The 54,072-nt window shown below is 61.5% G+C and carries 58 protein-coding genes and 1 tRNA gene (2 of these 59 only partly in view); 25 read left to right on the top strand and 34 right to left on the bottom strand.

Features of this window, described 5'->3' with window-relative positions:
* The 3 genes in view from HBA54_RS04080 to HBA54_RS04070 are tightly spaced (each overlapping or abutting the next) and all read left to right on the top strand, a layout consistent with a single transcriptional unit that may run on beyond the window.
* Window positions 1–77, top strand: partial view of a transglutaminase-like cysteine peptidase gene (locus HBA54_RS04080; RefSeq protein WP_167221611.1) — the final stretch only. The gene continues 451 nt to the left of window position 1, outside the view; only the last 77 of its 528 coding nucleotides appear in the window; its start codon lies off the left edge, out of view; the stop codon is at window positions 75–77.
* Window positions 61–225, top strand: coding sequence for a hypothetical protein (locus HBA54_RS04075; protein ID WP_167221610.1), 165 nt, complete (start codon window positions 61–63; stop codon window positions 223–225). The genes HBA54_RS04080 and HBA54_RS04075 overlap by 17 nt, the downstream gene beginning before the upstream one ends.
* Window positions 222–581 carry a hypothetical protein gene (locus HBA54_RS04070; RefSeq protein WP_167221607.1) on the top strand — a complete coding sequence of 120 codons (360 nt, stop codon included), beginning with the start codon at window positions 222–224 and terminating at the stop codon, window positions 579–581. The genes HBA54_RS04075 and HBA54_RS04070 overlap by 4 nt, the downstream gene beginning before the upstream one ends.
* A 284-nt stretch (window positions 582–865) precedes the next feature.
* On the opposite strand, the gene HBA54_RS04065 is transcribed toward HBA54_RS04070, so the two are convergent.
* From HBA54_RS04065 to HBA54_RS04050, 4 genes are all read right to left on the bottom strand, one after another.
* Window positions 866–1,060, bottom strand: coding sequence for a hypothetical protein (locus HBA54_RS04065; protein WP_167221605.1), 195 nt, complete (start codon window positions 1,058–1,060; stop codon window positions 866–868).
* Window positions 1,057–1,260, bottom strand: a complete 204-nt coding sequence (locus HBA54_RS29815) for a DUF551 domain-containing protein (RefSeq protein WP_367575703.1) — start codon at window positions 1,258–1,260, stop codon at window positions 1,057–1,059. The genes HBA54_RS04065 and HBA54_RS29815 overlap by 4 nt, the downstream gene beginning before the upstream one ends.
* Window positions 1,261–1,863: 603 nt before the next feature.
* Window positions 1,864–2,283: a DUF1127 domain-containing protein gene (locus HBA54_RS04055; protein ID WP_205944392.1), complete on the bottom strand. Its 420-nt coding sequence runs from the start codon at window positions 2,281–2,283 to the stop codon at window positions 1,864–1,866.
* 308 nt (window positions 2,284–2,591) lie between these two features.
* On the bottom strand, window positions 2,592–3,041 hold the full coding sequence (locus tag HBA54_RS04050; protein ID WP_167221601.1) for a GNAT family N-acetyltransferase: 450 nt from the start codon (window positions 3,039–3,041) through the stop codon (window positions 2,592–2,594).
* A gap of 277 nt (window positions 3,042–3,318) precedes the next feature.
* On the opposite strand from HBA54_RS04050, the gene HBA54_RS04045 reads away from it, so the two are divergent.
* Window positions 3,319–5,268 carry an ABC transporter substrate-binding protein gene (locus tag HBA54_RS04045; RefSeq protein WP_167221599.1) on the top strand — a complete coding sequence of 650 codons (1,950 nt, stop codon included), beginning with the start codon at window positions 3,319–3,321 and terminating at the stop codon, window positions 5,266–5,268.
* A gap of 21 nt (window positions 5,269–5,289) precedes the next feature.
* Here HBA54_RS04045 and HBA54_RS04040 read toward each other — a convergent pair whose 3' ends face one another.
* The 10 genes from HBA54_RS04040 to HBA54_RS03995 form a co-directional block, all read right to left on the bottom strand.
* A complete protein-coding gene (locus tag HBA54_RS04040; RefSeq protein ID WP_167221597.1) occupies window positions 5,290–6,084 on the bottom strand; it encodes an MBL fold metallo-hydrolase in 795 nt (264 codons plus the stop codon).
* A gap of 10 nt (window positions 6,085–6,094) precedes the next feature.
* Window positions 6,095–6,919 (bottom strand): TatD family hydrolase, encoded by an 825-nt coding sequence (locus HBA54_RS04035; protein ID WP_167221595.1) that lies wholly within the window; start codon window positions 6,917–6,919, stop codon window positions 6,095–6,097.
* Between the two features lie 3 nt (window positions 6,920–6,922).
* Window positions 6,923–8,470: a methionine--tRNA ligase gene (gene metG, locus HBA54_RS04030; protein WP_167221593.1), complete on the bottom strand. Its 1,548-nt coding sequence runs from the start codon at window positions 8,468–8,470 to the stop codon at window positions 6,923–6,925.
* A gap of 57 nt (window positions 8,471–8,527) precedes the next feature.
* On the bottom strand, window positions 8,528–9,610 hold the full coding sequence (locus tag HBA54_RS04025; protein ID WP_240932486.1) for a DNA polymerase III subunit delta': 1,083 nt from the start codon (window positions 9,608–9,610) through the stop codon (window positions 8,528–8,530).
* A complete protein-coding gene (tmk, locus tag HBA54_RS04020) occupies window positions 9,607–10,284 on the bottom strand; it encodes a dTMP kinase (protein ID WP_167221591.1) in 678 nt (225 codons plus the stop codon). Before tmk ends, HBA54_RS04025 begins: the two co-directional genes overlap by 4 nt.
* Entirely contained in the window at window positions 10,281–11,429 is a 1,149-nt protein-coding gene (locus tag HBA54_RS04015; protein ID WP_167221589.1) for a D-alanyl-D-alanine carboxypeptidase family protein, read from the bottom strand. Before HBA54_RS04015 ends, tmk begins: the two co-directional genes overlap by 4 nt.
* Window positions 11,430–11,488: 59 nt before the next feature.
* Window positions 11,489–12,454, bottom strand: a complete 966-nt coding sequence (locus tag HBA54_RS04010) for a septal ring lytic transglycosylase RlpA family protein (protein ID WP_167221587.1) — start codon at window positions 12,452–12,454, stop codon at window positions 11,489–11,491.
* A gap of 98 nt (window positions 12,455–12,552) precedes the next feature.
* The gene (locus tag HBA54_RS04005) at window positions 12,553–13,764 is read right to left on the bottom strand and encodes a lytic murein transglycosylase (protein WP_167221585.1); all 1,212 of its coding nucleotides are present in this window, start codon (window positions 13,762–13,764) and stop codon (window positions 12,553–12,555) included.
* Window positions 13,765–13,904: 140 nt separating this feature from the next.
* Complete coding sequence (locus HBA54_RS04000; RefSeq protein ID WP_167221583.1) at window positions 13,905–14,162, bottom strand: hypothetical protein; 258 nt, start codon at window positions 14,160–14,162, stop codon at window positions 13,905–13,907.
* Between the two features lie 288 nt (window positions 14,163–14,450).
* Entirely contained in the window at window positions 14,451–14,903 is a 453-nt protein-coding gene (locus tag HBA54_RS03995; protein ID WP_167221581.1) for a hypothetical protein, read from the bottom strand.
* A gap of 245 nt (window positions 14,904–15,148) precedes the next feature.
* Here HBA54_RS03995 and HBA54_RS03990 point away from each other — a divergent pair, with 245 nt between their 5' ends.
* Both HBA54_RS03990 and HBA54_RS03985 read left to right on the top strand, forming a co-directional pair.
* Window positions 15,149–16,288 (top strand): type III polyketide synthase, encoded by a 1,140-nt coding sequence (locus HBA54_RS03990; RefSeq protein WP_240932485.1) that lies wholly within the window; start codon window positions 15,149–15,151, stop codon window positions 16,286–16,288.
* 5 nt (window positions 16,289–16,293) lie between these two features.
* Complete coding sequence (locus HBA54_RS03985; RefSeq protein WP_167221577.1) at window positions 16,294–16,809, top strand: isoprenylcysteine carboxyl methyltransferase family protein; 516 nt, start codon at window positions 16,294–16,296, stop codon at window positions 16,807–16,809.
* Here HBA54_RS03985 and adhP read toward each other — a convergent pair.
* From adhP to HBA54_RS03950, 7 genes are all read right to left on the bottom strand, one after another.
* Window positions 16,796–17,815, bottom strand: a complete 1,020-nt coding sequence (gene adhP, locus HBA54_RS03980; RefSeq protein ID WP_167221575.1) for an alcohol dehydrogenase AdhP — start codon at window positions 17,813–17,815, stop codon at window positions 16,796–16,798. The genes HBA54_RS03985 and adhP overlap by 14 nt on opposite strands.
* A 135-nt stretch (window positions 17,816–17,950) precedes the next feature.
* Complete coding sequence (locus HBA54_RS03975) at window positions 17,951–18,979, bottom strand: branched-chain amino acid ABC transporter permease (protein WP_167221573.1); 1,029 nt, start codon at window positions 18,977–18,979, stop codon at window positions 17,951–17,953.
* Window positions 18,976–19,836 (bottom strand): branched-chain amino acid ABC transporter permease, encoded by an 861-nt coding sequence (locus tag HBA54_RS03970; RefSeq protein WP_167221571.1) that lies wholly within the window; start codon window positions 19,834–19,836, stop codon window positions 18,976–18,978. Before HBA54_RS03970 ends, HBA54_RS03975 begins: the two co-directional genes overlap by 4 nt.
* Window positions 19,837–19,845: 9 nt before the next feature.
* Window positions 19,846–20,547, bottom strand: a complete 702-nt coding sequence (locus HBA54_RS03965; RefSeq protein ID WP_167221569.1) for an ABC transporter ATP-binding protein — start codon at window positions 20,545–20,547, stop codon at window positions 19,846–19,848.
* Between the two features lie 2 nt (window positions 20,548–20,549).
* Complete coding sequence (locus HBA54_RS03960; protein WP_167221567.1) at window positions 20,550–21,260, bottom strand: ATP-binding cassette domain-containing protein; 711 nt, start codon at window positions 21,258–21,260, stop codon at window positions 20,550–20,552.
* Window positions 21,261–21,280: 20 nt separating this feature from the next.
* Window positions 21,281–22,024: an isochorismatase family protein gene (locus tag HBA54_RS03955; RefSeq protein WP_167221565.1), complete on the bottom strand. Its 744-nt coding sequence runs from the start codon at window positions 22,022–22,024 to the stop codon at window positions 21,281–21,283.
* A gap of 33 nt (window positions 22,025–22,057) precedes the next feature.
* On the bottom strand, window positions 22,058–23,254 hold the full coding sequence (locus tag HBA54_RS03950) for a substrate-binding protein (protein WP_167221563.1): 1,197 nt from the start codon (window positions 23,252–23,254) through the stop codon (window positions 22,058–22,060).
* 242 nt (window positions 23,255–23,496) lie between these two features.
* Here HBA54_RS03950 and HBA54_RS03945 point away from each other — a divergent pair.
* Window positions 23,497–23,586: transfer RNA gene (locus HBA54_RS03945), tRNA-Ser, on the top strand.
* Between the two features lie 131 nt (window positions 23,587–23,717).
* Here HBA54_RS03945 and HBA54_RS03940 read toward each other — a convergent pair.
* Window positions 23,718–24,149 (bottom strand): helix-turn-helix domain-containing protein, encoded by a 432-nt coding sequence (locus HBA54_RS03940; RefSeq protein WP_167221561.1) that lies wholly within the window; start codon window positions 24,147–24,149, stop codon window positions 23,718–23,720.
* A gap of 74 nt (window positions 24,150–24,223) precedes the next feature.
* On the opposite strand from HBA54_RS03940, the gene HBA54_RS03935 reads away from it, so the two are divergent.
* Both HBA54_RS03935 and HBA54_RS03930 read left to right on the top strand, forming a co-directional pair.
* Window positions 24,224–25,105 carry a class I SAM-dependent methyltransferase gene (locus tag HBA54_RS03935; RefSeq protein WP_167221559.1) on the top strand — a complete coding sequence of 294 codons (882 nt, stop codon included), beginning with the start codon at window positions 24,224–24,226 and terminating at the stop codon, window positions 25,103–25,105.
* Window positions 25,098–25,598 carry a DUF2938 domain-containing protein gene (locus HBA54_RS03930; protein ID WP_167221557.1) on the top strand — a complete coding sequence of 167 codons (501 nt, stop codon included), beginning with the start codon at window positions 25,098–25,100 and terminating at the stop codon, window positions 25,596–25,598. The genes HBA54_RS03935 and HBA54_RS03930 overlap by 8 nt, the downstream gene beginning before the upstream one ends.
* 36 nt (window positions 25,599–25,634) lie before the next feature.
* On the opposite strand, the gene HBA54_RS03925 is transcribed toward HBA54_RS03930, so the two are convergent.
* From HBA54_RS03925 to HBA54_RS03915, 3 genes are read right to left on the bottom strand one after another with little or no spacing between them, the layout of a single operon-like run.
* Window positions 25,635–27,128 carry an oligosaccharide flippase family protein gene (locus HBA54_RS03925; protein ID WP_167221554.1) on the bottom strand — a complete coding sequence of 498 codons (1,494 nt, stop codon included), beginning with the start codon at window positions 27,126–27,128 and terminating at the stop codon, window positions 25,635–25,637.
* A gap of 14 nt (window positions 27,129–27,142) precedes the next feature.
* A complete protein-coding gene (locus HBA54_RS03920) occupies window positions 27,143–28,204 on the bottom strand; it encodes a glycosyltransferase family 2 protein (protein ID WP_167221552.1) in 1,062 nt (353 codons plus the stop codon).
* Between the two features lie 31 nt (window positions 28,205–28,235).
* Window positions 28,236–29,597 (bottom strand): glycosyltransferase, encoded by a 1,362-nt coding sequence (locus HBA54_RS03915; RefSeq protein WP_167221550.1) that lies wholly within the window; start codon window positions 29,595–29,597, stop codon window positions 28,236–28,238.
* 305 nt (window positions 29,598–29,902) lie between these two features.
* Here HBA54_RS03915 and HBA54_RS03910 point away from each other — a divergent pair, with 305 nt between their 5' ends.
* The gene (locus HBA54_RS03910) at window positions 29,903–31,099 is read left to right on the top strand and encodes a glycosyltransferase (RefSeq protein ID WP_167221548.1); all 1,197 of its coding nucleotides are present in this window, start codon (window positions 29,903–29,905) and stop codon (window positions 31,097–31,099) included.
* A gap of 46 nt (window positions 31,100–31,145) precedes the next feature.
* Here the strand turns inward: HBA54_RS03910 and HBA54_RS03905 are convergent, their stop codons facing one another.
* The 4 genes from HBA54_RS03905 to HBA54_RS03890 all read right to left on the bottom strand — a co-directional run bounded on the left by HBA54_RS03905 (window position 31,146) and on the right by HBA54_RS03890 (window position 34,275).
* Complete coding sequence (locus HBA54_RS03905) at window positions 31,146–32,132, bottom strand: Hint domain-containing protein (protein WP_167221546.1); 987 nt, start codon at window positions 32,130–32,132, stop codon at window positions 31,146–31,148.
* Between the two features lie 89 nt (window positions 32,133–32,221).
* Window positions 32,222–32,893 carry a Fe2+-dependent dioxygenase gene (locus HBA54_RS03900; RefSeq protein ID WP_167221544.1) on the bottom strand — a complete coding sequence of 224 codons (672 nt, stop codon included), beginning with the start codon at window positions 32,891–32,893 and terminating at the stop codon, window positions 32,222–32,224.
* 3 nt (window positions 32,894–32,896) lie between these two features.
* Window positions 32,897–33,271: an RT0821/Lpp0805 family surface protein gene (locus HBA54_RS03895; RefSeq protein WP_167221542.1), complete on the bottom strand. Its 375-nt coding sequence runs from the start codon at window positions 33,269–33,271 to the stop codon at window positions 32,897–32,899.
* Complete coding sequence (locus tag HBA54_RS03890; protein WP_167221540.1) at window positions 33,271–34,275, bottom strand: Hint domain-containing protein; 1,005 nt, start codon at window positions 34,273–34,275, stop codon at window positions 33,271–33,273. Before HBA54_RS03890 ends, HBA54_RS03895 begins: the two co-directional genes overlap by 1 nt.
* A gap of 217 nt (window positions 34,276–34,492) precedes the next feature.
* Between HBA54_RS03890 and HBA54_RS03885 the strand changes: the two genes are divergently transcribed.
* Together HBA54_RS03885 and HBA54_RS03880 are read left to right on the top strand one after the other, a co-directional pair.
* Window positions 34,493–35,044: an RNA polymerase sigma factor gene (locus HBA54_RS03885; RefSeq protein ID WP_167221770.1), complete on the top strand. Its 552-nt coding sequence runs from the start codon at window positions 34,493–34,495 to the stop codon at window positions 35,042–35,044.
* Complete coding sequence (locus tag HBA54_RS03880; RefSeq protein ID WP_167221538.1) at window positions 35,041–35,679, top strand: RT0821/Lpp0805 family surface protein; 639 nt, start codon at window positions 35,041–35,043, stop codon at window positions 35,677–35,679. The genes HBA54_RS03885 and HBA54_RS03880 overlap by 4 nt, the downstream gene beginning before the upstream one ends.
* 19 nt (window positions 35,680–35,698) lie before the next feature.
* Here HBA54_RS03880 and HBA54_RS03875 read toward each other — a convergent pair whose 3' ends face one another.
* The gene (locus HBA54_RS03875) at window positions 35,699–36,685 is read right to left on the bottom strand and encodes a sugar-binding transcriptional regulator (RefSeq protein ID WP_167221536.1); all 987 of its coding nucleotides are present in this window, start codon (window positions 36,683–36,685) and stop codon (window positions 35,699–35,701) included.
* A 222-nt stretch (window positions 36,686–36,907) separates the two neighbouring features.
* On the opposite strand from HBA54_RS03875, the gene HBA54_RS03870 reads away from it, so the two are divergent.
* The 9 genes from HBA54_RS03870 to HBA54_RS03830 all read left to right on the top strand — a co-directional run bounded on the left by HBA54_RS03870 (window position 36,908) and on the right by HBA54_RS03830 (window position 47,149).
* Entirely contained in the window at window positions 36,908–37,816 is a 909-nt protein-coding gene (locus HBA54_RS03870; RefSeq protein WP_167221534.1) for a carbohydrate ABC transporter permease, read from the top strand.
* A gap of 3 nt (window positions 37,817–37,819) precedes the next feature.
* Window positions 37,820–38,695 carry a carbohydrate ABC transporter permease gene (locus HBA54_RS03865; protein ID WP_167221532.1) on the top strand — a complete coding sequence of 292 codons (876 nt, stop codon included), beginning with the start codon at window positions 37,820–37,822 and terminating at the stop codon, window positions 38,693–38,695.
* A 78-nt stretch (window positions 38,696–38,773) separates the two neighbouring features.
* A complete protein-coding gene (locus HBA54_RS03860; RefSeq protein WP_167221530.1) occupies window positions 38,774–40,282 on the top strand; it encodes an ABC transporter substrate-binding protein in 1,509 nt (502 codons plus the stop codon).
* A gap of 84 nt (window positions 40,283–40,366) precedes the next feature.
* Window positions 40,367–41,899: a xylulokinase gene (locus HBA54_RS03855; protein ID WP_167221528.1), complete on the top strand. Its 1,533-nt coding sequence runs from the start codon at window positions 40,367–40,369 to the stop codon at window positions 41,897–41,899.
* Window positions 41,896–43,227 (top strand): iron-containing alcohol dehydrogenase, encoded by a 1,332-nt coding sequence (locus tag HBA54_RS03850; RefSeq protein ID WP_167221526.1) that lies wholly within the window; start codon window positions 41,896–41,898, stop codon window positions 43,225–43,227. Before HBA54_RS03855 ends, HBA54_RS03850 begins: the two co-directional genes overlap by 4 nt.
* Window positions 43,228–43,252: 25 nt before the next feature.
* Window positions 43,253–44,320 (top strand): ABC transporter ATP-binding protein, encoded by a 1,068-nt coding sequence (locus tag HBA54_RS03845; RefSeq protein WP_167221524.1) that lies wholly within the window; start codon window positions 43,253–43,255, stop codon window positions 44,318–44,320.
* Window positions 44,320–45,378 (top strand): glycerol-3-phosphate dehydrogenase, encoded by a 1,059-nt coding sequence (locus HBA54_RS03840; protein WP_167221522.1) that lies wholly within the window; start codon window positions 44,320–44,322, stop codon window positions 45,376–45,378. Before HBA54_RS03845 ends, HBA54_RS03840 begins: the two co-directional genes overlap by 1 nt.
* Before the next feature lie 16 nt (window positions 45,379–45,394).
* The gene (locus HBA54_RS03835) at window positions 45,395–45,856 is read left to right on the top strand and encodes an RpiB/LacA/LacB family sugar-phosphate isomerase (RefSeq protein WP_167221520.1); all 462 of its coding nucleotides are present in this window, start codon (window positions 45,395–45,397) and stop codon (window positions 45,854–45,856) included.
* Window positions 45,857–47,149 carry an FGGY-family carbohydrate kinase gene (locus HBA54_RS03830; RefSeq protein WP_322095972.1) on the top strand — a complete coding sequence of 431 codons (1,293 nt, stop codon included), beginning with the start codon at window positions 45,857–45,859 and terminating at the stop codon, window positions 47,147–47,149.
* Between the two features lie 206 nt (window positions 47,150–47,355).
* Here the strand turns inward: HBA54_RS03830 and HBA54_RS03825 are convergent, their stop codons facing one another.
* On the bottom strand, window positions 47,356–47,853 hold the full coding sequence (locus HBA54_RS03825; RefSeq protein ID WP_167221519.1) for a DinB family protein: 498 nt from the start codon (window positions 47,851–47,853) through the stop codon (window positions 47,356–47,358).
* A 269-nt stretch (window positions 47,854–48,122) separates the two neighbouring features.
* Here HBA54_RS03825 and HBA54_RS03820 point away from each other — a divergent pair.
* Window positions 48,123–48,880 (top strand): IS5 family transposase gene (locus tag HBA54_RS03820; RefSeq protein ID WP_437126169.1). Its coding sequence is split into 2 segments (ribosomal slippage): window positions 48,123–48,461 and window positions 48,464–48,880, totalling 756 coding nucleotides; the frame shifts between segments, so codons are not numbered across the junction.
* A gap of 9 nt (window positions 48,881–48,889) precedes the next feature.
* Here the strand turns inward: HBA54_RS03820 and HBA54_RS03815 are convergent.
* Window positions 48,890–50,104 carry a glycerophosphodiester phosphodiesterase family protein gene (locus HBA54_RS03815; protein WP_167221514.1) on the bottom strand — a complete coding sequence of 405 codons (1,215 nt, stop codon included), beginning with the start codon at window positions 50,102–50,104 and terminating at the stop codon, window positions 48,890–48,892.
* A gap of 243 nt (window positions 50,105–50,347) precedes the next feature.
* Between HBA54_RS03815 and HBA54_RS03810 the strand changes: the two genes are divergently transcribed.
* Window positions 50,348–50,818, top strand: coding sequence for a PAS domain-containing protein (locus tag HBA54_RS03810; protein WP_167221512.1), 471 nt, complete (start codon window positions 50,348–50,350; stop codon window positions 50,816–50,818).
* A 34-nt stretch (window positions 50,819–50,852) separates the two neighbouring features.
* Here the strand turns inward: HBA54_RS03810 and HBA54_RS03805 are convergent, their stop codons facing one another.
* Window positions 50,853–52,643: a B12-binding domain-containing radical SAM protein gene (locus HBA54_RS03805; protein ID WP_167221510.1), complete on the bottom strand. Its 1,791-nt coding sequence runs from the start codon at window positions 52,641–52,643 to the stop codon at window positions 50,853–50,855.
* 186 nt (window positions 52,644–52,829) lie between these two features.
* The gene (locus HBA54_RS03800; RefSeq protein WP_167221508.1) at window positions 52,830–53,252 is read right to left on the bottom strand and encodes a DUF4399 domain-containing protein; all 423 of its coding nucleotides are present in this window, start codon (window positions 53,250–53,252) and stop codon (window positions 52,830–52,832) included.
* A gap of 88 nt (window positions 53,253–53,340) precedes the next feature.
* Between HBA54_RS03800 and HBA54_RS03795 the strand changes: the two genes are divergently transcribed.
* The gene (locus tag HBA54_RS03795) at window positions 53,341–53,871 is read left to right on the top strand and encodes an RNA polymerase sigma factor (protein WP_167221506.1); all 531 of its coding nucleotides are present in this window, start codon (window positions 53,341–53,343) and stop codon (window positions 53,869–53,871) included.
* Between the two features lie 7 nt (window positions 53,872–53,878).
* A protein-coding gene (locus HBA54_RS03790) for an anti-sigma factor family protein (RefSeq protein ID WP_167221504.1) crosses the window boundary here: on the top strand, window positions 53,879–54,072 show its beginning. Its footprint extends 562 nt past the window's final position; the window shows 194 of its 756 coding nt (coding positions 1–194); its start codon is at window positions 53,879–53,881; the stop codon falls past the right edge of the window.

Below are 54,072 nucleotides of genomic sequence, written 5' to 3'. Positions count from 1 at the left end.
GACGGCCCTGGGAGAGCCTTGAGCCGATTGAACTAACGGATCTGTTGGAAAGGACGAAACATGTTCACGAAGTATGACAAGGCCGCCGCTGGCGCTATTGCCGCAGCCCTTACCGGCGTTCTGGCCGCAGTTACAACCCTTGACCCGGACGTGGTTGCCGCCATTGGCACCCTGGCCACGGCCTTCCTCGTCTATCTCGTTCCGAACAAGGGGGCGAGCGCATGAAGACCCTACTTGCTTCCGCCGCCTGTCTGGCGCTGCTGTCCGGCTGTACTGCGGGTGATATTGCCACAGTCCGGGCCCTTACCATTGAGGACGGCGCGGCCTTCATTCAGGAAAACCACGAACGCCGCCGTGCGATGCGCCGGCAATACTACTCCATTGTGGATACGGCCATTGCGGAATGCGAGCGGCAGGCGGTGGGTGAGGTCGTAACCGGCCAGACCCGGGCGGCTGTGAGCATGCTGGACCAGTGCCTTGCCTTCATGGAGGAGCATTACCCCGATCTGGCGACTATCGAACTGGTGAAAGAGGGCAGGGCCGCCCTGAACAGACTAAAGAGTTCGGGGGGCGTGGAGTAGGTTAAGTTGCTCGGAAATTCCGAATAACTGCCGAATAGTGCAACGGTTACAGCGTCTTGCTAGGGCAGCTATTCCTCTGCCTTCGGTTCGGGGTAAACGCCCCTTGGCAGTTCCCCGTTCTGGTCCGTTATGACGCTGCCTTGGCGGGTTATTATCTCATTGGGCGGGAGTGGGGGCAGGGGTTGCCCGTCAAGCAGACAGATCGGCTCTTTGAACTGTCTCGCTTGGGTGTCCCACACCTCGAATACGAGGTAGACGGTGTTGGGTTCTAGGTCTGTCATAAGCTATTCCTCTGCCTTGGCGCGGAAGATTGCGGCGAAGGACTTCATGATATTAGCGGTTCCTGCGTGCCCTATCATGGGCAGCATTAGCTCAATTTCGTCAGCCGCTTCGATCCACACCTTGCGGCGCTCTTCAGCCAATCGCTGATCTAGGGCTGACTCAAGACCGGCAATGGCCTCATCGGTCGTAACCATCATCCTTCTCCCTGTGGGGGTGAGGGGAGGGGCTGCCAGTGGGTTATGTGCCAAACTGGCTGGTATTCCCCGCGCTGGCCGTTCCACCACATGCCATCTTCATAGCTAGAGATTTGGCCAATCACGGCGGTTTCAGCATAAGGATTTTCGTCTTTTGGCCGCCACCAAAGCAAGAGGCCCTTATTCTTTGGCGCTTCCTCCATATTACTATTCCACATGGCTAGGGTCCTTCCCGGTAATTCCAAAGCCAGTAACATTCACCCCAACCATCTATGGGACGTCCGCGCCGTTCAATCCATTGCAGCCATATGCAGCGATTCACACCTATGCGGACGGGATGCCACGCAAACCAGTTATGCCAGCGCTGTAGGGCCCTATGGCGAACCGCATATACGTGGCCGCAACTGAACCTCATCCTTCCACCTCCTGGCGCGCGTTATTCGGCATTATGGAAAATCGGTTCTCAGTCATTCTCTTTCCGCCTTCCGATTCTACATGTTGATTTGAACGGAATAGGGCCCTAAGGTGAACAAATCACAGGATAATATAATTTCCGTCCGGTTCTGGGCTTTTCTGTAAACGCAACAATCTGTCTCAAAATTCGTCGCGCATAATGTATATTATGGGAAATATTGATTCGATATTGGCAGTCAGGCGCCGGCACCGATGTCAGAACGACAAAGGGCCGCGAAACGCGGCCCTTTCGAAACGTCTTGGGACGGCAGATCAGAGTGCTTTGGCACCTTGGCTGCCGGCCCGCCGGGAGGCTTTACGCTTCCCGGCTATACGGTCCTGCTGTCGACAACTCAGGCGGCGGCAACCGTGCGGTTGTCGTTGACGCCCTGGTCTGCCACGCCAGGCTCCACAGCGGCCTTCTCGGCCACGGCAACGCCCTTGGCGTCGAAGGTCTTCTCCAGGTCGGCGTGCTGCGCGACCACGGTCGCCAGATAGGCTTCGCGACGCGGACGCGGATCGTTGCCACGGGCCACGGTCTCGATGTCGCCGCGCGAAAGGCCGATATCGTCCAGCTCCCGGTCGGTCATCTCGCTCAGGGTCTGGTGGACTTTCCGGTAAGCCATGTACTTGGCGAACTTGGCGGTCAGGACGCGAAGGACGCCGCCGATGGCGTCGATGGTGTTGCTGATGCCCTGGGCCACGGCCTGGGAGCGCATCACTTCGGCCCGCACCAGAGGATCTTTGATGTGATCGAACTGCATCGAGTTCATTGTCTTCTTCCTTATAAAATGCCGTCCGGCTTGGCGGATGGCTTGTTCTCAATGGGAACCCGGCTGCCTTCGCCCGTCTGTTGGCACCGGCCAGTCGCTCCCGACAATCGAAATATGGACCTGTGAGCCATAAATCTGCAGCGTAATTGCTGCACCGCAGCAATGCATGAATGACATGGCATCTTTAAAGAAGGATTAACGCGTTAAAACAGTATGATAAATCGGAGAACTAAGAACTTCATTCAAATGAAATAAAACAGAAACAACGGCTCGGCGGTTAGCCCTCAGGGGCCGGATGGGGGCCGGTTTCAGCGGGCCGCCGTCTTGTAGATATCCTTCACCCGACGGGCCATCAGAAAACCCGGGTCTTCCGGGACCTCAAAACCGAAGTCCCGATAGAGGCTGTGGGCATCCGCCGTGGCCAGCATCCAGCGGCGCAGGCCCTGAAGCGCCGGATGGGCCAAGACACAGGCGACCAACCAGCGCCCCAGCCCCTGCCCCCGCGACGGCTCCAGCACGAAAACATCGCAGAGCCATGCAAAGGTCGCCTTGTCGGTCACCACACGGGCGTAGCCAATCTGCTCCTCCCGGCGGTAGAGCCCGAAGTTCAGCGAGCCTGCGACGGCCCGCTCCAAAGTGTCGCGGGGAATTTCCTGTGACCAATAGGCGGTTCGCAGAAACCCGTGTACGACCGGCAGGCTGAGCCGATCCGGGTCGGTGCTTACCTCATAGCCGTCCTTGCTCCATGTCTCCGGCATGCATTGCTCCTCCTTCAGGGCCAGCTGGCTTCAGAGCCACCTGGACTTCAAGACCACTTCGCGTGGCATTCCTTTTCAGGCGAACCTCCAATGGTGGTGCCTTTGGTGAGCACCCCTCACCCCCCTTACCGCAGCGCGTCCCGGACGAAGAGGAAGATCCGATTCAACCTGAAAGCTTGTCGCCTGATCTTAATTGGCGCTTTCCAGCTTGTCGCACTATAATCGGCGGTAATCGGGGAAAAATCTCGAAATAACAATGCGTTCAGGGATCGACTTTATGTATTCCGGGTTTCGTCTTGGGGCCATGATCGTGGCCTCGTTTGGTTTTTTTACCGCGCTAGCCGCGGCGGTCAGTGCTGAGATTACCGTCTATCAGGCGCCTGAGGCGCCGAAGGTTCAGGCCTTGAAGGAGACGCCGTCTCTGGCGCCGATGGTGAACGCCGGGCAACTGCCGAAGGTCCAGGACCGGCTACCCCAAGTGCCACGGGTATCGGTCAGCGGACCGAAGCTCTCGGTCGGCAAACACGGCGGCGAGCTGCGCATGCTGGTGACCCGCGACAAAGATGTCCGGCTGCTGAACGTTTACGGCTACGCCCGACTGGTCGGCTACAACGAAGCCCTGGAGGTCGAGCCGGACCTTCTCGAGCGATTGGATGTCGAGGACGGCCGCATCTTCACGCTGAAACTGCGCGAAGGACACCGCTGGTCGGATGGACATCCCTTCACGTCAGAGGACTTCCGCTATTTCTGGGAAGACGTGGCGAACAACGAAGCCCTGAATCCGGCCGGTCCATCCCAGGTGCTTCGGGTCGAAGGCGAACTGCCGGAGGTCGAATTCCTTGACGAGACCACCATTCGTTACACCTGGTCCAAGCCCAACCCCTTTTTGATACCGGCCCTGGCCGGTGCGCGGCCGTTGGATCTCTTCGTTCCCGCGCACTATCTGAAGGCGTTTCATCCCGCCCATGGGGTGCAGGCTGAAATCGACAAAGCGGTCAAAGCGGCCGGCGCGCGCAATTGGGCGCAGCTGCATAACCGCATCGGCAACATGTACAAGGCGACCAACCCGGATCTGCCGACGCTGCAGCCCTGGCACAACGGGGTGAAGCCGCCCTCCACCCGCTTTGTGGCGGAGCGGAACCCTTACTACCACCGCATCGACGCCTCGGGTCAGCAACTGCCCTATGCGGATCGTTTTGTGCTGTCCGTCGTCGGCGGCGCCCTGGTGCCGGCAAAGACCTCTGCGGGAGAGGCCGACCTTCAATCCCGTGGCCTGCACTTCTCGGACTACACTTTCCTGAAGGCCGCAGAGAAGCGAAGCGGCTTCGATGTGCGGCTCTGGAAGACGGTGCGCGGTTCGCAATTGGCGCTCTATCCAAACATGAACGTCAACGATCCGGCCTGGCGCAAGTTGAACCGCGATGCCCGCTTTCGAAGGGCCTTGTCTCTCGCGATCAATCGGAGCGAAATCAATCAGGTCATCTATTACGGACTGACGCTGGAGGGGAACAATTCCGTGCTTCCCGACAGTCCGCTTTACAAAGAGGAATACCGCGCTGCCTGGGCTGATTTCGACATCAAAAAAGCCAATGCCCTGTTGGACGAGGTCGGCCTGACCGAGCGCAACGATTCCGGTATCCGCCTGTTGCCCGACGGCCGGCCCGCGGAAATCATTATCGAGACTGCCGGCGAGAACACCGAAGAAGTCGATGTGCTGGAGCTGATCTCGGATTCATGGAAGGCCGTCGGCGTCAGCCTCTTCACCAAGCCGTCGCAACGCGAAGTCCTGCGCAACAGAATCTTTGCCGGCGAAACCATGATGGCGATGTGGTTCGGCTATGAGAACGGCATTCCGACCCCCTACACCAGCCCCGAAGAGTTCGTGCCGATCCACCAGCAGAGCTACCACTGGCCGAAATGGGGCCAGTACGCCGAGACCGCAGGCAAGGCCGGCGAAGCGGTCGATATGGAAAAGCCCGAACGGCTCATGGCGCTTTACGGCGACTGGCTCAATGCGAAGTCCAAGGAGCAAAAGACAGCAGCCTGGGAAGAGATCCTGGAGATCCATGCCGATGAGGTCTACACCATCGGCCTGGTCGCCCATGTCCCACAACCGGTCACGGTCGCCAACAGTCTGCGCAATGTGCCGGAGGAAGGGATTTACAACTGGGACCCGGGCGCCCAGTTCGGCATCTACCGTCCGGAACGCTTCTGGTTCGACCGTTGAGCTTCGACGGAACCGCCGGCCTCAGACTTCGATAACCAAACCGTCGTAGCCCGGCTCAACGCCGGGTGGGCAACGGCTCCGCAGTTCGTCGTAGTCCAGCCGTTCGTTCATGTGGGTCAGAATGGCCCGTTCGGGCTTTACCCGCGCGATCCACTCAAGGGTTTGCGCAACGTGTGAATGAGTCGGATGCGGATCGTCCCGCAGGCAATCGACCACCCAAAGCTTCACCCCCTCAAGCACCGCAAAAGCGGCCTCGTCGAGATCGCTGGCGTCGGTCGAGTAGGCGATATCGCCGCAACGAAACCCAAGGCTGCTGTCCGGTCCGTGTTGCTGCGTGAAAGGTGTCACGGGAATGCTGCCGACGTGAAAATCACCGTCGATGACGTGATCCTCCAACAAGGCCGGATAGAGATTGTCGGCCGCACGGCTGGAGGAGAATGCATAGTCGAAGCGCGTGGTCAGGGCCGCACGGGTCCGGGCATCCATGTAAGCGTCAATGGGCCGGCGCCGGGAATAGACGATGCCGCGCAGTTCGTCCAGGCCGTGACAGTGGTCGGCATGGGCATGGGTGTAGAGCACCGCATCCAGAGCAGTGATGCCGTTGTCGAGAATCTGCTGACGCAGATCAGGCGAGGTATCGATGAGGATACGGTCGCGGGCGCCATCGGGCCCCTCTTCGCCTTCGATCAGCACCGACACCCGCGAGCGGCGGTTCTTTGGATTGTCGGGTTTTGCAACACCCCAGGTGCCCCCGGCTTCGCGTCCGGCGACCGGAACCCCACCGGAACCACCACAGCCCAAAACGGTCAGCTTCATCCCCCCGGCCTCAACGCGGTTGGGCACGTGTGAAAAGGCGGAAGAAGTTTTCGGTGGTCATCGCAGCGAAATCGTCTTCCGGCAAACCGCGAAGCGCTGCCAGGGCCGCCGCGGTATAGGCGACATTGGCCGGCTCATTGGTCTTGCCACGCTTGGGCACCGGCGCCAGATAAGGCGAGTCGGTTTCGACCAACAGACGGTCCAGCGGCACCTCGGCCACCGTATCGCGCAGGGCCTGGGCGGACTTGAAGGTCACGATCCCGGCCAGCGATATGTAGAAGCCGATCTCCAGGGCCGCGCGGGCCAGTTCAGGCCCGGCCGTAAAGCAGTGGATCACACCGGGAAACGGGCCCTTGGCGTATTCTTCCTGCAGGATCGCCACGGTATCGTCGTCGGCATCGCGGGCATGTACGATCAGGGGCAGCCGGCTCTCGCGGCTGGCGGAAATGTGGGCACGAAAACTCACCTGCTGCGCCTCACGCGGCGAATGCTCATAGTAGTAGTCGAGGCCGGTCTCGCCGATCCCCACCACCTTGTCATGAGCCGCAAGGCTCAGCAGTCGTTCTGCGTTCTCCTGACCTTCGGTGCCTGCTTCGTGGGGGTGAACGCCGACGGAGCAGAACACCGAGGGAAAGCGCTCGGCGATGGACCGGATCTCGTCGAACTCGCTGATCTTGGTGCAGATGGTGACGAGGGTCGAAACCCCCGCGGCCTCGGCCCGCTCGACCACCGGCGCCAGATCGCCATCCTTTGCCAGATAGTCGAGATGGCAGTGGGAGTCCACGAGCCCCTGCCCCGTCCCCTCGCCTGCTGACTGAAACCCGGAAACCGCCATGATTCAGGCCTCTTCCTCGACAAAACGGGGGAAAATTGGTTCCGGTTTCGGCAGCGGCGCCCCGGGTTTGAGCTGACGCTCCAGGCAGGCGAAGTCGCGCTCCGACGGATCGATGCTCAACTGGTCGAGCATTGTCGCCATCGCGTCCGGCATCACCGGCTGAGTGATGATGGCCAGTTGCCGGATCGATTCCGCCAGCACGTAGAGCACCGTCGCCATGCGCGCCGGATCGGTCTTCTTCAGGGTCCAGGGCGCCGCATGGTCGATGTAACTGTTGGCGGCGGAAACCACCTTCCAGATTTTGGTCAGCGCCTGGTGAAACTGCTGACGGTCCATGTCGGCACGCACGTCCTGAAGCAATAGCGCCGTCGCCCTCAATAGGTCTTCGTCCTCGGGTTCAAAAGCCTGCGGCTGAGGCACCTTGGCATCGCAGTTCTTGGCGATCATGGACAGCACACGCTGAGCCAGGTTTCCGAACTGGTTGGCCAGATCGTAGTTCATCCGCCCAATGATGGCCTTGTTGGAGAAGTCGCCATCGTTACCAAAGGGCACCTCACGCAGCAGGAAGTAGCGCACTTGGTCGAGGCCGTAACGCTCTACGAGGTCCGCGGGTGCAATCACATTGCCGACCGTCTTTGAGATCTTCTCGCCCTCGTTGGTCCACCAGCCGTGGGCAAAGACACGCTTCGGTGTTGGAACCCCGGCGGCCATCAGAAACGCCGGCCAGTAGACCGCGTGAAAGCGCAAGATGTCCTTGCCGACCATGTGCACATCGGCGGGCCAGAAGGTCTTGAAGTTCTCCGCATCGGTATCGGGATAACCAACGGCGGTGATGTAATTGGTCAGGGCGTCGATCCAGACGTACATGATATGCCCGGGGGCATCGGGCACCGGGACGCCCCAGCCGAAGGTGGTGCGGCTGATGGAAAGATCCTTCAAGCCGCCCTTCACAAAGCTCATTACCTCGTTGCGTCGCCCAGCCGGCAGAACGAAATCCGGTTGCTCTTCGTAGAGCTTCAGCAAACGGTCGCCCCAGGCCGAGAGTCGAAAGAAGTAAGATTCCTCTTCGACCCATTCGCACTCAGCGCCGGAGGGTGCGATCTTTCTGCCGTCAGGGCCGTCTTCGAGTTCGCTTTCGGCGTAGTAGGCTTCGTCGCGCACGGCATACCAACCGGCATAGCTGCCCAGATAGATATCACCCGCCTCGACCAGCTTCCGCCAGAGTTCCTGGCAAGAGCGCTTGTGCCGTTCTTCGGTCGTACGGATGAAGTCATCGTTGGAGAAGTTCATCAGCTTGGAAAGATCGCGGAAGTTCTGCGATACGCGATCAGTGAAGCTCTGCGGGTCGATGCCGGCCTTCTCGGCTGACTGTTCGACCTTCTGGCCGTGTTCATCGGTCCCGGTCAGGAAGTGAACGCGATAGCCGTCGAGCCGCTTGAAGCGGGCCAGCACGTCACAGGCGAGCGTCGTATAGGCGTGCCCGATATGCGGTACATCGTTCACATAGTAGATCGGGGTCGTAACGTAGTACGCCGGCTTTCCTGCCGTCATCGCGGATCTCCATCGGGGTCGACCGGCCAGCCAGACGACCGGCCAAACCTCTCCGCACTAGGCCGCAACGGTCTCCAGATCCAAAAAGGCGGTCAAAACCACCTGTTTCCGGTCAAGATTGGCTGCTTCGGTCCTGGCGAAAAGGCGGCTGATCTTCTCCCACAGGCCAAGCCATTGCGCAAGGGGGCGCCCGGCCAGCAGGCGCGCCGCCAGGGCTGCCTCGCCGGGCACCACTTCCGCCAGTTGACCGCCTGTCGACCCGGCGCGGATCAAGCGTCCCAGCCACCAGATGAAAAGTTCCATACCGGTCTGGAAGGCTGCGGGGTTCTTGCCCTGCCCCCACTTGTCGGCCAGGGCATGGAGGGCCTTGATATCCAGCCGCGGCAAGGTGGCGATGAGGGCGATCAGATCCTCGTAGAGACCCAGGCCGCCATGGCGGGCCAGAGACAGGGCCCGCCCGATGCTGCCGTCCGACAGGCGCGCGAGAGCCGCTGCCTCTTCAGGGCTGAGGGACGGCTGGTGCTCGCGCAGCAGATCGACGATCACGTCCTGCGGCAGAGGCGCCAGCGCAAGCTGGCAGCAGCGCGAGCGAATGGTCGGTAACAGAGCACCGGGCGCATGGCTGACAAGCAGAATGATGCAGCGCGGCGGCGGCTCCTCCAGGATCTTCAGCAACGCATTGGCGGCATTGCGGTTGGTCTCGTCAATTGAGTCGACAATGGCCACTCGCCACCCGCCCTCTCCCGCGGTCATGCGCGCAAAGGCAAGCAGGCGGCGAACATCCTCAACAGGAATGATGCTGCGCATTTTCCCCTTGTCGTCCGCCCGGCGTTCCAGTGTCAGAAGGTCGCTATGGCCCGATGCCGCGACACGCCGGAAAACAGGATCTTCCGGATCGACCTGCAGCCCTGCGGGGGCATCGCCGAAAAGGCCGACTTCCCGGTTTGCTTCGGTCAGCAGATAGCGGGCGAAGCGATAGGCCAATGTCGCCTTACCGACGCCGCGCGGCCCCGACAGCAGCCAGGCATGGGGCAGACGGCCGGACTCCGCCGCCTGCAGCAGGGTCGACTCTGCCGCCTCCTGCCCCCGCAACTCGGCGGTCAGGCGCGGATGCGGCCAGCTTTCCTCCATCTCACTCATAACAAAAATGCGCCGAAGCGTTCGACGACGGCCTGCTGGATCTTCTCCGAAACAACCTCCGCCGTGCCCGAGGCATCGACCAGCAGGCAGCGTTCCGGCTCGCGCGCCGCAATCTCGTGAAAACCTTCGCGCAGCCGCTCATGAAAGGCGATCTCCATGGACTCATAACGATCCTCAGCCTCGGTCGCGCCTCCGTTACGCGCCCTCGCTCTATCGAGCCCTTCTTCGACAGGCAGATCCAGCATCAACGTCAGATCGGGTTTCAGACCGCCCAGTACGAGCCTGGCCAGGGTCTCCACCGGCGGCCGGCCGAGCTGGTGGCCGAAACCCTGATAGGCCATCGTGGAATCGGCAAAGCGGTCACAAACCACCCAGGCGCCGCGCGCCAGCGCCGGCTCGATCGTTGCCACAACGTGGTCGCGCCGCGCCGCAAAATGCAGCAGGGTTTCGGTCATGGCATCCCAACGTCCCGCCGCCCCTGTGACCAGCAAATTACGAATTTGCTCGGCGCCCGGGCTGCCGCCGGGCTCGCGCGTTTCGATCACGCCGACACCTTTTTGCGACAGCCAGTCAGCCAGCTTTTTCTGCTGGGTCGACTTGCCCGCACCCTCCCCGCCTTCCAGGGTGATAAAGCGGCCCCGCGGGGTGCCGGCTGCTTTGGCCGGGTCGCTCAAGGTGTTCCAAGCAGAAGGAATTTGATGCTGGCGCCGATACGCCCGAAGGGGCCCAACTGCTCGACATCCTGCCCCGCCATCAGCGGCACTTCTATCGGCACACCCTCCGGCCAGGAAACGCGCAACCGCGCAATCTCCAGGCCTGACGGCACCGGGGCTGGGATCGGGCTGTCATAGACCACGGAAACCTTCATGCCGTTGCGCACGCTGCGCGGCAGCGTGACGATCAGATCCTCGGCCACCACCAGCGGCACCGTCTTTTCAGCGCCGAGCCAGACCGGCGCCTCGTCGACCGTCTCGCCGGCCTCGAAGAGGGCGTAGTTGCCGAATTCCCGGAAGCCCCAGGACATCAGGCGTTCCGATTCAGCCGAACGCTCCTTTTGACTCCCCAGGCCGTTGACCACCAGAACCAGGCGCCTGCCGTTCTGGAATGCCGAGGCGGTCAAGCCGTAGCCGGCCTCCTCAGTGTGCCCGGTCTTCAAACCGTCTGAGCCGATATTCTTATAAAGCAAGGGGTTGCGGTTGCCCTGGCGGATGTCGGACCAGACAAATTCCTTTTCCGAGTAGTAGTGATAGTACTCAGGATGGTCCGTGATGATGCGCTTGGCGAGGGTCGCCAGATCGCGTGCCGTCATGCGCTGATTGGGATCGGGCCATCCCGTGGCATTGGCAAAGGTGCTGTTGGTCATGCCGATCTCGCGCGCCTTGGCGGTCATCTGTTCGGCAAAGGCCTCTTCGCTGCCGGCCAGTGCCTCCGCCAAAACGATGCAGGCATCGTTGCCGGACTGAACAATGACGCCCCGCAAGAGGTCTTCGACACGGATCTGATCGCCGACCTCAACGAACATCTTCGAGCCCCCCATCCGCCAGGCTTTTTCGCTGACCGGCAGTTTGTCGTCGAGGGACAGGCTGCCGTCTTTCAGGCGCTCAAAAACCATGAAGGCGGTCATGATCTTGCTCATCGAAGCCGGCGGCATCGACACCTCGGAATTTTTGTCGAGCAGGACCGCGCCTGTTCCCGCGTCAATCAGGAAAGCCTCGCGAGCCTGGGTCTCGAGCGCCTCCGCCGTGTCGCTGAGAAGCGCGAGAAAGCCCAAGGCCGATGCCGAAGCGAGGACCAAAATCAGTGAACGGATGCATTTCATAGTGCGGCTACCTCCGGGGTGCCTGGCGCTGAGAGTTGCCACCTGGCGAAAACACCTAGTCAATCGACGATAACTTTTGCATTGGTGATGCCGTTATAGAGCAGCAGATCCAGCGTCTTGTCTGCTTCTTTGACATTGGCCATCGGTCCGACGCGCACACGGAAAAACCGGGTATCCCCTACCACGGCGCGGGCAATCTGAACATTTCCAAGGCCTGAAAGGCGCGCCCGCATGCGCTCAGCATTGGCGATCTGGGTAAAGGCCCCCGCTTGAACGTACAATCGTGTGCGACGCACCGCTTGCTGCATCACTACCGGTTCGGGATTTGAAAGGATCTGTGCTGCCCTGGCATCGTTCAACTGGCTCTGCGCAGCAGCGGTTTGAACAGGCTGGCCGGCCGGTGCCGCAGGCGCCGCCTGCCCCACCGGTGGAAGCTGTTGAACGGCCACGGTCTCCACCGGAACAGCCGGCGGCGCGTCAGCACCCGGACCCAGACCCTTGGCCGCATTGACGAGCTGGCGGCTCTCGGGTTCCAGAATCTGCACCCGCACCTTTGCCGTGCCCTGCCTGACGAAACCCAACAGCTCGGCGCCGCGTTTGGAGAGGTCGATGATACGGCCATGGGCAAAGGGGCCGCGATCATTGATCCGCACACGAATCGACCGGCCGTTTTCCAGGTTCGTCACCTGCACCAGTGTGGGCATCGGAAGGGTGCGATGGGCAGCGGTAAGGTCTTCCTGGTTGTAAATCTCACCATTGGCCGTCCGTTTGCCGTGAAAGCCGGGCCCGTACCACGAAGCGACGCCTGTCTCGTCATAGCTGTAGTCTACCCGCGGATAGTACCAGATGCTCTTGATCTGATAGGGCTTGCCAACCTTGAAGGTTCCGCTGGTCGCCGGTGTCGAGTCGGTCGGTGTCTTCAGGCGCTTGGCGTTGTGCACGGCCAGCTCGGTTTCCGCACAGCCCGCCAGGATGCCCAACAGGCACAGTAAAAGCGCACCGGATCTCAGTGAACTGGCCACCATCTTGTGTTCTCGCAAGCGATCCCCACTAACTCTTGTAGTCTAAGCTGCTTTCCAATTCACAGCAATCATGCTGCGCCGCCTCACCGGAACGGCAAAGGCTACTGCGCCCTCAGCTTTTCAATCAATTCAAGCGTCGGATATCCGTCGGCAGGCTCACCGATCGAGCGCTGGTAAGCGCTCAGGGCTGCGCGGGTCTGGCGTCCGACCAGCCCGTCCGGCTCACCCGCGTCAAAGCCCTTCGCATTCAACAAGGCCTGCATCTCTTCGATCGCTTGCAGGCTGATCGGCTGTTCGTCAGGCAAGGATGCCAGGGCCGCCCCACCGGCGATCCGGTCCGCCAGGTGGCCGACGGCCAGCGCGTAGAGAATCGAGCGATTCCAGATGAGGATGGTCCGGTAGTTCTTATAGGCCAGGAAAGCCGGGCCGCGATGCCCCGAGGGTAATATGATCGAGGCTTCCAGATCCGCCGTTGGAAGCCGGCCGCCGTCGTTCTTTCTGATGCCGTAGGTCTCGGACCATTCGCGAAGCGGTTTGGCAATCCCCAGGCTGGCCTGACTGTGATCGAACTGCGGGGGAAGCTTTACTTCGCGTCCCCAGGTCTCATCGCCGCGCCAGCCTTCCTGCGACAGATAGTTTGCGGCCGATGCGAAGATGTCGGGCAGGCTGTTCCAGATGTCGCGCTTGCCGTCGCCATCGAAGTCGACGGCAAAGTTCACAAAGGTCGAGGGGATGAACTGAAGCTGTCCCATAGCACCGGCCCAGGAGCCGCTCATCCGCTCAACGCTGATGTGCCCCTCGTCCAAAATCTGCAGAGCATTCAGCAATTCGCTGCGGAAAAAGGCGCTGCGCCGGGAATCCTGTGCCAGGGTCGCCAGGGCGCCGATGACCGGGAAGCCACCGGTGTACTCTCCGAAATTGCTTTCCAGTCCCCAGAAGGAGACCAGGAAACGCGGCTGCACCCCGTACTTCGCTTCCACGCGCTCCAAAAGAACGCGGTGCTCCTCGAGCAGGCGGCGTGCCCGCTCTACCCGGGTATCCGTGACGCTGTTACGCAGATAGCGCGTAAAGGTCAGGGTAAACTCTCGTTGGCTGCGGTCTTTCTCCAGAACTCTGGCGATCGGGGTGACGCCGGCCAAGGCGCTCTCTACGGTTTCGGCACGGATGCCCTTGCTGATCGCTTCCTGCTTCAGCGCGCCCAACCAACGATCAAACTCTACGTCGCTGTGTTGTGCAGACAATGGCGCGGCACTGCCCAGGGTGGCGGCGAGCCCGAGAGCAAAAGCGCCGATGCATGATCTCAGACTTGGCATGAAAGTCGTCACCTCACGGAGTGTTGCCGTTCATCAGCCGGCACATTCGTGAGAGAGCGGCCCGCCTGCCGTCCCTTGTGCCACAAGCCCAAGAGTCTTGGCAATCCGCGCTTCCGGCCATCGAGAGACTGGGCGCCGCACTACGGTCCCTCGGTTACCTCAAAAGTGACGCTGTCGCCGGCGAGCAGAAAAATCACCGCGCCGTCGGCTGCCTTGTAGGTCCACTTTTCTATCGGCCCGATCTTGGAAACCTCGCTCGGCTCGCCCAGCGCCGATTCGAGATCAGCCCGCGTCGAAGCGCCCTCGGCTTTCTTAATGATGTCGGCCTTGCTCGGCGCAAAGCAGCCGGCAAGCAAAAGCAGCAACACGAAAGCAATTTTGGTGGCAAAAAACCGCATGAGATCTCTATACCTTAATAAAAAGAACAACTCTATCTAACGGTGCCGGATAGCCCGGGCAAGGGCGGCACATGGGGCTTTCCCAATACGCGAACGAAAAGAACCTCTGTTCGCCTTTCAGATTCAGCCCGATTCCCCGGCAGATAAGAAAAAGCCCCGCCGGGGAGGCGGGGCTTTTGAGAGGTCGATGCAATCAATTTCAGGAGACGGTCGATGAACCGTGAACGCAGTATGCAGCCGAGATGGTAAACAAATGGTTAACAGCTTAATGATTCATGAAGGGCGCTTCTATTTTGTCCGGTGATAGACGCGGCAATCAGTCGTGCCCTGCCCGCGAAACAGATAAATTACTTGGTTTTCCGCCACTTTTGCCCGGTCGACAAGGCTGCCGTGACCGCCAACGGCCGCCCCGTAGGTCCGGCCATCCACGACACCGATAAAGAAGTTCTGGCGCTTCTGGCGGAACTGGCGCTTGCGGCAGGCCTTTGAGAGGTCGGAATTAAGAATCCATTGCTCCAGCAGGCGGCCCTCGTCGCGCACCAGAATGCGCGAACCAGCCCTCACCTGCTTGGTTTTGCGCGCAAAACCGGCCTTGTTGGCCGAGCCGCCGGCATTGTGTTGGCTGTAATGGCCGGGCTGGGTGACGAATAGGTCACCGGCCCCCGCCGGACCGGCGTTGGTGATGACGAGCCACGTCACTGTAAAGGCAAATAGGCCTTTTAATATCAGATGCTTGATCATGGTTACCTACCAAACCGCAGCAAGCGCTGGCTCTTCCTGAGCAAGATCAGCCTAGCAGGGCGACCCTAGATCCGCGTTAAGGGCTGTGACTAACAAATGATTAACGCAGCGGGTTGAAACCCCTTGGTCAAGGGTCACGTATCACTTCTTATTAGAGGGCTCGTTAAAACCTGAGCGGTGGCTCACCCGTGGGACGGTCAGTCATTCAGCCCCGCTCTTGCCCATAGGAGATGGACATCGCCGCCTTGGACTTTCAGCTCGCCCGCGATACGCGTGCCGAGAATGCACCCGCAACAGGCAAAGCCGTCGCGCTGACGGCCCTCGCGACCGCGGTTCCCCCTCACATCCTGCGCCAGGCAGACGTGGTGACCAGGGTAAGGTCCCTCTTCGCCGGACGTCAGATCAACATCGATCGGCTTCTGCCGGCCTTCGCCAACGCCGGCGTGGAGACGCGGCGGTCTTGCGTACCGATCGAATGGTATCTCGAACCCAGCGACTGGAAGACACGCAATCAGCTGTTCATCGACAACGCATTGGATCTTTTCGAGGATGCGACCCTGCGCTGCCTTGACCAGGCCGGGTTGCCGCTTGAGGCCGTCGATGCCATCGTGACGGTTTCGACCACCGGGATCGCCGTCCCCAGCCTGGATGCGCGGCTGATGGATCGCCTTGCTTTCCGGCGCGATGTAAACCGCCTGCCGGTCTTTGGCCTCGGCTGCGTTGGCGGCGTTATCGGCTTGTCGCGGGCCGCGGCTCTGGCCAAGAGCCGCCCGGGCACGCGCGTCCTCTGTCTGGTGGCGGAACTTTGCGCTCTCACCTTCCGGGCCAACGACCGCTCCAAGAGCAACGTCATCGCCACGGCTCTGTTCGGCGACGGGGCGGCTGCATTGCTGCTGGAGTCACCTGCCAACCCGGCGAAGCCAGGCGGTAGTATTCCGACGGCCTCAAACGCCCTGCCTGTCCTGCAGCTGACGGCATCCGGTGAATACACCTGGCCGGCGTCGCTGGACGTCATGGGCTGGGATGTGGAGAACGACGGGCTCGGCGTGGTTTTCTCGCGCGATATTCCGGCCTTGGTTCTCGATCGCCTTGGGCCCGTCCTGGACAGCTTCCTGGCGGATCAGGGATTAAGCCGCTCGGATATCGACGGTTACGTCTGCCATCCCGGCGGCGCCAAGGTTATCTCGGCACTTGAGGCCGTCTTCGGTCTTGAGGACGGCAACCTGACGGAGGCACGCGGTGTCCTCCGAGACTTCGGCAATATGTCGGCGGTGACCGTGCTTTTCGTACTGGAGCGCATGCGCGCCGCGGGCATGAAGGGACGCTACGTGATGACCGCCCTGGGCCCGGGCTTCACTGCCGGCTTCCAGATTCTGGAGGCCTGAAAGCGATGAGCATTCTGTGGGCCGTGCTGATACTGGTCGCCGTGCAGCGCCTGGCGGAGCTTGTCTATGCCCGGCACAATACGCGCCAACTGCTGGCCGAAGGCGGCCGCGAGGTTGGTGCCGGGCATTACCCCCTGCTCGTCGGCCTTCACAGCCTCTGGCTGTTGGCCATACTTCTCTTCGTAGCGCCGGAAACCCAGCCGCAGTGGTTCCTTCTGGGCGCCTTTTTGATCCTGCAGCTATTGCGCGTCTGGGTGCTGGCAACACTGGGCCGCTACTGGACGACGCGGATCATCACGCTGCCGACAGCGCCCCTGGTGCGCAAGGGTCCCTACCGCTTTGTGCGACACCCGAACTATCTGATCGTCGCAGGCGAGATCCTGGTCCTGCCCCTCGCCTTCGGCGCCTGGGAGATCGCACTGATCTTCTCTCTGGCCAATGCGGCCATTCTGGCAATCCGGATCCGTTGCGAGGAAAACGCGATAGCACCACGCCGCAGCGCGACGCTTAGATCTCCATAACGACCCGGCCGTTGATTTTTCCCTGCTCCATGCGTGAGAAGATGGCGTTCACGTTATCCAGGCTGTCAGTAGAGAAGTGCGATGCGACCTTACCTTCGGCGGCAAACTGCAACGCCTCGGCAAGGTCGTTGCGGGTGCCGACGATGGAGCCGCGAATGGTCTTGCGCATCAGAACGACCTCGAAGATCGGCAACTCGAAGCCGCCGGGCGGCAGGCCGATCAGGCTCATCGTTCCGCCACGGCCCAGCATGCCCAAAGCCTGAGGAAAAGACTCGCGCGACACGGCCGTCACCAGCACGCCTTCGACACCGCCTCCCTTTGCGACCTCTGCAGCAACATCCATTTCAGCCGCGTTGAAGACCTGGTCGGCACCTGAGTCGGAGGCCAGCTTCAGTTTATCTTCGGCGATATCAACGGCGATGACGTGAAAGCCCATGGCCTTGGCGTACTGCACCGCGAGATGGCCAAGACCGCCGATCCCGACCACGGCTACGGTTTGCCCCGGTTTGGCTTCCGTCTCCTTCAGGCCCTTGTAGACCGTGACGCCGGCACAGAGGATCGGGGCGCTGGGTGCAAATTCGAGCCGGTCCGGAAGGTGGCCGACGTAGTTCGGGTCGGCGAGCACGTATTCGGCGAATCCGCCGTTGACGCTGTAGCCGGTGTTGGACTGCTCCCCGCAGAGCGTTTCCCAACCGCCGACGCAGTGGCGGCAGTGGCCGCATGCGGTATGAAGCCAGGGGACGCCCACGCGGTCGCCTTCCTTGACCGCGGTCACGCCCTTGCCGACCTCAGCCACCACCCCAACCCCTTCGTGTCCGGGGATAAAGGGCGGCGATGGTTTCACCGGCCAGTCTCCCTGGGCGGCGTGCAGGTCGGTATGACAGACCCCGCTCGCTTCGATTTTTACGACAATCTTGCCATCGCGCACCACGGGCCTGTCGACATCGCGGATGTCGAGCGGCTTTCCGAACTCGGTGACGACGGCGGCCTTCATTGTGCTTGGCATCAATGTCTTCCTCTCGTCGAATTCCGTGCGCCCGCCCAGCCCGTTTGCACATACCCAAGATCTAACATGGCTATGGGTCAGGGCTATGAACAGTGACATTCATTCGGCAAAACCAATCAAAGCAGGGATGCCAAACTATCGCTGTTTCGATTCCTGCGCCGGGTTCGATAGGCTTCGCGGCCGGACAAGATGCCAATAAGCTTCGCCCAAAAGGCCGCGCGGCAGGAAAATGACACAAAGGACGAAAAGAAGCCCGAGGCCGAGCAGCCAGCCATCGCCGAAAAGATCGGCCAGGAAGCTCTCGGCCAGACGCACGACGATGGCGCCGAGGAAGGCGGTCAACAGCCCGTGACGGCCGCCCAGCGCCACCCAGATCAACACCTCGGTAGAGAGGCCGAAGCCGATGAGCGGCGGCGAAACGAAACCGAACTGGGTGACGAAAAGCGCCCCAGCGAAGCCCGCGACGGCGGCTGAAAGCGTGAAGACCCACAGCTTCACCGCCCGCGTGTTGTGCCCCAGGAAAGCAGTGCGGGTTTCGTCGTCGCCGACAGCGCGAAGCAATACGCCGCGGCGTGAGCGCACCAAGACCTCCAAGCCGGCGTAAACCAGGATCGCCGCAACGAGGGTCAGATAGTAGAGCGGCAGGGGATCGAAGATCTCGACCTCCGCGCCCAGAATACCGAGATTCAAGGGCGGCACCGACATCAAGCCGTTCATCCCGCCGGCATAGGACCAGCGTGACATCAGGCGCTCGGCGATGACGGCCACCGCCAGCATCACGATGGCCAGTTGCGCGCCCTGCAGCCCCCGGCCGAAAAACAGGAAGCGCCCAAGCAGATTGGCGAAGGCCGCCGGCAGGACAAGGGCCAGAGCGATGCCCAGGTAACTGCTGGTCCAGCCCTCCATGCCCGGCAGCAGCCCGAGGGTGGAGAGGCTCATGGCATAGGCACCGAGCCCGAAGAAGACGGCGTGGCCGAAACTCATCAGCCCGCATTGTCCCCAGATCAACGCCAGGCTCATGGCGAAGATTCCGTAGGTCAGGTACTGCGCGATCTGGGTGACCTCCCACTCCCCCAGGACCAGCGGCAGGGCAAGGAAGGCGCCCCAGACAAGCCCGTCGATCCGGATACGGCGGTCGGCGAGAATGCGGTCCGGGAGCCTCATCGCGATCCGCCGCGGCCAAGCAGTCCGCTGGGAAAGATCCGGATCGCGATGACGGCCATGGCAAAGACTACGACCTGGGCCATGACCGGCGACCAGAGCCCGGCCGTCACGCTGTCGGTCGCCCCGATCAAGCCGGCGCCCAGAACCGGCCCTGCAAGATGCCCGGCGCCACCGACCAGAATGGCCAGAAATGCCGGAATCAGAAAGCCGAGGCCCATCTGTGGATCGACAGACATGATCGGGGCCATGACCGCCCCGGCCAGGCCCGCCAGCGCCGCCCCATAGGCAAAGGTCATGCGGTCGAAAGCGCGTGTCGGGATGCCAAGACAGGCCGCCATGGAGCGGTTGGCGATCACCGCCCGCGCCGCCAGGCCGAAGCGCGTTCGGAAAAAAAGATAGAAGGTCGCCGCCACCACCAGCAGCGCCACCGCCATGATGAACAGGCGATAGGCCGGATAGCTGGCGCCGAAGATCTCCACCTGGGCGGTGATCGGGGCCGCGGTGGACTGCGCGCCCGGCCCGAAGACCAGCACCACCGCCTGCTTGATGGCGATGGAGAGGCCCCAGGTGGCGAGAATTGTATCGAGAAAGCGGTGATAGATGTGGCGGATCACCAGCTCTTCCATCAGCAGGCCGACCATACCGACAAAGACGGTCGCCGCGAGCAATCCCAGCCAATAGGGCAAGCCCGCCTGCTGCAGGACAACCAGGGTATAGGCGCCCAGAAGGAAGAGTTCACCGTGGGCCATATTGATGACCCGCATCAGGCCGAAGACGATCACCAGGCCCATGGCGACCAGGACAATCACCAGAACATAGTTGGTAGCGTCCAGTAAAAGCAGCAGTGCCTGATCCATACCCGCTCCCTAGATCGCCAGGTACCGGTGGATCAGGCTGTCATCGGCACGCAGTGCCGCGGAACTGGTTTCCGCAACCAGGATGCCGTTCTCGATGAACAGGCAGCGCTCGGCGATGGCAAGGGCAAGCGCGACATTCTGCTCCACGGTGATCAGGGTCAGCCCCTGCTCTTCCACCTCGCGGCGCATGGCGCGGCCGACTTCGGTCACGATGGAGGGCTGCAGGCCGTCAGAGGGTTCGTCGAGCAGCAGCATCTTCGGCTGTCCCGCCAAAGCGCGGCCGATGGCGAGCTGTTGTTGCTGGCCACCGGAAAGCGTGCCGCCCTTCTGTTTCAAGCGTTCGGCCAGAATCGGGAATCGCTGAAAGATCTCTTGCGGAATCCCCGCCCCCAGACCACGGCGTCCCATGGCCCCGAGCTGCAGGTTCTCCGCAACCGTCAGGTCCGGGAAAATCTCGCGGCCTTGGGGCACAAAGGCCAGGCCGGCCTTGGCAATGGCTTCGGTCTTGGTGCCGTCGATCCGCCGGTCGTCGAACCACAGCTTGCCGGCCTTTGCCGGCAGCAGGCCCATGATCGCGCGCAGCAGGGTGGTCTTGCCCATGCCGTTGCGGCCAAGCAGCGCCACGCTCTCGCCTGCCGCTATCTGCAAATCGAGGCCGCGTAACACCTGGCTGCCACCGTAACCGCAAACCAGACCGTCGATCCGCAGCATGATCAGGCCTGCCCCAGGTAGGCTTCTTTCACCAGGGGATCGTCCTGCAACTCTGCAAAGCTTCCCTGGCGCAGGATCCGACCCTGCAGCATCAGGGCGACGGCACAGTCAAGCTCGCGCACGAAACCCATGTCATGTTCGATGACGATGAAGGCGCAGCCGTAGCGCTGATGAAGGTCTTTGATGAGCGCCACTGTCGCCGCCGTTTCTGCGGCGGTCATGCCGTTGGTCGGCTCGTCGAGGAGCAGTAAACGCGGCTGACCCGCCAGCACCATGACGATTTCCAACCATTGCTTTTCACCATGGGCCAACACCCCTGCCTGAACCTCCGCGCGGTCCGACAGACGTGCGAGACCAAGCAGCTCGGCCAGGTCGGTCACCACGACATCCGGCCGCCCGCCAGCCGCCAACAGCAGATTCTCCCGCACCGTGAGATCCGGATAAATTCCAGGCACCTGGAACTTGCGCAGAATGCCGAGCCGGGCGATCTGGTAAGGCTCCAGTCCCCGCAGGCTCTCGCCATCGAATTGCAGCTTGCCGTTGTCAGCGGCAACGGCCCCGGAAATGAGATTGAAAAACGTCGTCTTGCCGCAGCCGTTGGGCCCGATCAGGCAGAGCATCTCTCCGGCTTCGAGAGACAGGTTCAACCCGTCCGCCGCCCTGACGCCGCCGAAATCTTTTTCGAGACCGGCGACTTCCAGGAGTGCGCTCACGCTTTACTCATAATGCTGGCTCAGGTGTCCATGGTGACTTTGCCGACGATCTCGGCACCGCGCGAGGCCATGAAGTAGAGCCCCATGTGATGGGACAGGTCCTGCGGATGCGCCGCCGTCCCGGGAAGCCCCAGACTCTCGGCCACCGAAAGCGGCAGGTCATAGGTTGAGCAGCCGTCGGCATAGACCGAGATGTCCTTCAGGCTCGGCATAAGGTCGTGATTACGCGCCGACAGCAGCGTCAGGACGAAATCCATCACGCAGATATCGGTGCAGATACCGACCACCAGCAGACGCTGCAGGTCACCCGCATTCACCCAGTCGACCACCGCGTTGCTGCCGTCCGGCCGGATCGCGCCGACGAAGCCGTTGATGCAGTCCTTGCGCACCAGGGTGGTGTTGGCATCCTGCTCCAGCCAGGCCAGTTCCGGCACCAGTTCTTCCTCGCCCGTGCCCGCTTCGCAATGCGGCGGATAAGGCGGCTCGGCCTTGCCCGGCACGTGAGTGTCCAGAAAGGCCAGGATTTTCCAGTCCTTCGCGGTGAAGGCCCTGGCCAGCCGGTCGGTTTCCGCCACCATGGTGCTGACCTGCGCGTTGGGGGCCGGCGGCGCCAGGTTGCCCGCCCCCACGGTCGCAAAGCCATTCACCTCATCGACAATGACCAGGCCGACTTTCTCCCGGCCCAACACAAGATCGACAGGCACAACCGGCATCGCGGCGGCGATCTCCCGGGTCAGATGGGGCAGGTCGATGCTATCCGGCATGGTCTCCCTCCTCGCTACTGGGACGCCGTCAGATTAGCTGCAGCCGGCTTCCGGTGCCAGACGCCCGAGATCCTGGACGGTCTTCAGCCCGTCGCCTTCGGTCTTTGCCAGGAACATCGGCAGGGTGACGTGGTGATCGGCGGCGCCGATGGTCACCGGACCCGCCGGCGATGCCACGATCAGGCCTTCCAGCCCGTCGACGACCGCCTCGCGGCTGACCGTGCCCTGGCGCACCAGGGCATCGCGCAGGGCGTTGATGGCGTTGTAGTGGGTCATCACATAGTGCGAAATCGGCACGCTGTCCCCAGCCGAAGCGCGAATGCGGGCAACGAAGTCCTTCACCCCCGGGCTTTCGTTGGAGGCGACGAAGGGTACCGTCACCCACATGTTCTGCCCCCCGCCCGGGCCGAAAGCGCCGAGGTAGGTTTCGGCAAAGCCGAGGAAACCCACGGTTACCTTCTCGAACAGCCCGAAGGCTTCGGCCTGCTTGATAAAGGTGATCCCGTCGCCGCCCGGCAGTGCGAACAACAGTGTCTTGGCGCCGCTGTCGGCAATCCGGCGGATGACCGGCGCGAACTCCTTCACGCCCCAGGGGGTGAACTCCACACCGGCGACCGAGCCGCCCTGCCCTTCGACAAGGGTTCTGGCGGCATCGAACATCTTCTGCGGCCAGACGTAGTCGGCGCCGAACATGTAGGTGCTGCCGCCGACATTCTCCTGAAGGTAGGGCAGCAGTTTTGCCAGTTCCTGGTTCGGCACGGTGTTGAAGGAGAAGAGATAGCGGTCGCAGGCTCCGCCCTCGTAGTTGGTGGCATAGAGCAACGGCGTTTTCAGCCGCTTGACCGTCGCCGTCATGGCATCGCGGGCATTGGAGGTGATCGGCCCTGTCAGGGCCACCACGCCGTCGCCGCGGATCAGCTTGGTCGTCTTCTCCACCGAGGTCTTGGGATCGGTCTTGTTGTCTTCGTAGAGAACCTCCAGCGGCTGGCCCATGATGCCGCCGGCATCGTTGATCTCCTTCACCGCCAGATCGATGCCCAGCTTGGCCTGGTTGCCGAAGAGCTCCAACCCGCCGCTGAACGGCAGCACCGCGCCGACCTTGACCGCATCGGCGGCCCGCACCGCCGTTGTGAGACCCGGCAGCGCCGCCAGACCGGCGGCTGCCGTGCCGGCGGCCAGAACGCTCCGCCGGGAAAGCCCCTTCGGCTGATTCTTGTTCGATTTCCCCATGATAGCTTCCCCTACCGTCTTTTTATGACTGAACCGAAGCGGGAGTGTGCCGCGAGATGCGCCGAGCCGCAACAACCACACGGTTGCAGGAATTTGCCTTCTTCCCTCATCGGTAGGCGACCCTCACGACCCGCCCCAACCAGGACCACGTCCCACCATGGCGGAGTGCCGCCGCTTGCCTTTCATTCCCAGGCCGCTTAGAACCGGTGGCCGCGGGGGTTTTGCCCCCTGGCAGGCGCGATGGATGGGTGGCCGAGCGGTTGAAGGCACCGGTCTTGAAAACCGGCAGGCGTGAGAGCGTCTCGTGGGTTCGAATCCCACCCCATCCGCCACTCTCGGTGTTAGGCAGAGATGTTCGAAGGTATCCGCCGCGGGTCCCGCGATGCCACGCTATAACTGCCTTCGCCGATAACCAGCCTTCAGTTCGGCGATTGGCGGCCCGGCTTTGCCGGCAAAGCCTGTCTTACCGCTGCTGCGGAACCGACTTCCCTGGCGTTCTTATAGCGCCCGACGCGGCAGCCCGCAGCAGGCGGCGAAAGGTCGGGCACTCCATATGGCTTGGCACCGGACAGGCGGCGGCGTGCCGCAGGCCGTCACGCATGGCGCTGAGTTTGCGGATTGTCACGTCCAACTCCTCCGCCTTTTCCGTGAGCATCTGCCGGTCGATGCACGGCTGTCCATCCGGTGCGAACATGACCGCGATCTCGTCGAGCGAAAAGCCGGCGGCCCGCCCCAGCGCGATCAGTGCCAGCCGTTCCAGCACGCCGGGATCGAACAGACGGCGCAAGCCCCGCCTGCCGATGGAAACGATCAGCCCCTTCTCCTCATAGTATCGCAGCGTCGAGGCAGGCACGGCAGAGCGCTTTGCCACCTCCGTAATGTCCAGGTCTCTCATCCTATTGACCTCAAGTCGACTTGAAGTGGCACTCTGCGGCCATCGCTTTTCAAAAGCAAGCCGAGGGAGGTTGCATGGATACGCCATATGGGGCCAACAGCGCGCAGGTAGAGCATTGGAACGGCATGACCGGGCGTGCCTGGGTCGATGTACAGCCCGTACTCGATCAGATGTTCGCGCCGCTTGAGGATCTGCTTCTTGAAACGCCTGCCGTCGCTGCCGGACACCGAGTTCTGGACGTTGGCTGCGGCACAGGCAGCACAACGTTGGCGGTTGCGCGAAAGGTCGGAGAACACGGGCGCTGCGTCGGTATGGACGTTTCGGAACCGATGATCGCAGCCGCGCAGGCCCGTGCCGACCGCGCAGGCCTGCCGGCGGCGTTCATCTGCGCCGACGCACAGGCCTACGGTTTTGAGCCCGCCGGGTTTGACGTGATCGTCTCGCGCCTTGGTGTGATGTTCTTCGATAACCCCGTCCGGGCCTTTGAGAACCTGCGGCATGCCGCCCGGGAGAAAGCGGCGCTAAGCTTCATCGCGTGGCGGGGGCCTGAAGAGAATCCGTTCCTGACGACACCGGAGCGCGCGTCGGCACCGCTGCTGCCGGATATCCCTGCCCGTCGCGTGGGCGCGCCTGGCCCCCTCGCCTTTGCGGAAGAAGCCGTTGGCCGCCGCGTCTTGCAGCAAAGCGGCTGGGCCGAGATCGAGATCCGACCCGTCGACCTCGCCTGCAGCTTCCTCGAAAAGGACCTGATTCATTACTTCACCCGGATCGGTCCTCTGGGCCAGATCCTGCAGGAGACTGACGAGCGGACCCGCGCCCAGGTCATCGAGACGGTCCGCACAGCCTTTGATCCCTACGTGAAGGGCGCGGAAGTCCGCTTTACCGCAGCCTGCTGGATGGCCGGCGCCAGAGCACCGTCCCGCTCGACCATGCCGAAGGGAAAGGGCGATGCCTGAGGCGATCGAATATCTTCTGTACGCTCTTCTAATCGGGGCCGGCGCGACGGCGGTCATGGATCTCTGGGCGGCTGCCAGGGCATGGCTGTTCGATAGCCCTTCGCTGGACTACGCTCTGGTGGGCCGCTGGCTCGTCTGGCTGACGCGCGGGCGCTTTCGCCATAATCCTATCGCCGCCTCGCTACCGGTGCCGGGTGAGCGCCTGATTGGCTGGGTCGCCCACTATCTGATCGGCATCGTCTTCGCCGCCGTGTTGCTCGCCATCTGGGGCCCCGATTGGGCCCGTCACCCGACGCTCGGCCCGGCGCTGATCGTGGGGATCGGCAGCGTGGCGGCCCCCTTCCTGATAATGCAGCCGGGCATGGGCGCCGGCATCGCTGCCAGCCGCACACCCCAGCCTGCCGCCGCGCGCTTGCGCAGCCTGGTCACGCACGGCGTTTTCGGCCTCGGCCTCTACGCGGCAGGCTGGATTACAAGTCTGTTGGAGCTATGACAAACCAAGCGGGCGTAGCCGCCCTCCTCCGCTCGGTCAGGGCGCGATGACGGCCTTCAGGGAGCGTGTGGCGGCGTCGCGGTCACCACGGAGCAATCCCGTCACGGCTTCAAGGGCGCTGGCCCGCGCGGCGCCGTTCCAGGCCAACCAGGCGAGCAGGTAGACGAAGACGCCGCTGGCGATGAGAACCAGGAGTTCGATCATCGGTGCCACCAGGCCATCAAGGGCCAGGCGCAGAGAGAGCACTGCCGCCGCCATCACAAGCGCCGGTACGGCGGCCTGCAGCATGATGGTGACCTGTCGCAGCGGCGCGAAGCCGGTCCGCTTCTTCACGAAAAATGCGATGACCGGCCAAAGCAGCCATTGCCGAAAGGCCAAGGCCGCAGCAATCCCGATCAAGCCGAACTGAATACCGATGATGCAGCCGATGGCACCGATAACGATCGCGGCGATGTGGACCCGGCTGATGTCGCCCATGGCGCCGAAGGCGGTTAGAACGGCGGTCGAGAACCCGACGATGGGTGAACGGAGCGCGGCGAGCGCAAGAATCTGCATCACCGCGATCGAAGCGCCCCAGTTCTCGCCGAGCATGATCGGAAACAAAACCGGTGCAATGACGATGGCCCCCAGCAAGGCGGGCCAGAATGTCCAGGTGGAAACGCGGATCACCGATACGATCAGGCGTTCCAGGAGCGCCGGGCTGGACTGCAGCCTTGCGGCTGCCGGGAAGCTGACGGCCGAGACCGGCCCGCTGAGAACCCCGTTCAACTGGCCCAGAAAACGGCGGGCCACGGCAAAGTAACCCAGAGCCTCGGCACCGAGAACATAACCGATGAAACCGCGCGGCAGCGCCTCCACCGAGATGTAATGCAATCCCTTGTTCTCGATACGCCGGACCGCAAACCGCAGCATCGGCCAAAGGTCGCGCCGCGAAAAGGCCGCACCGGGCAGCCACTTTGTCGCGATGTGGACCAAGACCAGCATCGCCGCGCGGCGCGCCAACTCCATCCAGAGCAGGCTCCAGATCCCATAACCGGCAACGGCCAGAAAAATCCCGACACAAACCGCCAGCAGACTCGCCGTTGCCGAGGCCTTGGCCAAAGCGGCAAACCGTAAATCACGAACCAGGAGCTGGTTTGGAACGCTGACAGCCGCTGTCAGAACAGGCAGCGCCGCCATGACAGGCAGAAGGGCGATCAAGGACGGCGCGTCGAACACCGCCGCGACGAGCCCGGCGGACGCAATGATGATGGAGGCGCAGAGCCCGCCGGTGGCCATGAGCGCGGCATAGGTGGCTGTTTTCTCCGCCTCGCTGAGGTCTTCCTTCTGCACCACGCCGTCGGCCGCGTGCCCGCCGACGAAAACTTCCGCAAGGTTTATGAACAGCAAGCCAAGCGCAAAGAGGCCATAGGTCTCCGGCCCCAGGATCCTGACGAGAATGATCAAGCCGATCAATCCGACCACCAACTGGACGAACTGACCCATCGATGCCCAGATCGTTTGGCCGATCAGCTTTCGGGCCCGTCCCATAGATCCCGCCGCTTTCAGCCGCGCTCTGCCGTAGCCGGCAAAGTGTTCGGTTGCCGGCGCGCCAGCCACGCGCTCCAGAGATCGATAAGCCGGGTCAGCAGAGCGACACCCAGCTTCTGGGCCGTGTAGCTGCTGCGCAGAAGGGGAACCCGGCGCAGAACCGGCCTGGCGATACCCTCCGAATGGCGGAAGTGCAGCATGCCCTTGCGCTTCTCAAAATACGGATCGTCAAACAATGCCCATTTGCGCTGAAAATGATCGAGGCTCTTTTGCTGCCATAAAGGCGACCAGCGGAGCGCAAAGTAGGGCCAATCCTCCTTCGTCAAGGGCCGCGCCCGGCTTGGGAACAGATAGGTCACGACGGCGGTCGGCTCGAACATAACGCGGCCGCCCTTGGTCCAGACCGTCATGCAGAAATCGATGTGCTCTTTGGTGGCGAGCAAATTCTCGTCGAGCGCGCCAAAGCGTGCAAAAGCATCCTTGCGAACCAGCGCGCAGTGAAATTCGCAGCACTGGGTTTCCCCCCTTTGAAGCGCGACATCCCTCACCTGCTCGCCCTGACGCAGATGCACATCCGTAATCCGCCGCTCCTCCGGTTTGCTCTTCAAAAAAGCCTTCAGGTCTTCTGCGAACTCGCCGCCGGCCTGATGGATCTCGCTGTGAAGGGGCAGGCGCTGGCAGGTAAGAGGCGCAACGACGTCGGCATCCGTCTCCCGCGCACAGGCGATCAGGGCGGCCAACCAACCTTTGGATACGATCACGTCGTTATCGACGAAAACCACGTAGTCTGTCTCTACGAGGCGCTGGCCGATGTTTCTGGCCTGGTTCGGCGTCAGATAGTCTTCGTAACGCAGATAGCGGAACCCTCGTTCTGCGCAGATAGCGGCGACCTTGGCCGCGGTCTTTGCCGGACTGGCGCCGTCGAGGTAGATGAGCTGATAAGGCTCCTCCGTGTCCCCAACGATGCTCAAGAGCGATTCTTCCGCAACCCCAAAGCGCTCACGCGGTGTCACGACAATGGTCGCTTCAATAACCGGCTTCACGGCGTTGTCTGTCAACTCAATGTTGTCTGGCATCTCAGGCAACCTCGTGATTGCTGAAGTAGAATTACTGGGCTGCCCGGACTGGTGAAATCATCCGCTCGGGCTTTGCCCGATCGGCAAGCGCCATCTCGTAGACCTTCAGGAGTTTGTCGGTAACGATGTCATTTCCGTAATCCCGCTCCACACGTAAACGACCGGCCCTGGATAGGGTCGGCCAATTTGCTTCGCGGGCCAGCAAGCGCCGGAGGGCCGCCGCCAGGCTCGCCGGGTCGTTTTCCCGCGCAAGAACCCCGGTGCTCCCCTCCTCTACCAACTCCGGTATACCGCCATGATCGGTTGCGCAGGTCGGTACGCCGACGGCCATGGCTTCCTTGATCGTGTTCACCGGCGCGTCGACCCCGCCTGCACTGCTGGTCAGGGAGGCTGCGATGAAGATATGGCTGGCCTCGAGCAAAGTCTGAATCTCACTGTGCGGGCGCGATCCGAGGAATTTCACGCGCTCACCGAGTCCGCCGGCGCTTGCCTGTTCTTCCAGCTCCCGGCGCTGCTCGCCATCACCGACGATAGCGAGATTGATATCGCAGCCTTCCGCGACCAGACGGCGAAGCGCCTCTATCGCGATGTGGATACCTTTTCGGGGAGTCAGGCGGCCAACCGTGAGGCACTGCACAGGGCCGCCATCGGTGCTTCTCGGCTCCTGATAGGCAAAGCCCTGTAAATCGATGCCTGAACCAACGACATCAATCTTGTCGGCGGGACAGCCCAGGGCGATCGCGCGCTCCTTAAAATGATCGCAGTTCGCGATGAAGCGGTCCGCCGCGCTCCAGAGGTAGTCATAGACGTCTGGTCCGAAACGCTGGACAACTTCGGATATGTCATAGCCGCGAAAGTGGACCACAAGCCGGCCCTTCAGGATTCCCGCTCTCCGGTGTTTGACGACGTATTCAGCCAGTGTCGCGAACTGACAATGGAGAATGTCGTACTCACCAGGCTCGGCGATCACCCGGGCCTGATAGACTGCCGTGAGGTCCGACCAGTTGCGGCGGTAGGTACCCGGCTTCCAGATCGGCAGCGAGGCGATCCCCCGCCGCCTTGCCAAGTCAGACGCCGCTGTCGGCAACTGCTTCATGCGTTCGCTGAAGCGCAATGGCCACTGCGCGTTTCGGAAGCGATCCCGCAGCTTCGCCTGAACGGAGGGTGCGGAAGAAAAACCTGTCGGCGTTACGTTTGACAGACCGTAGACGTCGACGTCGTGACCTCGGTCGATAAGCGACGCTGCCGACAGCGCAATGAAGGGCTCCGACATCATGGGAAATGCATTGGTGAAAAATGCCACTTGCAAGCGCGTGCTCTTCCACTGTTCGGCTACCCACAGTTCAGCGCTACCGGCGCTCTGCAAAATATCATCCGGCAGGCCCGACACCACTGTTCATTCGCCGCGACACATAGAGATCACAACCGGTAGTCCGACTATATGAATAAACCGATGGGGACGCGGCGTATTGATCAGACCGCTTCAGATGATTCAGAAAAGCATATTTTCGTTGATAATCAAATATATACGGCCTTTTTCGTAGCTGCGGTTTGGCATAGTCATACGTTGGTGTGGCACCTTCGGTTGCTACCCCCGAATTGAAATCGAGTGCCCATCACATTGAAATCATCGGTGAGGTAATATGGCGATCCTGCGCCCCGGTATAAGTCCCTTGGCCAGCGGGTACTGAATGAGGCATGGCGCGATTTAGCGGCGATCTTTCCACAACAGCAGTCGTTCCGACGTTCAATAGAGCCGTTTTCCTTACGGAGTGCTTGAACGCAATCCTTGCACAGTCGTTGCAACCGGCCCAGATCATCGTTGTCGACGACGGGTCCAATGACGGAACGGAAGAAACACTCCGCCGATTCGGGAATGCCGTCGAGGTCGTCAGGATGCCAAACCGCGGAAAGTCCGCGGGCTTGAACGTGGCCCTGGCAAGGGCCAGACATCCATTGATCTGGATTGTCGATGATGACGACCTCGTCCTTCCGGATGCCCTCGCCGTGCTGACGGACCTAATCAAAACGGATGGGAAAGCCGGCTTTGCCTATGGCCGTTACAACCGCTTCTCGGTTGATCCGGAAACCGGCTGCCGACACATCTTCGATACCGGCTATTGGCGGCAGTCTGCGCCGGATGATTTTCTAACCGCCACGCTTGAGGATTTCTTTGTTCATCAACCCGGCATGCTGGTGCGGAGATCGCTTTACGACCGGGTCGGCCCTTTCAACGAAGGACTGCCCCGTTCCCAGGATTACGACATGCTGATCCGGCTGGCCCGGGTTGCCAGGTCGGTTGCCACCGAAACCATCGTCTTTCTTCAGCGCCAGCATGACGGGTACCGCGGCACCGCTTCGGGGCGCTTCAGTTCGGATCAGCGCGTTGCCAGATGGATAAAAGCCGACAAAGAAATCCTGCAACGCTGCTACGCAGAACTCGACCTGTCGGAGTTTCTGCCCTCCCGACGGATCGATGGCCCCGAAGCCACGAGACGGGCAACCCTGCAGCGCGCCGCGATCATGGCGCGGAAGAAACTGTGGGAACCAGCACTCAACGACTTTGAGGCCGCGGCCAGCATTGGGGGAGCGAAACTCTCCAACACAGAAAAGAACCTACTCAAGCGTGCCATGCTGTCGAAATACGGATGCGACGAGATACTTCAAGATAAAAGTATTTCCCACCGCATCCGGGCGCTCAGCCGGCAGTCGGAAACCGGACGGCAGATCGCGCGCGGGCTGGCGCGCGGGCTCGTTTGGCGCATCAGGGAACAACTGCGGGACAAGAGTCCGTTGAGGGCCGCCCACTACGCCCGCCTTGGGCTTGCTTGGACCTTGCCCACGTCATCGCCCCCGAACCCGACCGCACGTCTCCATCGCCGACCCGACGACTGAACGCCTGTTGGCGAAGAGGAAGCGGCCGGAGGATATTCACAAATGCTTACTGCCAGCCTTCGTTGATGGCAGCCGCCTCCTGATCAGAGGACAACTCACCATCGCCCTGAGCATTGCCATCGGCAAAATACTGGTCATCGCCACGGCCCCGACCTCGGCCGCGCCCACGATGATCGTCATCGTCATCGGTTTCGGCAGACTCGCCGCTTTCACCATGCTCACCGCTCTCACCGCCGCCATGTTCGCCGCTCTCACCGCCGCCGTGTTCGCCGCTCTCACCGCCGCCGTGTTCACCGCTCTCACCACCGCCGTGTTCACCGCTCTCACCACCGCCGTGTTCACCGCTCTCACCGCCGCCATGTTCGCCGCCACCACTATTTCCGCCGCCGGACTCGCCGCCTTCACCGCCCTTGTTGTGCACGATCAGGCCATTGGCGATGTAGCTATGGTCACCATCCAGCAGAAGGTTGTAGACCAGCATGGCGGGATCGGCCGAGACGCTTTCGATCCGCTCCAACGGTAAAGGCCGCGTCACCACTTCCGCTACCAGAGCCAGATTGCCTTGGCTTTCCGCACCCGCCGGTAAGGCTGCCATGAGCAGGTCGCCCACTGCCAACCGGGCAACCTTCAGAGTCGGGTTTTCATCGGCGGTCGCAATCGGATCGATGGCTTTCCAACCAGCCGGTGTCAGAAAAGGATGTTCCGCCGTCACGAAGGCTTCGCCACCATTGAAGGCGAACAGCTTGCGCTCACCCAGGCCGGGACGCTCTACCGCGACGACCCGGTTCATGCGCCCATTGCCACCCAAAACCGAATCACCCGGCACGATTTCGCAGATCGGCTTCTCGCTTCCGTCCGCCATGAGTACGCGGGTCTCTGCGGTGAAGCAGCTCTTCGCCTCTGCGCTCTGCAGCGTCAATGGGCCGTCCTGCCAATCGATTGATACCGTCAGGGGGCTCGCGGCAAAGGAAAGTGCCAAGAGGCTGGTGCCTGCAAGCAGGCGCAAATTCTTCGACGTTGAATGGCTCGGCATGGGGCTTTCCTCGCTTGGGGTTGATCTACTGAGACAACCCGCGGGAAACGGAAATCATCCCCCAAGAACAGTAATCTTCGGCCCAGCAGTTAAACGTCGGACCACATGCGTAGAAGGTTGGCGTAGGTCTTGAATGCGAGGTCGGTTTCCTCACCGTCAGGATCCACCGAGGTCAGTCGCCGTCGCATGCGATCAACATCGATCAGAATCTCCCTTCTTGCCGGATCGGCAATGAAGCTCTGAACCCAGGTTACCGCGGCCAGCCGCTCGCCAGCCGCTACCGGTTTGACCCTGTGCAAAGTGCTGGAGGGATAGAGAACGGCCGATCCGGCGGGCAGCTTGACCTCCTGGGGCCCGAAGGCGCTCATCATCTCCAGCTCGCCACCATCGTAGTCGTCCGGGTTATTCAAAAAGACCGTGACCGAGAGGTCGCTCCTGATCCGTCTTTCCTTACCCATCAAAGCGTCGTCGACGTGGAGGCCATAGTTCATCCCGACGCCGTAACGGCTGAACAGCGGCCTTTGGATGGCCTTGGGGAAAGCCAGTCGCTGGAAGTCGTCATGGCCACGCAGCGCATTCAAAATCATATCATCCAGAGACTTACGATCCGCAGCCTTGGGGCTTAACTGCTCGTTGTGTTTAACTCTTTTTGCCCGAAAGCCTGCCGTGGTCTGTCCGTCGACAAACGCACCGTCGGCCAAGGCGGCGCGCAGCTGTTTCAAGGCGGGCCAATCGAGCACCCCGTCAATAGTCGCAAGCATCACTCAAGACCGTATCGGTTTCCAGACGCCGTCGACATCGCGGCATGCCGTCCTTTGCCTGGAATTGCTACCGTTCGCAGCCGTCTCAATCACCTCGACATACTCGCGGCAGTAATAGCCCGTGGTGCTCTTGTAACTGCGCAAGGGGGTTATTGCGCCACTGCTGCCGTCCTCCACAAAGCTCCACCCCAGGCTCGATCGGCTCTGCGCGGTCTCCAGGGCGGTCTGCACCGTATTGCGCGCCAGCACCTCGGCGCGGGGGGCCAGCGCGGCATAGGACGGGTCGCCCGCCGGTTGCGACTGCGCGCAGGCGCTCAGGAAGAATACCACTCCCAGTAACGTCAGCGTCTTCGGGCCCTTCAAACCAAGCGCCGACATCACTGCCAACCCCGGCGGATTAAATCCGCCTCTTCATCGTCGTTGAGATCTTCGCCAGCTTCGCCCGCATCACCAGAGAATTCGCCCGCTTCGCCGCTTTCTCCGGACTCACCGCTATCGCCCGATTCACCGCCTTCACCCGAACTGCCGCTCTCGCCAGATTCGCCGCCTTCGTCCGAACTGCCGCTCTCGCCAGATTCGCCGCCTTCGCCCGAGCTGTCGCTCTCGCCAGATTCGCCGCCTTCGCCCGAACTGTCGCTCTCGCCAGATTCGCCGCCGCCGCCGCTGCCGGAATTTCCTCCTCCGGACTCTCCGCCGCCCCCTGAATCGCCGCCTCCTGATTCGCCGCCGGAATCTCCGCCGGACTCACCCCCTTCACCGCCCTTGTTGTGAACCACATAGCCGTCGGCAATGAAGCTGCGATCACCTTCCAGGATGAGATTATAGACGACGGTTTCAGGCGGCGCGGCAGATGCCGTCAGGCGCCGTAACGGCTCCAGCGCGTACTCAATGTCATCCGCCAGGGCAAGGTTCCCGGAAACACTTCCGGACCGCGCCGGATGTGCCCGGGTCAGCAGGTCGCCTTGGCGCAGCGTCAAAACCGGCAGTGATGGATTCTCACGGGCCGTTGCTGCCGGATCGACGGCTTTCCAACCCATCATAGTGAGAAAGGGATGTTCTGCCGTCACAAAAGGCCGGGAGCCATTGAAAGCAAAAAGCAACCGCGTACCGAGAGCAGGCCTCTCAATCGCGCGAACGCGGCTGATGCCGCCGCGGCCGTTGCGGATTGCCTCTCCCACTTCGATACACTCAATCGCCTTTTCCGAGCCGTCAGCCATCAAAACCCGGGTACCGGCGACAAAGCAGCTGCTGCCGGAGTCGGCGAAGCCCAGGCTCGCGCCGCCGATATCAGGGCTTAGGGCAATGGGTGCTATCGTCAGCGAGAGGGCAATCAGACTGGTCGACGCCATCAGGCGCGTGAAGGCGCGGTTGCTTTGTTTCATGTTCCTGCCTTCATCAAAGCCATCCTGGAAGTTTGTCCTTGTTCCGATAACACGCCAGCAGCGGAATCCATCCCCAGCGTGCTACATTTTCTCATATTTCTGCAAAGTGAAGCCGTTTCGGGAAGCTTTTGCCGTCTGGTGTGTTGTTGAAGCGGTAAGGCACTGGAAACCCGACCGACATGCCCGTCAGAGGCTTGGAGGGGATCTTTTGGACGAGATGCTGCGTGACGAGATCGTAGCGCTGCTGCCGCAGCTCCGCCGCTTCGCCTATGGGTTGGCCGGTTCGGTGCCGGATGGCGACGATCTGGTTCAGGCAACCTGTGAGAGAGCCATAGCCAACCTCGAAAAGTGGGAAAAAGGAACCCGGTTGGACAGTTGGATGTACCGCATCGCACAGAACCTGCATTTCAACGCCTTGCGTGACGGCAAGACGCGCGCCCGCCATCTCGCGGTGATCGGCTCTGAGAGCCAATGGTCGCTGGACGGCGAGAAGCAACAGGAAGACCGCTTCGCTCTCACCGCCGTGCGCCGCTTCATTGATCGCCTGCCGGAGGAGCAACGCATCGTACTGCTGCTCATATGCGTGGAGGGGCGCAGTTACCGCGAGGTATCGCAGATCACCGGCCTGCCGGTCGGCACGGTGACCAGCCGCCTGGGCCGCGCCCGCTCGGCCATGCGCGGTTACCTGGAAGAAGAAGGCGCCGAGGCAAACACCGACGGCAGCCCCGATGGCGGGATAGAGAATGGCAAGATGGAGAACGGCAGATGAGCAGAAAGGAAATCGACGATAGTCTTCAAGCCTATGTCGATGGAGAGTTGGACCCGGCTGCCGCCCGCGACGTGGAGCAGCGCCTGGCAAGCGATATGGCGGCGCAGGCGCAAGTGAAGTCCCTGCGAGATGCCGCCGCTTTGTTGCGCTCGGCCATGCAGGGCCCGGTGAACGAAGATCCGCCGCAACATCTGATCGATACGATCGACCGTGGCTTTGCCGCCCGCCGCCCGACACCCAGGGCCAAGCGCTGGTCCCCTGCCCTGGCGGCGGCGCTGGCGATGGCCGTGGTTGCCGGCGTGGCGGGATACCTGGCCGGAGAATACCGGGTACACAGCACGCTCGAATCCCTGGCGGCGCGGCAGGCGGAGGACCAGCGCCTGCTGTCCGACGCCGTGGCACGGGCGCTTGAGGAAACCGCTTCCGGCAATAAACTGGCCTGGCGAAACCCGGACAGCGGCACCTATGGCGAGGTGACGCCGGTGCGAACCTACCGCAGCAAATCGAATCATTGGTGCCGGGAGTACCTTGCGGTGAAAGTTGCCGTCGATAGCGAGGAAACGACACGGGCGATTGCCTGCCGGGAGGCCGACGGCAACTGGACCCTGGCCGAAGAGCTGTTTTACGACAGTTGATCGCACCGAACCAGAAACGCTACGCGCTCTCCAACAGCGCCTTTGCAGTCTCGGCGTCGGTGACCAGGTCTGTGAAGTAGCCGCGCTCGATCAAGGCGCGCAGCACCGGCACCTTGGTGGGGCCACCTGAAATCATGATTCGGCGGGGGATCTTGATGAAATCGCTGGGCGGAAAACCGAGCACCCGGCGATTGATGGGATGGTCGAGGATCTCCGCCTTCTCATCCAGGTAGTAGCCCAGGAAGTTGCCGATGGCCCCGGCCTTGGAAACCTCGTCGAACTCCGCTTCGTTCACGAAGCCCATGAGCCGGATGGTGCTGGAGTCCAGCCCGCCGACACTCGCCAGGGCCAGATCCGCCGAGCGTGTCTTCAAAAAGACCTCCCGCATCATCGGCTGCTGCAGGATCGTGTTACGGCTTTCCTCGCTGTCGCAGACGATGGGGCCGGGCAGATAGTAGCACTCGGCATGAAGGCGGGCGGCCAGATCGGTCGTTGCCTCGTAAGCATCGACGGAAGAACGCCGGGTCAGCGATCCGAGCATGGAAACCACCGCGGCATCGTGCAGCGGTTTCTCCTCTGTCGCCTGCGCAAAGGCCTTCAGGGTAATCCCCCAGGCAATCCCCACGGTCATGCCGTCTTCATAGAGCGGTGCGACCGATCCCGCCGCCGCCCGCCCCAGAACCTCGGCAAGCTGGGCCTCGTCGGCGACATCGCCGATCACCACCTCAACCAGATCGAGCCCGTAGGTCTCTGCGAGGCGTTGTTCGAGGGCGACGTTCTCGGTCAGCTTGGAATGGATGGTGACCCGCACGATGCCGCGCCGCCTGGCTTCGGCCAGCAGGCGGTTTACCCGGACCCGGTTGATACCCAGCGCCTCGGCGATCTCCTGCTGGGTGCGGCCCAGCATGTAGTAGTGCCAGCAGATGCGCACGGCCAACTGCTCGGGCCAGCCTTCGCGCTGGGCCTCGTCGCCGAGCTTCAGAATGTCCGGTGTCGCCCGGGCCATAGGGTCATGCCTTCTCTTGAATATCCGGCAATGAGCATTAACATGAACAAATGATATTGCACGGAAAAAAATGTTATGCGACGTTAACCGTAATAAGAACGAACAGGCTGGCGACAGGGTAATCCTGCGCGCATTTCATTAATGCCTGCTGTTGGGGAGGTGCGTGGTGTTCTCAGGGCGACGGCTATCTGATCGGCCTGCATTCTCGATGAAGCGATTTCAATGGATGATCGCCGGATGGTGACGCGCGCCCTCAAAGGCCCCCGCTTCATGGTTTCCGACCATCCCTTGCCATGGCTGCTGCCGCTGATCGTCATCCTGGTGGTCTTCGCCCTCTACCCCTTCTTCTACAATATCTTTCTGTCGTTTCACGAATTCGCACCGCGCAAACGGGCCCTGGTGCCCGTCGGTTTCGAAAACTGGCAGAAACTCTTTGCCGATCCGCGCATGTGGAGCGCTTTCTACGTCACGCTGTTCTACACCGGCGTTTGCCTGACCATCCAGCTGGTGCTCGGCATGGCCATCGCCCTGCTGATCGATTCCGACGACCGGGGCTTCGGTTTCCTGCGCGGCGTCATGACCCTGACCCTTGTCATTCCACCCGCGGTCACCGGGATGATGTTCCTCCTGATGCAAGACTCGCAGTTCGGCCTGATCAGTTGGACACTTCAGTCCCTCGGCGTGCTGAGCCCGGCGACGCCGATCCTGGCGACCTCGTCGCTGGCGATCTGGGGGGTGATTCTGGCCGACGTCTGGCAGTGGACGCCCTTCATGGTGCTGATCTTCATTGCCGGCCTGCGTTCCCTGCCCCGCGATCCCTTTGAATCGGCCATGATCGACGGTGCCAGCGCCTGGCAGATCTTCCGGCGCATCACCCTGCCGATGATGAGCAAAGTCATCGCCATTGCCGTGCTGATCCGCGGCATCGACCTGTTCCGCATGTTCGACTATGTCTTCGTCATGACCTCCGGCGGGCCGGGCACCGCGACCTACACACTCAGTCTCTACGCCTGGCAGCAAACCTTCAGCTTCATCAAGTGGGGCTACGGCGCCACCCTCAGCCTCTTCGCGCTGTTTGTGATCCTGATCGCGGCGAACCTTTTCGTGAAAATCTTCAAGGTCAGGTGGTAGGTCATGGTGCTCACACCGGCCCAGAGAATTCTACGCGCCCTTGTCGCCTGGGCAGTGGTGATGCTGTTTGCCTTTCCGATCTACTACTGGATCACGGTCTCCATCAAGCTCGGACGAGACATCTTTGCGATCCCCCCGAAAATTTTCTCTTTCGAAACTTCCGCGAAGTCCTATGAGGAAGTTTTCGGCATATCGCTGGGCTTCGAGAAGGGTATCGCCGTGCTGCCCGGCGGCGGCGACTTCTATATGGCGCCACGGCTGATGGACTCGATCATCATTGCGGTCTTCTCAACGGCAGTGGCGGTTCTGGTCGCCACCCTGGCGGCCTATGCGCTGTCGCGCATGCGCTTTCGCGGCCAGCATCATTTCGTGTTCTGGATCCTCTCCACCCGCATGATGCCGCCGGTCGCCGTCGCCATTCCGATGTTCTTCATCTACAAGGATTTCGGCCTGCTCGACACTTATACCGGCATCGTCCTCGTTCACGCATTGATGAACATGCCGCTGGCGGTGCTGCTGCTGAAAAGTTTCTTCGACGACATCCCCAAAGAGATCGACGAAGCCGCCCTGATCGACGGCGCGTCGCGCTTTCTGATCTTCCGCAAGCTGGTGCTGCCAATGGCCCTGGGCGGGATCGCCGCGACGGCCGTGTTGTGCTTCATCTTTTCCTGGACGGAGTTTCTCTTCGCTCTGACCTTGACCCAGACCAGCTTGAAGACCGTGCCGGTCGTCTCTTCGACCTTCGTTACCTCGACCGGAACCGCCTGGGGCAACATGGCCGCCCTCGGCACCGCGGCCATGTTGCCGGCCTTTGTGTTCATCCTGCTCGTGCAAAAGAATTTGGTGCGCGGGCTGACCCTTGGATCAGTGAAACAGTGAGTAAACACCTGGGTACAGCGCGGTTGTCTGCTGACCTGAAAGCGGCCCGCCTGGGCCTATAAAACGGGAGGAAATGCGATGAGAGAGTCAGATAGAAAGTTGTTCCTTGCCTCCGTCACGGACCGCTATGTCCGGGGCGAACTGTCCCGACGTAACTTCCTGCAGGCCGCAGGTAAGCTGGGGCTCGGTGCCGGGGCGCTCGGCCTCACCGCCACCCTGCCCTTCGGGGCCCGCCAAGGATTCTTCAACAGCGCCGCCGCCGCCGAGATTTCTCCGGATGCCGATATGATGGCTTGGCTGAAAGACGTTGCGAAGCCTTTCGCCGGGCAGACCATCCGCCTCGCAACCGAATCGACCCCACCGTCGAACGCGATCAATCAGCACCTGAAGCCCTTCTTCGAGGAAGCGACGGGGATCAATGTCGAGATCGAGGTCCTGCCGCTGGAGCAGGTTCTGCAGAAGCTGACACTCGATGTGGCCTCGGGCCTCGGCACCTACGATCTCTACTACCTCGACCAGAGCTGGATGGCGAGCTTCTCCGGCGATGTCATCGACCCGCGCGAAAAGTATGCCGCAAGCAGCGCACTAGCGATGCCGAACTACAACTTCGACGACTTCCTGAAGCCCCTGGTGGACGGCATCTCGATGTACGAGGACACCATGGTCGGCGTGCCTTACGACATCCCGATCTTCATTTATATGTACCGCAAGGACGTCTACGACGAATTGGGCCTGAAGGTCGCGACGACGATGGATGAGTTCCTGGCCAATGCCCAGGCGATCCAGAAGGCCAAGGGTCCGGACATCTACGGCACCACCGGCCAGATGAAATCCGGGCACTATAGCCTGGAGTGCGATTGGACGGCGTGGCTCTGGGGGCACGGCGGTTCGGTCTTCGGGCCGGACAGCAAGTTCAGCGGGAACGACGATGCCGGCCTCGCTGCCATGGAATACTGGGTTAAACTGAAGGAAAACATGCCCCCGGGCGTGACCTCCTGGACCTGGGACGGCCAGGGCCAGTCGGTCGGTCAGGGCATCGCCGGCCAGGTGCTGAGTTGGGGCGAATTCTTCCCCTCCTGGGACAATCCGGAGTCATCGCGGGTATCGGGGCTGATGGAAGCGGCGGTGCCGCCGGCACCCAAGGCACTTCGCACCGTGGGCGAAACCGGCTTCGGCGAAATCCCCGGCGTCGGCCACCAGGGCGGCTCGTCGCTGGCGGTTTCGAAGTACTCCAAGAGCCAGGATGCCGCCTGGCTTTTCGCCCAGTGGGCCACCTCGGCCGACACCCAGGTCTTCATTACCACCCTGGGCGGCGGCACCGGCCCGACGCGCACCAGCGTCTACGATGACGCCCGCGTGAAAGCCAACGCCAAGCCGGGTATCCCGGGCACCACCCGCCACCTGAACGTGGTGCGCGACACCATCGACAACCACATGGGCTCCGAGCCGGATCTGCCGGAATGGGCGGAGCTCTCCAACGACACTATCCCTGTTGAACTTGGCCGTTTCTTTGCCGGCGAATACGACAATCCGAAGGCGGCGATGGATTCCATTGCCGACAAAGTCAATAAGATCGTAGCGGGCTGAGGCAGGGTACGGCGGTGGGCCACGGGGTTCCGTGGCCCACCCCCTTTTTTTGTAAAACAGGTAGATAATCTGACCAAGGGCGCCATGACTTCCTCTCGCGATCTTGTCGTCGGGATAGATTCTTCGACCCAGAGCACGAAGGCGATCGCCTGGACCCGGGAGGGCTTTGCCGAGGCGGAGGGGCGTGCGCCGCTCGCGCTGTCCAATCCGAAACTCTACCACTTCGAACAGGATCCGGAGAGTTGGTGGACCGCCTGCGTCACGGCCCTCAAAGAACTCTTCACCCAGGTCTCTCCTGACAGGGTGGCAGCGATTGCCATCTCCAACCAGCGCGAAACCGTCGCCTTTCTGGACGCTGAAAGAAAATCGATGCGTCCGGCGATCACCTGGCTTGATGAGCGCGCGCGCCAGGAAGTCGAGGACCTGAGCGCTGAACTCGGCGCCGATACAATTCATCGCATCACCGGCCGTTTTCCCGACATCACGCCCTGCGTCTATTGCTATCTTTGGATGAAGCGGCACGAGCCGGAGATCTTTTCGCGAACCGCGTGCTTTGCCGACGTTCAGTCTTTCTTAGTCCACCGCCTCTCAGGCCAGTTGAAGACCGGCTGGATTTCAGCCGACCCCATGGGCCTTTTCGACCTTCAGAAAAAACAATGGTCACCGGAGATCCTGAACGCCCTGGACCTGAGCGAGGAACAGATGCCCGCGGTTTATCCGCCAGGTACACATCTTGGCGACGTCAGCGACCGGGCGGCGGCGGAAACCGGCCTGCTTGCAGACACTGCGATCTTTGCCGCCGGCGGCGATGGCCAACTGGCCGGCCTGGGCACGAACTGCACCGCGCCTGGTCGGGCCTACATCAACCTGGGTACCGCCGTCGTCTCCGGCGTCTGGTCGCAAAACTATGCTTACGACAAGGCTTGGCGAACAGAGATAGCCGCACAGGGTGAGGGTTACATCCTTGAAAACTGCCTGCGGTCCGGCACCTTTCTGATCAACTGGTTCGTCGACCAGTTCACAGCCGGCGACCGGGAGAACCCTGAGATCTTCAGGCAGCTCGAAGAGGCTGCAAGCGCCATTCCCCGCGGCTGCGACGGTTTGATGGCCCTACCCTACTGGTCCGGCGTTATGGACCCGCACTGGGATACCGCCGCCCGGGGCTGCCTGATCGGCTTTGGCGGCGGCCACAGCACCGCCCATGTTTACCGCGCCCTGATCGAGGGCATGACACTGGATCAGGCCATGCGCGGCGAACTGTTGGAGCGCAATGCGGGCCTGGAGATCAAGGAATACCTCGCCATCGGCGGCGGCGCGGCAAGCCCGCTGTGGCGGCAGATGCTGGCCGATGCCACCGGCAAACCCGTTCTTGTTTCCGATACCGTCGAAGCCTCGGCGCTGGGTGCCGGCATGATTGCCGCCTTCGGTGCCGGCTGGTACGCCTCCATCGTGGAAGCCGCCGAGGCAATGACCGGGACCACCGAGGTGGTGGAACCGAATAGCAACAGCAGGAAGGATTACCAGGAATTGCTTGAGATCTATCGCGGACTCTATGACGCAACGGCGGAGATCAACCGCAAGCTCGTCGCTTTCGCATCACGTGGAGCGGAAGTATGACGGTCAGCCAATCCCAGCGCGGAAAATCCTACGGCGGGGTCATCGATCAGCTGGTTGCGGGCGAGTGGATCGACCCGACAACGAAGGCGCCGGTCAAACTGCCCATTGAGAACATCGTGATCGAGGCCTCCCTGGACGGTCACGAAGCCGATCTCATCGCGCACCTGCATCGCGGGAAATCCCTTCTGATCGTCTGCGACGAGATCACCCGCGACGTTCTGGGCGAACGCCTCTACCGCGCCCTGAAGCCGCTCGGCAAGGTCGAGGAATTCATCTGGAAGAAACCGCGCTGCAGCGACGAAGGCGTGGCGGAGCTGATGGAGGCGACCCGCGGTCACGAGGCCTTGATCGCCGTCGGCTCCGGCACCGTCAGCGACAGCGTAAAGTACGCAACCTTCCAGGACGGGCGCGAGTACTCGGTCTTCCCGACCTCGCCGATGAATGCCTATACCACGCCGACGGCCTCGGTCTCTTCGTCCGGCATGAAGAAGTCGATCACCTGCCATTCGGCGCGGGGCGTCTTTTTCGACCTGGAGATCCTCGCCGGCTGCCCGACACGGCTGATCCGCGCCGCCTTTGCCGACGTGGTCTGCCGCACCACGGCACAGGTCGACTGGCTGATGTCACACCTGCTTTTCGATACCGTCTACACACCAACGCCTTACACGCTGCTGGCCTATGACGAAGAAGGGCTTTTGGATCACGCCGGGGAACTGACTTCCGGCAGCCTTGATTCCCTGGCGATGCTGACCCGCATTTCAACGATTATGGGCCTGGGCACGATCTTCACCGGCACCACCCATTCCGGCAGTATGGCCGAGCACATGATCTCCCACTGCATCGACATGTTCGCCGGCGCGGCGCATCCGGGTACCTCTCATGGCGAGCAGGTCGGCGTCACCACCCTCACCCTTTCCGCCTTGCAGAACCAACTCCTGGGCGCCGAGGCACCGCCGCAGATCAGGCCCACCGAGATTCCGGTCGGGCGCCTGACCGAGCGTTACGGTCCTGAGTTTGCGACCATGATGGCCGAACAGGCGGGCAAGAAAGCCATCGATGGGGCAATGGCGGATCGCCTGAACAAAAAGCTCTCTGATAATTGGGCAGGCTTCGTCGCACCGCTGCGCGAGGCGATGCTGCCTTTCTCGCGGCTTCAGGAGCCCATGGCGGCGGCCGGCTGTCAGCAGAATGCCGCCGACCTGGGCCTCGATCCCGCGTTCTACCAGCAGATCGTGAGCGACGGCCGCTTCACCCGCGATCGCTTTACGGCCTTGGATCTCGCCGATGACAGTGGCCTGCTGACCTCTTTCGTTTCGACCCATTGCTGACAAGACAGGACAACAGGAAAAACATATGGCATCGGTCGAGTATGTGAATGTCGGCAAGAGCTTCGGCGCCGTGAAGGTGATGGAGGATATCTCCTTCACCATCAGCGACCAGAAGTTCGTCGTTCTGCTGGGGCCGTCCGGCTGCGGCAAGACAACCCTGCTGCGGATGACCGCCGGCCTGGAAACCATTGCCGATGGTGAAATCCACATCGGTGGAAAGCGGATGAACAACGTACATCCCCGCGACCGAGACATCGCCATGGTGTTTCAGAACTACGCCCTCTATCCGACCCTGAAGGTTTTTGACAACATCGCCTTCAGCCTGCAGGTCCGCCGCCAGTCCAAGGACGAAGTCAAAAAGCAGGTCGAGTGGGCGGCCGAACTGCTGAACCTGACACCCTACCTGGCCCGTTATCCCAAGGAACTTTCCGGCGGCCAGCGCCAACGCGTGGCGATGGGGCGTGCCCTGGTGCGCCACCCCCAGGTGTTTCTGTTCGACGAGCCGCTTTCGAATCTGGATGCGAAGCTGCGCGGACAGATGCGCTATGAGATCAGGCGGCTTCACGACCGGCTGCAGACGACGACGATCTATGTGACTCACGATCAGATCGAGGCCATGACCATGGCCGATGAGATCGTCGTCATGCGCGACGGTGAAATCGAGCAGATTGGAACGCCGGAAGAAATCTACGACCGCCCGGCCAACTGCTTCGTGGCCGACTTCATCGGCTCCCCCTCGATCAACTTCCTGAAGGGAGAAATCCAGGGAACCGCCGGACAGCAGACGTTTCATGCCGGCGGCATGGTCTTGCCGCTGCCAGCGCAAACCAAGGCAGAGCCCGGCCAGAAGGTGACCTGCGGCATCCGGCCGGTGGATATCGCCGTGGGGCCGGACGGGCCGGTCAAAGCCGAGGTCGTGCTGGTGGAAAGCACCGGCGCCGAATCGCACCTGCTGCTGACCATCGACGGACAGGAAATTCGCGCCGTGGCCCAGGGGCGCCTTCGGGCAAGGCCGGGGGATATCTGCGGCCTCAGCATAGACCCGGCGACCCTCCACCTCTTCGATGCAGGCAGCGAGCAGCGGATCAACTGATGGCCAGACTTCTCATCCTCGGCGCCGGTGTCATGGGCAGCGCGATTGCGGTTCCCGCCGCCGACAATGGTCATCAGGTTACCCTGGTGGGCACGCATCTGGACGGTGAGATCATCAAGGCCCTCAAAGCCGATCGCAGCAGGCATCCCAGATTGAAGGCGCCTATCCCCGAGGCAATCACCCCCCTCGAAATAGAGGCGCTGAGCAGTGAATCTTTTCGCACTGCCGACATGGTGATCGTCGGCGTGTCGAGCCCGGGGATCGGCTGGACCATCGATAAGCTCCGGAGCCTGATGCCCGAGCCGCGGCCAATCGCCCTGGTGACCAAAGGCCTGCAGCCCTGGGAGGGCCGCTTACGCTCCTTCACCGAGAGCGTTGCCGAGGCCCTCGCAGACCAAGGCGTGACCCAACGAATGGTCATGGGCATCGGCGGCCCCTGTATCGCGAAAGAACTGGCGGACCGGCAGCCCACAGCGGTGATCTTCGCGGGCCAGGACCGTGACTGTCTGGAACGGTTTCGCGATACGATGCAGACTGCCTATTACCGGGTTGCCCTCAGTGACGACCTGGAGGGAGTCGAGGTCTGTGCCGCGCTCAAGAACTTCCTGGCGATCGCCGTCAGCGCAATGTGGACCCGCTATCGGGAAGTCAATCCGCAACCGCACAAGACCAAGGCCATGAACCCCGGCGCGGCCGCCTTCAGCCAGGCGGTGCGCGAAATGGCGGGTCTTGCGCGCTGGTTTGGCGGTCGATCGGAAACCGCTTATGGTGTCGCAGGGCTTGGCGACCTCAACGTCACCGTCGGCGGCGGACGTAACAGCCGCCTGGGGTTTCTGCTCGGTGAGGATATGGCCTTGGAGGCAGCGCTTTCGGGCCCCCTGTCCGGCGAAACCCTTGAGGGTGCCGATACCGGGCTGGTGCTGGCCGCCCCCCTGGAGGGCGCCTTCGCAGCAGGGCGGCTGGACCCGGCTGATTATCCGATCACCCGGGCCTTGATCGCGACCATTCGTGACGGAAAACCCTTGGCGATTGACTTTACTGCCATCGACTTCGTTTGATAGTGAGGTGAGTGTTATGACGACCACGGAAAGCCGCAGCATAACCGTTGGCCTGGGCTGCGACCATCTGGGGCTGGCGATGAAAAACGATCTGAAAGACCATCTGATTTCGCAGGGTTTCACCGTTATCGACATCGGTGTCGAAGATGAATCGCCCGTCGACTATCCAGATATCGGTGCAGAATTGGCGCGGCGGCTTGCCGACGGCGCCTTCGAGCGGGGCATCCTGGTTTGCGGTACCGGGGCCGGCATGGCAATCGCCGCTAACAAGATCCCGGGCGTGCGCGCCGTCTGTGTGATGGATCCCTACACAGCCGAACGGGCGATTGCCTCGAACAATGCCCAGGTGATCACTTTCGGCGCCCAGATCATCGGCCCCTCCGTCGCACGCATGCTGACCGACATCTATCTCAGCAACAACTTCCAGGGCGGCCGTTCGGCCCCGAAGGTCGCCAAGTTAGAAGCGCTCGACCGTTAGGTGACGCCCGCCCCCTGCTATATCGGCATCGACCTCGGCACCAGCGGCGTGCGCGCCGTGATGACCAAGGGCCAGGATGAGATTGTCGCGCAGGCGCAGACGCCTTTGCCCGCACCTGACGCAAAGGACGGTGCCGTCCGTCAGGATCCGCACCTCTGGTGGGAAGCCGTCGACCGGGTCCTTCTTGAACTCAGTGAGAAAGCCGCCCTGGAGACCGTGGTCGGCCTCTGCGTCGACGGCACCTCCGGCACTATCCTCGTCAGCGATGCCGCCGGCGAGCCTCTTGCATCAGCGCGGATGTACAACGACCGCTCCGCCGTGGCCGCGGGCGAGCGGATCGACCGGGTCGCCGCTGTGGACAGCATGGCACGGGGAACCGGTGGATCGCTGGCCCGCCTGCTGACCCTGCTGGAAGAAGTCGGCGACGGCAAGGTGGCCTACGCCCTCCATCAGGCCGACTGGATCGCCGCCCGGCTGACAGGCCGGTTCGGCCGGAGCGACTTCAACAACTGCCTGAAGCTGGGTTTTGACGTGGCTGCGGAACGCTGGCCGGACTGGATGTCGGCGCTCGGCTTCGATCTTTCCCTGCTTCCGCGGGTAGCCGCGCCGGGCACCCCCCTCACCGTGCTGTTGCCGGCGATGGCCAGGCGCTATGGCCTGCCGCCAGACTGTCAGGTGGTTCACGGCACCACCGACGGCAATGCCGCCTTCCTGGCCGCCGGCGCCTTCGAGCCGGGCACAGCGGTTACGTCATTGGGCAGCACCCTTACCCTGAAACTGGTTTCGGCCGCTCCGGTCTTCGCGCCGGACTATGGCGTCTACAGCCACAAGCTCCTCGGCCATTGGCTGGCTGGCGGCGCCAGCAATACCGGGGGCGCCGCAATTGCATGTCATTTCTCGGTCGCGGAGATCGAACGGCTAACCCCGGCGCTCCGCCCCGAGGAGCCGACGGGCCTGGAATACTACCCCCTGCCCTCGCCCGGCGAGCGCTTCCCGGTCGCCGATCCCCAAAAGGCGCCGGTGGAGACGCCCAGGCCCGAAGACGACGCGATTTTCCTGCAGGGCCTTCTGGAAGGGATCGCCGGAATCGAGCGCGATGCCTACGCGCGCCTGGCCGAGCTTGGCGCAACACCGCTTCGCCAGGTGCTCACGGTCGGCGGTGGCGCCGCGAACGCGGCCTGGACGCAGATCCGCGCGCGCGTGCTCGGGGTCCCGGTTACGGCAGCGGCCAATACGGAAGCCGCCTATGGTGCGGCCCGCCTCGCCCGCTTTGGGTGTGAAGGTGGAGCCTAGAACAGATCCGGGTAGGATAGAATCGCTGAAAGCGATCCATCAACCCGGTGAATCTGCTCTAACTACTTGATGTCGATCGGATTCACATGTTTTGTCGAAACCACGAAGTGGTTCCGTCAAAACATGATCCGATCTAGGGTCAGGACCTATAAATTACCACGTTCTTGACGAATCTGAATACTGTTTTGGAACCCCCAGCGGACGAACTATGGCATCATTGACAGGTTGGTTGGTTCAGGCTCGGCACCTGCCGCTGTCAACATTGAGTGGATTTGACCTCGGTGGTGGGTCTGGTGATTGAAGAGCTCAGCAGCACAAAGAACCTTTGGCTTTTCAATCCGGCTTGAGCCGTCACCAGGATACCAAACAACCATTCCATCCAAGTCGTTATCGACCAAATGGCCCGCCCATTCTTCAATTTCCTTGTTGCGTTTCGACCGCAGGATCTTGAAGTCTTCCCAGTCCGATGGGCTGGCAAGGGAATGTACGATGTTCTCCTCTGGTCGTTCGTTTCCCTTCAATCGTTGCAGTATCAAGGCATCAGCCCAATAAACGTGGTTCAGGGTGGCTGCTATTGATTGGAAGAAGGCACCTCGTTTCTTCCAGCGGGCCGCGTCGGTGAGCCCGCCCGCGGCGGTTACCAAAGAGTTGTTTTGCCAAGTATTGTAGCGGGCCATGAATCGGCAGTATTCGGCTGAGATCATCTTCTCAGACTCCCTCCATTTTCGATGTGGGGTGATTTTGGGACGCTTACTCGGAAGCGTCTTCTCTAGCGCCTATCGACACCTTGCTATGGCGCGAGTTGACCCTATCAGGATTTCAGTGCGCCCAAACAACCAAGAAAGATTAAGTCCTTTCTGGACGGGGGGCGTCAAGAATCGGGTATGACTGTTTTGTCCCGCAAAGCGATCTTAACACATTCGGGATTCATCTTGCGCCCCTTTTGTCATTCATCGGGCTAGGAGGATCGCCCATGTCACGATTGTTTTGGCTTACAGAAGAACAGATTGAACGGATCAGCCCGTTCTTTCCAAAGGCGCGCGGCGTTGATCGTGCCGATGATCGCAAGGTTCTGAGCGGAATCATCTATGTCATCAAGAACGGGTTGCAATGGGCGGATGCTCCCGCTGAATACGGCCCGCACAAGACATTGTACAACCGGTTCAGGCGATGGTCGGAGAACGGCGTGTTCGAGCGTATCTTTGAAGAACTTGCCAAACCGCAGGATGGCGCTGGCAATGTCTTGATGATCGACGCGACCCACCTGAAGGCCCACCGCACCGCCTCCAGCCTCAAAAAAGGGGCGATGAGCCAAGGCTGCTTGGGCGAACCAAGGGCGGACTGAATACAAAGTTGCACGCCCTGTCAGACAACCTCGGGCGGCCAGTTCGACTCTACCTGACCGAAGGGCAGCGCAGCGACTTCAAAGGTGCGGATGTTTTGCTCAAAGACCTACCGAAAGCCGAAACCCTGATTGGTGATCGCGGATATGACAGCAATAAAATCCGCACCATGCTAGCCAAGCAAGAAGTTACGCCCTGCATTCCGCCAAAGAAAAACCGCAAAGAAACAATCAACTACTGCAAGGCCACCTACAAAGCCCGGCACAGGGTGGAGAACCTATTCGCCAAGCTCAAAGACTGGCGACGCATCGCAACCCGATACGACAGATGCGCACACACTTTTCGTTCCGCCGTCTATCTCGCTGCCACTATCATCTTCTGGTTATGAGTCCTGACCCTAGTTCAGGTCCATGCAGTTCGCGTAATAGGTTACCGTCGCCGGCCAGTCGGAGAAGATACCTTCGATACCGACGTCTTGTGCCAGGACGTGCAGCAACTCGAACATGGCGCCATCAGACTTGGTCACCTCTTTGACGGACTGATAGTACCAGCCGCCACCGGTCCCCAAGGGGCCCGACCGCTCCAGCGTCCAGGTGATGATTTTCAGGTCCGCCTTCTGCGCTTCCCTGGCGTAAGCCGAAGGAACCATCTTGCCGTTCTCGGTTGTCACCAGCATCCACATCGGCGGAGCGATGTAGTTGACACCCTTGCTTTTCAGGTCCTGCATACTCGGCTCGAAGGTCGCCGGCTTCATCGGGTCGAACCCCTCGACGTTATAGCGGTCATCCAGGTACACGGCCTGCTTGCCGAAATCAGGTTCGTTTTCGATCCAGTAAAGAACGTCGTCCAGGTTGAACGACTGGGCCCAGACGTCGCTGGCCGGTATGCCTGCGGCCTTGTACTCGTCGATCAGCTTCTGGGCATAGTCCTGCTGGGTGAAACCCTCGAAAGGCATCTCGACGGACGGCGATTTCAGTTCCGGGGTGAACTTGGTGCCGAGCTTGCGCAACAACTCAATCGATTCAGCGTGGGTCATCAGGGTGCCCGCGCTTGCCGCATAGAGGTCGGTCCGCCACTTGGCGGTGCCGTCGATATAGTCGTCGACGGTCTGCGCCTTCTTGTTCGCAGCATCCATTTTCCCGTCAAGGGTTCTGAACTCCGCCAACGTGATATCGCTCGCGCGGCACTCTGCCGAAGCGTTGGTGTCCCCCGATGCGGGTGAAAACCCCGCCGTGCATTTCGGCGCCAGGGGCGATTTCAGGATATTGGTTGTGGTGTGAAGGTCATTCTGGGCATGGCGACAGACCAGTTCCCTGTCCTTGGTGAAGGTGACATCGCACTCCAGGATCCCCGCACCCATGCGGGCTGCCGCGGTATAGGATTCGACCGTGTGCTCCGGAAACATCAAGGGCGCGCCCCGATGACCGATGGAGAAGAGCTTTCGTTCCAACGGCCGCTCCGCACAGGAAAGCAGCTTTGATTTCAGAGCGTTATCATCCATTTGATCGATCAGGAAATGGGGGCGCGGCCCGACTTCCACGCCGGCGGCCAGCGCCGCGCTTGCCATAACCGTGCAACCCAGCGCGAGCAACAGCGACTTTACACTTCTCATGTTCCTGACTCCGATGTCGTACTCACGAAAAAAAGGCAGTTGGGCAAGGAACCGTGACACCCTGATGACGCGTAAGTGACAGGGCTGTGAAGACCGCATCCGGCGGAGCGCGCTCTATCGCGCAGGTTTCTTCAGGTATTGCCGCTTCTCTGCCCGGTTTCCTATACTGGCTGTCGCGGGTGTCAAAGGCAAATCCGGCGGTCTCATTAGCGGGCCGATACCAATTGCGCCCAGGGGGGATAGATGGACGGCAGCCAGGCAACGGTTATCAGCGATCCACGACTGATCACGCTGCTAAACTATTGGCAAAGCCTGAAGAACGGCAACCCGCTTCCGTCTCGCCACGGGCTCGATCCGGCGCTGCTCCCGGCCGACCTTGTGCCTCACTTCTTTCTCTATGATGTGACCCACCAACCGCTGGACTACCGCATGCGTCTGGCCGGGTCGATGCTCTGCGCCACCGTCGGTTATGAGATGCGCGGTAAAACATTCGACGAGATCCATCCGGCGGATAAGGCCGCCGCCATCCGGCGTGAGTTCGACCATGCGGTTCATACCGGCCAACCGCACTATGCTGAACGCTCGGCCCGATGGCTGCCAGACCGGGAACTGTCCTACCACCGGCTGCTGCTGCCTTTCGCCGATGACGGCCTGATCGTGGACAGCCTGGGGGGCGCCTCGTTGTTCGACCTGGACGACCGGCCGCTTTTCTAGACACTTCCAGGCTTCGGCAGAAGCGTGACAGGCGCTATCCCGCAGCCGCCACCTTTGCGTGCTTCTCCCGCGCCGCAGCTTCTTTCTGGGCCTTGGCGACGGCCGCCTGGGCGGCGCCGGTGTGGGCGAACATCTCCAGGGATTCGTCTTCGCCATGGTCGGTGACCGGCGTCAAAGCGAGATCCGTGTAGTTCTTGTTGGCCGGGTCGCGCTTCACCTGCTGGCACTTGATCCAGAGCCGCAGCGCAAAGCCGGCAAAGGGAATATAGGTCGTCAGCGTTTCCCAGACCCGGCGCGGATAGAACACCAGGGGCGATTCCAGGGGCATGGTCGAGCGGCGCTGGGTGCGGACCTTGCGCCGGAAGTAGCCACCCTGCAGCGGATGGACTTTTTCATAGCGGATGGAGCCGGCGAACTGCAGGGCGTGGGCCCAGATCCGTTCCGGCTTGTTACCGCTGACCAGCATCCGTTTCATCAGGGTTTCAAGGTGATCGTCGGAGTAATAGAGATCCCAGGCCTTGTTGTAGATGCCCTGCCACTCGTCCTTGGTCATCAGCGCGTGGCCGGTGCAGACATGTTCCAGGTCGTAGATGTTCATGTCCGGGTCCATCGCGATCCCGTGCTTGTGAAGACTCTGGTGGTCCTCGGAACCGGGTAACGGAGTCAGGCAGAAGAACTCCAGGATGTCGATGGGCAGCTCGCGTTTGATGACCTCGATGTCGTGGGCGATCTTCTCCGGCGTATCCGCCGGGAAGCCCAGGATATAGCCGGCATAGGTCAGGATCTGGTGATTGCGCCATTCCTGAAGCATCAGCCGGTATTCGGTGATGCGGTTCTGGCGCTTCTTGGCCGCCATCAGGTTATCGGGATTGATGTTTTCCAGCCCGATGAAGACCCGCGCCACCCCGGCCCGCTTGGCCTTGGCGATAAAGTTCTCGATCTTGTGGCAGAGCGTATCGACCTGAATGATGATGGAAAACGGCAGGCCGGTTTCCTCCTTCAGGTCGCCAAGCCGGTCGAAGATCGCTTCCCAGTTCTTGTTGCGGGCGAAGTTGTCGTCGGTGATGAAGAAGCGGTTTATGCCCTGCTCGATATTGGCGCGCACCAGGCGCTCGACATCGTCGGCCTCACGGAAGCGCGACTTGCGGCCCTGCACGTTGATGATGGTGCAGAAGCTGCACTGAAAGGGGCAGCCGCGGCCCGCGTCGAAACAGGCCACCGAACCGCCGTAGCGCCGGACCATGGATTCCGGCAGGTAGGGCGTCGGCTGGTTGTCGATCCCCGGCAGGTCGTTCATATAGTTGTAGATCGGCTTCAGGTTCTGGTTCAGGGCATCCTGATAGAAGAGATGCAGCCGTCCCTCCCCCTCGCCGGCGTAGAGCGAGATGCCGAGATCCAGCGCCTCCTGCAGGTCGGGCGGCAACTCCGGCAGCATGGAGAGGCAACCGCTGGGGTGAAAACCGCCGATGGCGACCTGAATACCCTTGGCGCGAAACTGTCGGGCCATGTCCATGGCGCGGGGAAACTGATTGGACTGCACGCCGACAAGACAGACGATCCCCTTCACATCGGGGTCGGTCAAACGCCGGATGATGTTCTTGATCGGGATGATGGTGTTGGTTTCGTCGTAGGCGTTGAGTTCTATTTCGACATCGTCACCGAGAAGCCTGCGCTCCATGACATCCAGCGTAATACCGTAGAGACTGGATAGGGTATTGGACGGAACCCAGGCTTTCGCCCACTGAATGACGTAGCCGTCGTCGTCGTAGTGCGATGGCTTGATCAACTCGATACAGAAACGCTGCTCGCGGTCGCCCTTGCTCATTTCGCCCCCTAAATCCGAGTAGGGAACTAGGAATAGCGCATTTACGGCCGAAAATACACAATTCAACTAGGTTTGAGCCTGCAGTCAGTCGCCAAACCCCGCAGATCTGCCCGAAAAAAAGGGGGTATACCGCAGCAGCCGAGCCGTTCAGGGCCGGGCCCTGACGCCCGGCGCCGCGGAACGCCGCTACTTCACGGTGATGGTGATTCGTTCCGACATGACCGGGGGGTTGTGGGGAATATGGCTCCAATCCGCGAGCACCAGCTGCAGGACATGGGTTCCCGCCGGCAGCTCGACCGTGGTCTCGGTCTGGCCGCCACCGAAGTGGATATGCTGATCGTCGGCCGGGATCGGCTCGTTCAGCTCCTCGCCTTCAATGGCTTCGTTGATGATCAGGTGATGGTGGCCGGTCTTGGGCTTGTCATCGACGCCGGCGGGGGCGACGCCCATGCCCGAAAGACCGAAGCGCACGGTGACCGGCGAGGATACGCTCTGACCGTCTTCCAGGCCGATGAAATAGACTTTTGCGCCCGGCGGTGACGGCGTCTCGCCGGCATAGGCAATACCCGTTGCGAGAACGAGGCTTGCTGCGATAACAGGAATGCGCATGGAATATCCTCCCTTGTCGGCTTAAGTTTCATGGCCGGATCGGACATGATCTGACCTAAAGAACACCGACCACCCGGAAGTTATTCGATTGCCCGACAAAAAAGCAGCAAGAGCGCGCCTGGCGCAGGAGATACAGGGGTTCCACCCCCGTCTCTGGCGCTACTGCCTTGCGCTCTCCGGCGAACGGACAGCAGCAGAGGATCTGTGCCAGAGCGCCTGCCTGCGCGCTCTCGAGAAATCAGATCAGCTTCAGCCAGCAAGCAATTCTGATCGCTGGGTATTTCGGATTGCACGTAATCTCTGGTTCAATCAGCTGCGGGCCGAGAAAGTACGCCGGGGCGGCGGCCTTGTCGCGAGCGATGACATCGCCCTGGCGTCGCCGGACCCGAACGCCGAGACGAATATTTTTCATGCCGAGGTGTTAAGGGCGGTGATGGCTTTACCCGAAGCACAAAGGATCACCGTCTTCCTGGTCTATGTGGAGGGCTTTTCCTACAAGGAAGCCGCCGAGCACCTGCAGATCCCCATCGGCACGGTCATGAGCAGGCTGGCGGCAGCCCGCAGCAAATTGGCGGCCTACAATCCCAACGCGGACGCCGCGACGCGGCAAAGCCTCTAGGTAAGAGATGACAGCAAACGGCATCGACGATGAAGACCTGGTGGCCTACCTCGACGGCGAGCTTTCTGCCGAACGGGCAGCACAGATACGCGCCGCTTTGGAATCAGACGTCACCCTGCGCGACCGCCTTTCGGCGCTGCAGATCGACACCGCGGCGGTCAGGTCCGCCTTTGATTCACTTCTGGATCAGGCCCCGGCCGG

Source organism: Pelagibius litoralis (genome assembly GCF_011683915.1).
In the GTDB taxonomy this organism is placed as follows: domain Bacteria; phylum Pseudomonadota; class Alphaproteobacteria; order Kiloniellales; family Kiloniellaceae; genus Pelagibius; species Pelagibius litoralis.
The sequence above is the reverse complement of the archived record's forward strand: the minus strand, read 5'-3'. Positions and strand labels throughout refer to the sequence as shown.

Excerpts from the sequence above, each read along its gene's own strand:
- HBA54_RS04075 (WP_167221610.1), top strand. The coding sequence starts at position 61 with ATGTTCACGAAGTATGACAAGGCCGCCGCTGGCGCTATTGCCGCAGCC.
- HBA54_RS04070 (WP_167221607.1), top strand. The coding sequence starts at position 222 with ATGAAGACCCTACTTGCTTCCGCCGCCTGTCTGGCGCTGCTGTCCGGC.
- HBA54_RS04065 (WP_167221605.1), bottom strand. The coding sequence starts at position 1,060 with ATGATGGTTACGACCGATGAGGCCATTGCCGGTCTTGAGTCAGCCCTA.
- HBA54_RS29815 (WP_367575703.1), bottom strand. The coding sequence starts at position 1,260 with ATGGAGGAAGCGCCAAAGAATAAGGGCCTCTTGCTTTGGTGGCGGCCA.
- HBA54_RS04055 (WP_205944392.1), bottom strand. The coding sequence starts at position 2,283 with ATGAACTCGATGCAGTTCGATCACATCAAAGATCCTCTGGTGCGGGCC.
- HBA54_RS04050 (WP_167221601.1), bottom strand. The coding sequence starts at position 3,041 with ATGCCGGAGACATGGAGCAAGGACGGCTATGAGGTAAGCACCGACCCG.
- HBA54_RS04045 (WP_167221599.1), top strand. The coding sequence starts at position 3,319 with ATGTATTCCGGGTTTCGTCTTGGGGCCATGATCGTGGCCTCGTTTGGT.
- HBA54_RS04040 (WP_167221597.1), bottom strand. The coding sequence starts at position 6,084 with ATGAAGCTGACCGTTTTGGGCTGTGGTGGTTCCGGTGGGGTTCCGGTC.
- HBA54_RS04035 (WP_167221595.1), bottom strand. The coding sequence starts at position 6,919 with ATGGCGGTTTCCGGGTTTCAGTCAGCAGGCGAGGGGACGGGGCAGGGG.
- metG (WP_167221593.1), bottom strand. The coding sequence starts at position 8,470 with ATGACGGCAGGAAAGCCGGCGTACTACGTTACGACCCCGATCTACTAT.
- HBA54_RS04025 (WP_240932486.1), bottom strand. The coding sequence starts at position 9,610 with ATGAGTGAGATGGAGGAAAGCTGGCCGCATCCGCGCCTGACCGCCGAG.
- HBA54_RS04015 (WP_167221589.1), bottom strand. The coding sequence starts at position 11,429 with ATGAAATGCATCCGTTCACTGATTTTGGTCCTCGCTTCGGCATCGGCC.
- HBA54_RS04010 (WP_167221587.1), bottom strand. The coding sequence starts at position 12,454 with ATGGTGGCCAGTTCACTGAGATCCGGTGCGCTTTTACTGTGCCTGTTG.
- HBA54_RS04005 (WP_167221585.1), bottom strand. The coding sequence starts at position 13,764 with ATGCCAAGTCTGAGATCATGCATCGGCGCTTTTGCTCTCGGGCTCGCC.
- HBA54_RS04000 (WP_167221583.1), bottom strand. The coding sequence starts at position 14,162 with ATGCGGTTTTTTGCCACCAAAATTGCTTTCGTGTTGCTGCTTTTGCTT.
- HBA54_RS03995 (WP_167221581.1), bottom strand. The coding sequence starts at position 14,903 with ATGATCAAGCATCTGATATTAAAAGGCCTATTTGCCTTTACAGTGACG.
- HBA54_RS03985 (WP_167221577.1), top strand. The coding sequence starts at position 16,294 with ATGAGCATTCTGTGGGCCGTGCTGATACTGGTCGCCGTGCAGCGCCTG.
- adhP (WP_167221575.1), bottom strand. The coding sequence starts at position 17,815 with ATGCCAAGCACAATGAAGGCCGCCGTCGTCACCGAGTTCGGAAAGCCG.
- HBA54_RS03975 (WP_167221573.1), bottom strand. The coding sequence starts at position 18,979 with ATGAGGCTCCCGGACCGCATTCTCGCCGACCGCCGTATCCGGATCGAC.
- HBA54_RS03970 (WP_167221571.1), bottom strand. The coding sequence starts at position 19,836 with ATGGATCAGGCACTGCTGCTTTTACTGGACGCTACCAACTATGTTCTG.
- HBA54_RS03965 (WP_167221569.1), bottom strand. The coding sequence starts at position 20,547 with ATGCTGCGGATCGACGGTCTGGTTTGCGGTTACGGTGGCAGCCAGGTG.
- HBA54_RS03955 (WP_167221565.1), bottom strand. The coding sequence starts at position 22,024 with ATGCCGGATAGCATCGACCTGCCCCATCTGACCCGGGAGATCGCCGCC.
- HBA54_RS03950 (WP_167221563.1), bottom strand. The coding sequence starts at position 23,254 with ATGGGGAAATCGAACAAGAATCAGCCGAAGGGGCTTTCCCGGCGGAGC.
- HBA54_RS03940 (WP_167221561.1), bottom strand. The coding sequence starts at position 24,149 with ATGAGAGACCTGGACATTACGGAGGTGGCAAAGCGCTCTGCCGTGCCT.
- HBA54_RS03935 (WP_167221559.1), top strand. The coding sequence starts at position 24,224 with ATGGATACGCCATATGGGGCCAACAGCGCGCAGGTAGAGCATTGGAAC.
- HBA54_RS03930 (WP_167221557.1), top strand. The coding sequence starts at position 25,098 with ATGCCTGAGGCGATCGAATATCTTCTGTACGCTCTTCTAATCGGGGCC.
- HBA54_RS03925 (WP_167221554.1), bottom strand. The coding sequence starts at position 27,128 with ATGGGACGGGCCCGAAAGCTGATCGGCCAAACGATCTGGGCATCGATG.
- HBA54_RS03920 (WP_167221552.1), bottom strand. The coding sequence starts at position 28,204 with ATGCCAGACAACATTGAGTTGACAGACAACGCCGTGAAGCCGGTTATT.
- HBA54_RS03910 (WP_167221548.1), top strand. The coding sequence starts at position 29,903 with ATGGCGCGATTTAGCGGCGATCTTTCCACAACAGCAGTCGTTCCGACG.
- HBA54_RS03905 (WP_167221546.1), bottom strand. The coding sequence starts at position 32,132 with ATGCCGAGCCATTCAACGTCGAAGAATTTGCGCCTGCTTGCAGGCACC.
- HBA54_RS03900 (WP_167221544.1), bottom strand. The coding sequence starts at position 32,893 with ATGCTTGCGACTATTGACGGGGTGCTCGATTGGCCCGCCTTGAAACAG.
- HBA54_RS03895 (WP_167221542.1), bottom strand. The coding sequence starts at position 33,271 with ATGTCGGCGCTTGGTTTGAAGGGCCCGAAGACGCTGACGTTACTGGGA.
- HBA54_RS03890 (WP_167221540.1), bottom strand. The coding sequence starts at position 34,275 with ATGAAACAAAGCAACCGCGCCTTCACGCGCCTGATGGCGTCGACCAGT.
- HBA54_RS03885 (WP_167221770.1), top strand. The coding sequence starts at position 34,493 with ATGCTGCGTGACGAGATCGTAGCGCTGCTGCCGCAGCTCCGCCGCTTC.
- HBA54_RS03880 (WP_167221538.1), top strand. The coding sequence starts at position 35,041 with ATGAGCAGAAAGGAAATCGACGATAGTCTTCAAGCCTATGTCGATGGA.
- HBA54_RS03875 (WP_167221536.1), bottom strand. The coding sequence starts at position 36,685 with ATGGCCCGGGCGACACCGGACATTCTGAAGCTCGGCGACGAGGCCCAG.
- HBA54_RS03870 (WP_167221534.1), top strand. The coding sequence starts at position 36,908 with ATGGATGATCGCCGGATGGTGACGCGCGCCCTCAAAGGCCCCCGCTTC.
- HBA54_RS03865 (WP_167221532.1), top strand. The coding sequence starts at position 37,820 with ATGGTGCTCACACCGGCCCAGAGAATTCTACGCGCCCTTGTCGCCTGG.
- HBA54_RS03860 (WP_167221530.1), top strand. The coding sequence starts at position 38,774 with ATGAGAGAGTCAGATAGAAAGTTGTTCCTTGCCTCCGTCACGGACCGC.
- HBA54_RS03855 (WP_167221528.1), top strand. The coding sequence starts at position 40,367 with ATGACTTCCTCTCGCGATCTTGTCGTCGGGATAGATTCTTCGACCCAG.
- HBA54_RS03850 (WP_167221526.1), top strand. The coding sequence starts at position 41,896 with ATGACGGTCAGCCAATCCCAGCGCGGAAAATCCTACGGCGGGGTCATC.
- HBA54_RS03845 (WP_167221524.1), top strand. The coding sequence starts at position 43,253 with ATGGCATCGGTCGAGTATGTGAATGTCGGCAAGAGCTTCGGCGCCGTG.
- HBA54_RS03840 (WP_167221522.1), top strand. The coding sequence starts at position 44,320 with ATGGCCAGACTTCTCATCCTCGGCGCCGGTGTCATGGGCAGCGCGATT.
- HBA54_RS03835 (WP_167221520.1), top strand. The coding sequence starts at position 45,395 with ATGACGACCACGGAAAGCCGCAGCATAACCGTTGGCCTGGGCTGCGAC.
- HBA54_RS03825 (WP_167221519.1), bottom strand. The coding sequence starts at position 47,853 with ATGATCTCAGCCGAATACTGCCGATTCATGGCCCGCTACAATACTTGG.
- HBA54_RS03815 (WP_167221514.1), bottom strand. The coding sequence starts at position 50,104 with ATGAGAAGTGTAAAGTCGCTGTTGCTCGCGCTGGGTTGCACGGTTATG.
- HBA54_RS03810 (WP_167221512.1), top strand. The coding sequence starts at position 50,348 with ATGGACGGCAGCCAGGCAACGGTTATCAGCGATCCACGACTGATCACG.
- HBA54_RS03805 (WP_167221510.1), bottom strand. The coding sequence starts at position 52,643 with ATGAGCAAGGGCGACCGCGAGCAGCGTTTCTGTATCGAGTTGATCAAG.
- HBA54_RS03800 (WP_167221508.1), bottom strand. The coding sequence starts at position 53,252 with ATGCGCATTCCTGTTATCGCAGCAAGCCTCGTTCTCGCAACGGGTATT.